The sequence below is a fragment of the Pseudoxanthomonas sp. PXM03 genome (assembly GCF_014852005.1).
In the GTDB taxonomy this organism is placed as follows: Bacteria; Pseudomonadota; Gammaproteobacteria; order Xanthomonadales; family Xanthomonadaceae; genus Pseudoxanthomonas_A.
In genome coordinates this window covers 960,185-1,016,840 of record NZ_JACVAU010000001.1, presented here as the reverse complement: position 1 = coordinate 1,016,840, position 56,656 = coordinate 960,185, and the positions used below count along the sequence as shown (strand labels likewise).

General features: G+C 65.2%; 53 protein-coding genes and 1 tRNA gene (2 of these 54 cut by a window edge). 20 read left to right on the top strand and 34 right to left on the bottom strand.

Features of this window, described 5'->3' with window-relative positions:
* Positions 1-1,135, bottom strand: partial view of an excinuclease ABC subunit UvrB gene (uvrB, locus tag IB223_RS04655; RefSeq protein ID WP_192200488.1) — the 5' portion only. 884 nt of this gene lie to the left of the window's left edge; the window shows 1,135 of its 2,019 coding nt (coding positions 1-1,135); its start codon is at positions 1,133-1,135; the stop codon falls past the left edge of the window.
* A 153-nt stretch (positions 1,136-1,288) separates the two neighbouring features.
* Between uvrB and IB223_RS04650 the strand changes: the two genes are divergently transcribed.
* Entirely contained in the window at positions 1,289-1,855 is a 567-nt protein-coding gene (locus tag IB223_RS04650; protein ID WP_192200487.1) for a GspH/FimT family pseudopilin, read from the top strand.
* Between the two features lie 81 nt (positions 1,856-1,936).
* Positions 1,937-2,013, top strand: a tRNA-Asn gene (locus IB223_RS04645).
* A 119-nt stretch (positions 2,014-2,132) separates the two neighbouring features.
* Here IB223_RS04645 and IB223_RS04640 read toward each other — a convergent pair.
* From IB223_RS04640 to IB223_RS04615, 6 genes are read right to left on the bottom strand one after another with little or no spacing between them, the layout of a single operon-like run.
* Positions 2,133-2,540, bottom strand: coding sequence for a type IV pilin protein (locus tag IB223_RS04640; RefSeq protein ID WP_192200486.1), 408 nt, complete (start codon positions 2,538-2,540; stop codon positions 2,133-2,135).
* A 4-nt stretch (positions 2,541-2,544) separates the two neighbouring features.
* The gene (locus IB223_RS04635) at positions 2,545-6,213 is read right to left on the bottom strand and encodes a PilC/PilY family type IV pilus protein (RefSeq protein ID WP_192200485.1); all 3,669 of its coding nucleotides are present in this window, start codon (positions 6,211-6,213) and stop codon (positions 2,545-2,547) included.
* 3 nt (positions 6,214-6,216) lie between these two features.
* A complete protein-coding gene (locus IB223_RS04630; protein WP_192200484.1) occupies positions 6,217-6,747 on the bottom strand; it encodes a PilX N-terminal domain-containing pilus assembly protein in 531 nt (176 codons plus the stop codon).
* Positions 6,744-7,613 carry a prepilin-type N-terminal cleavage/methylation domain-containing protein gene (locus tag IB223_RS04625; RefSeq protein WP_192200483.1) on the bottom strand — a complete coding sequence of 290 codons (870 nt, stop codon included), beginning with the start codon at positions 7,611-7,613 and terminating at the stop codon, positions 6,744-6,746. The genes IB223_RS04630 and IB223_RS04625 overlap by 4 nt, the downstream gene beginning before the upstream one ends.
* Positions 7,610-8,098: a type IV pilus modification protein PilV gene (pilV, locus tag IB223_RS04620; protein WP_192200481.1), complete on the bottom strand. Its 489-nt coding sequence runs from the start codon at positions 8,096-8,098 to the stop codon at positions 7,610-7,612. The genes IB223_RS04625 and pilV overlap by 4 nt, the downstream gene beginning before the upstream one ends.
* Positions 8,095-8,589, bottom strand: coding sequence for a GspH/FimT family pseudopilin (locus IB223_RS04615; protein ID WP_192201248.1), 495 nt, complete (start codon positions 8,587-8,589; stop codon positions 8,095-8,097). The genes pilV and IB223_RS04615 overlap by 4 nt, the downstream gene beginning before the upstream one ends.
* A 220-nt stretch (positions 8,590-8,809) precedes the next feature.
* Here IB223_RS04615 and IB223_RS04610 point away from each other — a divergent pair, with 220 nt between their 5' ends.
* Positions 8,810-9,877, top strand: coding sequence for a histidine kinase (locus IB223_RS04610; RefSeq protein WP_192200479.1), 1,068 nt, complete (start codon positions 8,810-8,812; stop codon positions 9,875-9,877).
* Here the strand turns inward: IB223_RS04610 and ppnN are convergent.
* The 5 genes from ppnN to grxD form a co-directional block, all read right to left on the bottom strand.
* Positions 9,859-11,241 (bottom strand): nucleotide 5'-monophosphate nucleosidase PpnN, encoded by a 1,383-nt coding sequence (ppnN, locus tag IB223_RS04605; RefSeq protein ID WP_192200478.1) that lies wholly within the window; start codon positions 11,239-11,241, stop codon positions 9,859-9,861. The genes IB223_RS04610 and ppnN overlap by 19 nt on opposite strands.
* Before the next feature lie 130 nt (positions 11,242-11,371).
* On the bottom strand, positions 11,372-14,821 hold the full coding sequence (locus IB223_RS04600; RefSeq protein WP_192200477.1) for a TonB-dependent receptor: 3,450 nt from the start codon (positions 14,819-14,821) through the stop codon (positions 11,372-11,374).
* Positions 14,822-15,081: 260 nt separating this feature from the next.
* Positions 15,082-15,684, bottom strand: coding sequence for a YhgN family NAAT transporter (locus IB223_RS04595; protein ID WP_142123704.1), 603 nt, complete (start codon positions 15,682-15,684; stop codon positions 15,082-15,084).
* Positions 15,681-16,427 carry an SDR family NAD(P)-dependent oxidoreductase gene (locus IB223_RS04590; protein WP_192200475.1) on the bottom strand — a complete coding sequence of 249 codons (747 nt, stop codon included), beginning with the start codon at positions 16,425-16,427 and terminating at the stop codon, positions 15,681-15,683. Before IB223_RS04590 ends, IB223_RS04595 begins: the two co-directional genes overlap by 4 nt.
* Positions 16,424-16,744: a Grx4 family monothiol glutaredoxin gene (grxD, locus tag IB223_RS04585; RefSeq protein WP_142123702.1), complete on the bottom strand. Its 321-nt coding sequence runs from the start codon at positions 16,742-16,744 to the stop codon at positions 16,424-16,426. The genes IB223_RS04590 and grxD overlap by 4 nt, the downstream gene beginning before the upstream one ends.
* Before the next feature lie 157 nt (positions 16,745-16,901).
* On the opposite strand from grxD, the gene IB223_RS04580 reads away from it, so the two are divergent.
* Entirely contained in the window at positions 16,902-17,480 is a 579-nt protein-coding gene (locus IB223_RS04580; RefSeq protein WP_093300497.1) for a Fe-Mn family superoxide dismutase, read from the top strand.
* Between the two features lie 79 nt (positions 17,481-17,559).
* Here IB223_RS04580 and IB223_RS04575 read toward each other — a convergent pair whose 3' ends face one another.
* A complete protein-coding gene (locus tag IB223_RS04575; RefSeq protein WP_192200470.1) occupies positions 17,560-18,702 on the bottom strand; it encodes a 5-(carboxyamino)imidazole ribonucleotide synthase in 1,143 nt (380 codons plus the stop codon).
* The gene (gene purE / locus IB223_RS04570) at positions 18,699-19,208 is read right to left on the bottom strand and encodes a 5-(carboxyamino)imidazole ribonucleotide mutase (protein WP_192200468.1); all 510 of its coding nucleotides are present in this window, start codon (positions 19,206-19,208) and stop codon (positions 18,699-18,701) included. The genes IB223_RS04575 and purE overlap by 4 nt, the downstream gene beginning before the upstream one ends.
* A 67-nt stretch (positions 19,209-19,275) precedes the next feature.
* Here purE and IB223_RS04565 point away from each other — a divergent pair, with 67 nt between their 5' ends.
* The 3 genes from IB223_RS04565 to IB223_RS04555 are packed head-to-tail and all read left to right on the top strand — an operon-like array spanning position 19,276 to position 20,751.
* On the top strand, positions 19,276-19,545 hold the full coding sequence (locus IB223_RS04565; protein ID WP_192200466.1) for a Trm112 family protein: 270 nt from the start codon (positions 19,276-19,278) through the stop codon (positions 19,543-19,545).
* Positions 19,542-20,408 (top strand): carboxylating nicotinate-nucleotide diphosphorylase, encoded by an 867-nt coding sequence (nadC, locus tag IB223_RS04560; protein WP_192200464.1) that lies wholly within the window; start codon positions 19,542-19,544, stop codon positions 20,406-20,408. Before IB223_RS04565 ends, nadC begins: the two co-directional genes overlap by 4 nt.
* A gap of 7 nt (positions 20,409-20,415) precedes the next feature.
* Complete coding sequence (locus IB223_RS04555) at positions 20,416-20,751, top strand: DUF3301 domain-containing protein (protein WP_192200462.1); 336 nt, start codon at positions 20,416-20,418, stop codon at positions 20,749-20,751.
* A gap of 51 nt (positions 20,752-20,802) precedes the next feature.
* Here IB223_RS04555 and IB223_RS04550 read toward each other — a convergent pair whose 3' ends face one another.
* The 6 genes from IB223_RS04550 to IB223_RS04525 all read right to left on the bottom strand — a co-directional run bounded on the left by IB223_RS04550 (position 20,803) and on the right by IB223_RS04525 (position 25,843).
* Positions 20,803-21,255, bottom strand: a complete 453-nt coding sequence (locus IB223_RS04550; RefSeq protein ID WP_142123695.1) for a ClpXP protease specificity-enhancing factor — start codon at positions 21,253-21,255, stop codon at positions 20,803-20,805.
* 70 nt (positions 21,256-21,325) lie between these two features.
* Positions 21,326-21,961 (bottom strand): glutathione S-transferase N-terminal domain-containing protein, encoded by a 636-nt coding sequence (locus tag IB223_RS04545; RefSeq protein WP_142123694.1) that lies wholly within the window; start codon positions 21,959-21,961, stop codon positions 21,326-21,328.
* A gap of 186 nt (positions 21,962-22,147) precedes the next feature.
* Positions 22,148-22,894: a cytochrome c1 gene (locus IB223_RS04540; protein WP_192200461.1), complete on the bottom strand. Its 747-nt coding sequence runs from the start codon at positions 22,892-22,894 to the stop codon at positions 22,148-22,150.
* Positions 22,887-24,146 (bottom strand): cytochrome bc complex cytochrome b subunit, encoded by a 1,260-nt coding sequence (locus IB223_RS04535; protein WP_192200459.1) that lies wholly within the window; start codon positions 24,144-24,146, stop codon positions 22,887-22,889. The genes IB223_RS04540 and IB223_RS04535 overlap by 8 nt, the downstream gene beginning before the upstream one ends.
* Before the next feature lie 3 nt (positions 24,147-24,149).
* Entirely contained in the window at positions 24,150-24,761 is a 612-nt protein-coding gene (petA, locus tag IB223_RS04530) for a ubiquinol-cytochrome c reductase iron-sulfur subunit (protein WP_142123691.1), read from the bottom strand.
* 170 nt (positions 24,762-24,931) lie between these two features.
* Positions 24,932-25,843, bottom strand: coding sequence for a lytic transglycosylase domain-containing protein (locus tag IB223_RS04525; RefSeq protein ID WP_192201247.1), 912 nt, complete (start codon positions 25,841-25,843; stop codon positions 24,932-24,934).
* 208 nt (positions 25,844-26,051) lie between these two features.
* On the opposite strand from IB223_RS04525, the gene miaB reads away from it, so the two are divergent.
* Positions 26,052-27,488, top strand: a complete 1,437-nt coding sequence (gene miaB, locus IB223_RS04520) for a tRNA (N6-isopentenyl adenosine(37)-C2)-methylthiotransferase MiaB (protein WP_192200458.1) — start codon at positions 26,052-26,054, stop codon at positions 27,486-27,488.
* A gap of 9 nt (positions 27,489-27,497) precedes the next feature.
* Here the strand turns inward: miaB and IB223_RS04515 are convergent, their stop codons facing one another.
* The 5 genes from IB223_RS04515 to IB223_RS04495 are packed head-to-tail and all read right to left on the bottom strand — an operon-like array spanning position 27,498 to position 31,659.
* Positions 27,498-27,929 carry a nuclear transport factor 2 family protein gene (locus IB223_RS04515; RefSeq protein ID WP_192200456.1) on the bottom strand — a complete coding sequence of 144 codons (432 nt, stop codon included), beginning with the start codon at positions 27,927-27,929 and terminating at the stop codon, positions 27,498-27,500.
* 36 nt (positions 27,930-27,965) lie between these two features.
* Positions 27,966-29,054, bottom strand: a complete 1,089-nt coding sequence (locus IB223_RS04510; protein WP_192200455.1) for an ABC transporter permease — start codon at positions 29,052-29,054, stop codon at positions 27,966-27,968.
* Positions 29,051-29,977 (bottom strand): ABC transporter ATP-binding protein, encoded by a 927-nt coding sequence (locus tag IB223_RS04505; protein ID WP_343227166.1) that lies wholly within the window; start codon positions 29,975-29,977, stop codon positions 29,051-29,053. Before IB223_RS04505 ends, IB223_RS04510 begins: the two co-directional genes overlap by 4 nt.
* A 13-nt stretch (positions 29,978-29,990) precedes the next feature.
* Positions 29,991-30,950 carry an HlyD family efflux transporter periplasmic adaptor subunit gene (locus IB223_RS04500; protein WP_192200452.1) on the bottom strand — a complete coding sequence of 320 codons (960 nt, stop codon included), beginning with the start codon at positions 30,948-30,950 and terminating at the stop codon, positions 29,991-29,993.
* Positions 30,940-31,659 carry a TetR/AcrR family transcriptional regulator gene (locus IB223_RS04495; protein WP_192200451.1) on the bottom strand — a complete coding sequence of 240 codons (720 nt, stop codon included), beginning with the start codon at positions 31,657-31,659 and terminating at the stop codon, positions 30,940-30,942. Before IB223_RS04495 ends, IB223_RS04500 begins: the two co-directional genes overlap by 11 nt.
* Positions 31,660-31,759: 100 nt before the next feature.
* On the opposite strand from IB223_RS04495, the gene IB223_RS04490 reads away from it, so the two are divergent.
* The 10 genes from IB223_RS04490 (at position 31,760) to IB223_RS04445 (ending at position 42,048) form a co-directional block, all read left to right on the top strand.
* Complete coding sequence (locus IB223_RS04490; RefSeq protein ID WP_192200449.1) at positions 31,760-32,104, top strand: hypothetical protein; 345 nt, start codon at positions 31,760-31,762, stop codon at positions 32,102-32,104.
* Positions 32,105-32,134: 30 nt separating this feature from the next.
* On the top strand, positions 32,135-33,118 hold the full coding sequence (locus IB223_RS04485; RefSeq protein WP_192200448.1) for a PhoH family protein: 984 nt from the start codon (positions 32,135-32,137) through the stop codon (positions 33,116-33,118).
* A gap of 24 nt (positions 33,119-33,142) precedes the next feature.
* Positions 33,143-33,631 (top strand): rRNA maturation RNase YbeY, encoded by a 489-nt coding sequence (gene ybeY, locus IB223_RS04480; RefSeq protein ID WP_192200446.1) that lies wholly within the window; start codon positions 33,143-33,145, stop codon positions 33,629-33,631.
* Positions 33,632-33,635: 4 nt separating this feature from the next.
* The gene (locus tag IB223_RS04475) at positions 33,636-34,226 is read left to right on the top strand and encodes a hypothetical protein (protein ID WP_192200444.1); all 591 of its coding nucleotides are present in this window, start codon (positions 33,636-33,638) and stop codon (positions 34,224-34,226) included.
* 38 nt (positions 34,227-34,264) lie between these two features.
* Entirely contained in the window at positions 34,265-35,140 is an 876-nt protein-coding gene (locus IB223_RS04470) for a transporter associated domain-containing protein (protein ID WP_192200443.1), read from the top strand.
* The gene (locus IB223_RS04465; RefSeq protein WP_192200441.1) at positions 35,133-36,311 is read left to right on the top strand and encodes a DUF4105 domain-containing protein; all 1,179 of its coding nucleotides are present in this window, start codon (positions 35,133-35,135) and stop codon (positions 36,309-36,311) included. Before IB223_RS04470 ends, IB223_RS04465 begins: the two co-directional genes overlap by 8 nt.
* Before the next feature lie 45 nt (positions 36,312-36,356).
* Entirely contained in the window at positions 36,357-38,384 is a 2,028-nt protein-coding gene (locus IB223_RS04460; protein ID WP_192200440.1) for a glycoside hydrolase family 97 protein, read from the top strand.
* Between the two features lie 222 nt (positions 38,385-38,606).
* A complete protein-coding gene (locus tag IB223_RS04455; RefSeq protein ID WP_192200439.1) occupies positions 38,607-39,620 on the top strand; it encodes a magnesium and cobalt transport protein CorA in 1,014 nt (337 codons plus the stop codon).
* Positions 39,621-39,732: 112 nt separating this feature from the next.
* The gene (locus tag IB223_RS04450; RefSeq protein WP_192200438.1) at positions 39,733-41,820 is read left to right on the top strand and encodes a carbon starvation CstA family protein; all 2,088 of its coding nucleotides are present in this window, start codon (positions 39,733-39,735) and stop codon (positions 41,818-41,820) included.
* Positions 41,821-41,823: 3 nt separating this feature from the next.
* Positions 41,824-42,048, top strand: coding sequence for a CstA-like transporter-associated (seleno)protein (locus IB223_RS04445; RefSeq protein ID WP_192200437.1), 225 nt, complete (start codon positions 41,824-41,826; stop codon positions 42,046-42,048).
* A 136-nt stretch (positions 42,049-42,184) separates the two neighbouring features.
* Here IB223_RS04445 and IB223_RS04440 read toward each other — a convergent pair whose 3' ends face one another.
* The 3 genes from IB223_RS04440 to IB223_RS04430 all read right to left on the bottom strand — a co-directional run bounded on the left by IB223_RS04440 (position 42,185) and on the right by IB223_RS04430 (position 47,655).
* Positions 42,185-43,444 carry a DUF819 family protein gene (locus IB223_RS04440; protein WP_192200436.1) on the bottom strand — a complete coding sequence of 420 codons (1,260 nt, stop codon included), beginning with the start codon at positions 43,442-43,444 and terminating at the stop codon, positions 42,185-42,187.
* A 62-nt stretch (positions 43,445-43,506) separates the two neighbouring features.
* Entirely contained in the window at positions 43,507-45,573 is a 2,067-nt protein-coding gene (locus tag IB223_RS04435; RefSeq protein WP_192200435.1) for a S9 family peptidase, read from the bottom strand.
* A 93-nt stretch (positions 45,574-45,666) separates the two neighbouring features.
* The gene (locus tag IB223_RS04430; protein ID WP_192200434.1) at positions 45,667-47,655 is read right to left on the bottom strand and encodes an oligopeptide transporter, OPT family; all 1,989 of its coding nucleotides are present in this window, start codon (positions 47,653-47,655) and stop codon (positions 45,667-45,669) included.
* Between the two features lie 117 nt (positions 47,656-47,772).
* Here IB223_RS04430 and IB223_RS04425 point away from each other — a divergent pair, with 117 nt between their 5' ends.
* On the top strand, positions 47,773-49,581 hold the full coding sequence (locus IB223_RS04425; protein ID WP_225590807.1) for a peptide MFS transporter: 1,809 nt from the start codon (positions 47,773-47,775) through the stop codon (positions 49,579-49,581).
* Between the two features lie 49 nt (positions 49,582-49,630).
* Here the strand turns inward: IB223_RS04425 and IB223_RS04420 are convergent, their stop codons facing one another.
* From IB223_RS04420 to IB223_RS04395, 6 genes are all read right to left on the bottom strand, one after another.
* Positions 49,631-51,634 (bottom strand): S9 family peptidase, encoded by a 2,004-nt coding sequence (locus tag IB223_RS04420; protein ID WP_192200432.1) that lies wholly within the window; start codon positions 51,632-51,634, stop codon positions 49,631-49,633.
* 101 nt (positions 51,635-51,735) lie between these two features.
* Positions 51,736-52,623, bottom strand: coding sequence for a dTDP-4-dehydrorhamnose reductase (gene rfbD, locus IB223_RS04415; RefSeq protein ID WP_192200431.1), 888 nt, complete (start codon positions 52,621-52,623; stop codon positions 51,736-51,738).
* Positions 52,620-53,177: a dTDP-4-dehydrorhamnose 3,5-epimerase gene (gene rfbC / locus IB223_RS04410; protein ID WP_192200430.1), complete on the bottom strand. Its 558-nt coding sequence runs from the start codon at positions 53,175-53,177 to the stop codon at positions 52,620-52,622. Before rfbC ends, rfbD begins: the two co-directional genes overlap by 4 nt.
* Positions 53,174-54,061 carry a glucose-1-phosphate thymidylyltransferase RfbA gene (gene rfbA / locus IB223_RS04405; RefSeq protein ID WP_192200429.1) on the bottom strand — a complete coding sequence of 296 codons (888 nt, stop codon included), beginning with the start codon at positions 54,059-54,061 and terminating at the stop codon, positions 53,174-53,176. Before rfbA ends, rfbC begins: the two co-directional genes overlap by 4 nt.
* A gap of 16 nt (positions 54,062-54,077) precedes the next feature.
* Positions 54,078-55,133 carry a dTDP-glucose 4,6-dehydratase gene (rfbB, locus tag IB223_RS04400; RefSeq protein ID WP_192200428.1) on the bottom strand — a complete coding sequence of 352 codons (1,056 nt, stop codon included), beginning with the start codon at positions 55,131-55,133 and terminating at the stop codon, positions 54,078-54,080.
* Positions 55,134-55,192: 59 nt separating this feature from the next.
* Positions 55,193-55,681, bottom strand: a complete 489-nt coding sequence (locus tag IB223_RS04395; protein ID WP_192200427.1) for a single-stranded DNA-binding protein — start codon at positions 55,679-55,681, stop codon at positions 55,193-55,195.
* Between the two features lie 153 nt (positions 55,682-55,834).
* Here IB223_RS04395 and IB223_RS04390 point away from each other — a divergent pair, with 153 nt between their 5' ends.
* Positions 55,835-56,656, top strand: the 5' portion of a protein-coding gene (locus IB223_RS04390; protein ID WP_192200426.1) for a polyprenyl synthetase family protein. Its footprint extends 177 nt past the window's final position; only the first 822 of its 999 coding nucleotides appear in the window; the start codon lies at positions 55,835-55,837; its stop codon lies beyond the right edge, outside the window.

Here is a 56,656-nt window from a genome sequence, read left to right as displayed (position 1 = left end):
AACGCAGCGGCCGGTTGTCCAGCGCCGACGGCAGGCGGAAGCCGAACTCCACCAGCGTTTCCTTGCGCGAACGGTCGCCCTTGTACATGGCGCCGATCTGCGGGATGGTCACGTGCGATTCGTCGATCACCAGCAGCGCGTCGGCCGGCAGGTAGTCGAACAGCGTGGGCGGCGGCTCGCCCGGGGCCTTGCCAGTCAGGTGGCGCGAGTAGTTCTCGATGCCCGAACAGAAACCGACCTCCGCCATCATCTCCACGTCGAACTGCGTACGCTGGGCGAGCCGCTGGGCTTCGACCAGCTTGTTCTGCGCGTAGAGCTGCTCCAGGCGGTCCTTCAACTCGACCTTGATGGTATCGACGGCTGCCAGCACGCGTTCGCGCGTGGTCGCATAGTGGGTTTTCGGATACACGGTGTAGCGCTGCAGCTTGCGCATGGTTTCGCCGGTGAGCGGATCGAACAGGGTCAGCCCTTCGACCTCGCCATCGAACAGTTCGATGCGGAGTGCTTCCATGTCGCTTTCCGCCGGATGCACATCGATCACCTCCCCGCGTACGCGGAACGTGCCGCGCTGCAGCTCGTACTCGTTGCGGGTGTACTGCAGCTGGGTCAGGTGACGGATCAGCTCGCGCTGGTCGATGCGTTCGCCCAGCGACAGGATCAGCCGCAACGACAGGTAGTCCTCCGGCGCACCCAGGCCGTAGATCGCGGACACGGTCGCCACCACCAGCGCGTCCGGTCGCGAAAGCAGCGTCTTGGTTGCCGCCAGCCGCATCTGTTCGATGTGCTCGTTGATCGAGCTGTCCTTCTCGATGAAGGTGTCGCTGGCCGGGACATAGGCTTCCGGCTGGTAGTAGTCGTAATAGCTGACGAAGTACTCCACCGCGTTGTGCGGGAAAAACGCCTTGAACTCGCCATACAGCTGCGCGGCCAAGGTCTTGTTGGGCGCCATCACCAGTGTCGGCTTCTGCACCTGCTGGACCACGTTGGCGATGGTGTACGTCTTGCCTGAACCCGTGACGCCCAGCAGGGTCTGCTTCGCCAATCCCGCCTCGAAATTCTGCACGAGCCTCTCGATAGCCTGTGGCTGGTCGCCGGCAGGGGAATACGGGGAAACAAGCTGGAAACGATCAGTCATCGCACGCCGCCCGGGAGCCAACCATTGAGTATAGCCGCGCAGGCGTGACAGCCCCTGCAGCCATTTCCTACACGCGGACAGGGACTGCCCTGATGGCGCGTCTCCGCCCGGCGGATGACTGTGGTAGCCGTCAATTCGGACAAGGAGTCTCTGATGGCATGGATGCCCTCATCTCCCGGAAACGGGGCCCGCACGGGCAAGAGAACCGGCAGGACAGGATTCACCCTGGTCGAGCTGTCGGTCTGTCTCGCAGTTCTCACGATGCTGGTCGCCATCGGTTTGCCATCGTTCCAGCGATTCCGGGTGCGCCAGCAGGCGACCGCGACCATGCACCTGCTGACTTCGCATTTCGCTTCAGCGCGGATGGCCGCGATCGTCCAGGACGTGCCGGTCGTGGTCTGCCCCAGTGCCGGCAATGGTCGATGCCGCCAGGACAGCGACTGGAGCGATCACTGGTTGGCCTTCCGAGATCCGGACGGCAATCGCCAACCCGACGAAGAAATCGACATCTACCGGAACGACGCCGCGCCTTCGGACCCGAGAATACGGATCGTGTCCAGCAACGGCCGCCGATTCCTGCGCTACCAGTCCTCGGGGCTGAGCTACGGCACCAATCTCACCGTCCGCATCTGCCATGACGGCGTGGTGGCCGGGAGCGTGGTCGTGAACAGCACCGGCCGAGCCCGCACTGTCCGCGGGGACATGAACACGCCGTGCTGAAGCCCCGATACTGGCTGGCGCGACCACGCGACCCGCGGGAGGCTTGTTCCCGCCCCGGCGGCTGGCTACAATACGCGCCCCGCCCGAATAGCTCAGCCGGTTAGAGCACTTGACTGTTAATCAGGGGGTCGTTGGTTCGAGTCCAACTTCGGGCGCCAGATTCAAAAAAAAGCCGCATCATGGATGCGGCTTTTTTCATTCGCGGGCTACGCAACCGCAATCATCAGGCGAGATCGCGCATCTGCGGCAGTGAAGCGCTACCCGTCGCGCGGTCGCTCTACCAGCAACCCGCCGTGTCGGGCGTCCTGACGCCAGCTTGAGTAAGCGTCAGCGTGCCGCAGCTGTCACCCGACTGTCTGCCAATGGGCGTGGCACTCAATGTGTAGGTCCTTGCTGCGGCGGCTGCAGGAACGACAGTGTAGAAATCCGCAGTATCGCCATCGCATGCGAATGCAGCGGGCGCATCCTCATAGGACAGCTCTGTGGTGTAAAGACGCTCCATCTGCTGCGCAGCCTGAAGCAGGCAAGCCGTACCTGCCGCACGCCGGCTCTTGCGAAGATGTTCGTTGTAGCTTGGCAACGCGATCGAGGCGATGATCGCCATGATCGCGACCACAATCATCAACTCGATCAGGGAGAAGCCCTGGGCGCCGCCACGCGACGCGCCGCTCTTGAAAGTAATCATTACGTCAGTCTCTCCTGATCTCTCGCCAAGATGCACGGTCCCAGCGCGGAGTGCTGGTCCGCGGAGATCGCAGATCACCACCACCCGTGCCGCCCACCACAATCAGTCCACGCAGCAGGTTGGGCAATGTCGGCATGCCGATGCCCACGTTCACAGAACCCACGGGCAGATTGTCTCCACCCACGGCGGCATCGTCCGTATGGCCGTCTCCGTCCAGGTCGAAGTAGGACCCACCCGCACTGGTGCCAGTGAAGGCGTCCAGTGCGTTGATGAAGCCGGTGCCGTCCGCGTCGCACGCATTGCCTGTCGGCACCATGCTGGCGGTGACCAAGAACGTCGAGACCACTTGGGCGTCCTGCACGATGCGCTCGCCTGCCACCGGCAGATCGATGTACCAGCCCTTGGACGTCGCAGGCAGGCTCGTCCTCTCTTCGAACGCGCGTACGGGATAGCCGTTGACTGTCTCGCCCGTTACGGCGATGGTGCGCTGGGTCAGGTTGGAGCGGTTATACCCAGTGTCTTCATCGATCACGCCGTACATGCTCTGCACATCGGTGTTGGTCGAGTCCGCGTCGCTCGCCGTGAGATAACGGCCCGTCCCGAAGAACACCCAGCGCTTGTTGGTCCTGGGGTTGGTGGCAACGGCAACGCCGGCCGTGATCGGCTGCGGGTTACCATCGGCATCTTGGGCGCTGAACAGGCGAGCCACGCTCCATGCGCCAGGCGTACTGCCGCTCAGATCGAACTTCCATACGTTACCGAGCATGTCGCCCGCGTAGACATAGGCCAGGGTCCTGCCATCGGCACCGTAGACACCGGTGGGCGCGAAAAGTCCATTCGGTGCCAGCGCCGAGCCTTCTCCTGTATCGATTTCCCGAATCACGGCGCCCGTGTCGGCATCCAACACCACTAGTACCGCGCGCTCATTGGTGCTGTTGACGCCATTACCGATGATGGCCGCAGTGCTGCCGCCCTGTACCCTTGCAAGGATCGGCTTGCCCAGCACGAGCCCCATGTTGGACCCGGGCGTCTCCGCGAGTTCCCACTTGTGGATGCTGTCAGCCGTCGCCGCCGCAGGCGCCGATACGTCGAGTGCGTAGACGCCCTTGCCACCCTTGCCAAGCGTACCTACCAGGATATTCCTGCCTGGCGTCAATGACCGGCTGCTGACGCTGATGGGGCCGTCCACGAAGAACTTGTGGGTGTAGTCCCCGCGACTGAGGGTCGATAGGTTGCCCATGTTCACGATGCGCGGCACGTAGGCGAACTGCTCCACGCCCGTGCGCGCGTCGAAGGCATGCAGCATGCCGTCGTTGGCGCCCACGTACAATGTATTGGTGTCCTTCACGTAGGCCGGCGACGAGCCGACGATGTCGCCAAGGATGGACGTGCGGTTGCGTAACAACCCGCCATTGCGTTCCTCCCGCGTCGCGTCGCCCTTGATGTAGTTGGCGTTGTCCGCACCGGTCACCGGGTAGTTGACGGGTCCACCCGTGCGGGCGAGCGCAGCAGACTGGGTACCGCTGGGGAACGTTGTGCCGGCCGTGCCGGTACTCGTGAAGACTTTGCGCGTGGCCCAGGCAGGTATCGAAGACGTCCAGCTGATCGTGCTGGATACGCCACTGCTGGTCACAGGGCGCGCCGTCAACTGGCCGGTCCATACGCCGGAGACATAACTCGCATTGAAAACTTGCGATCCGGTATCCAGCGATACGGAGTTGGACGCAACGTTGGAGAAGGAACTCGTGCGCTGGGCGATCGCGGCCAGCGCCTCGCCAAGGCCGGTGGTGAATTCGGAAGGATTCGACGCGGAAACAAACGTGCCTCGCCCATTTACTGCTGCATGCAGCAAGTCGTCAATGCGGTCGGCGTCACCACCCGAAGGACCATCCGTCGGATCGTTCCAGGTCGCGTTTGCCGGTACGGAGGCGACGCTCGACCATCCCTTGTTGCCACTAAGGCCGATGGAGATGCCAAAAGTCACCATGTGCTGCCAGAACGCGGGATTCGCGGCCGTGGGCGGCACATTATTGGTCATGTGCGATTCGGTGCGCAGATCGGTCTTCCAATAGTGCATGGCCACGTCAGCCAGCGTATTGGAGTACGAGTCGGTGTAAGGGGCGGCCGGCGCGTAGGTGAAGTTCTGATTGTTGGGGCCGGTAATGGCGGTGCCCCCCGTACCATCAGCATTTCCGACGGCGGCTGTGGTTGCGCCATTCCAGTAACCGTCCGTCGTCAGAATTGAGAAGTTTTGTCGGCAGGAATACTGGTTGACGCCGGCTTGCGGCCCATAGGGACCAGATTGCGCATTGTTACTAAAGTAGCGGCCTGCATTATCGAGCGCCGACAACAGGGGCGTGCCATTAAAGCCGATAACGTTATGAAGACGGCTATACCACGTGGTTCTGGATGTCGTGGTGACATCACCGGTACTGTCGACAAAGCGACCATCGTTCCCATCATTGACGGGAATATCGAAACGGATCCCCGCCCGGTCCGAGTCCCAAATCGAGCTAAAGCCGACGCGCACCTTGCTATCAAGCGTCGAGAACGCCTCGCTCGCTCCCGCCTTCGCTGCCTTCATTCGAGTGCGATGGTAGGAGAACCATGTCGCGTAGTTACTCAACTCCTGGGCAAGTGTCCTCGAAGTATTCGGCAGTGCCGACACACAGCCAATCCAGCCGGAACCGCCGCCAGAACCATCACAGCTCGTGGTGGTGTAACGGGTAGCTGCCAGACGATAGGCGGTGTTCACTCCGTCACGTCGCTGAAGATCAACGCGATACTGGCCAGCAACAACGTTGCCAGTTTCGCAGGTTGTGCTCGCCCCTTTACCGAGCGAGCCGATGCAAATCTGGGCTCCCGCCGGTGAATAGACCCAATAATTGAACCTGCGCGTGCCGTTGCCGGTTTCCGTATTGTTGATGACGATATCCATTCCTCCGCCAGCAGTCACATTGGCGGTCAGGCGCGAAACGACATTATTGTCGCCCAGCGATCCATTGAATGGGGACGCCCCTGCAACCGCTACCGCCTGATTGTTGGATCGCGTGACCGTCCCATAGACGCCACGCTGGATGCTCGAACCACCCGGCATAATTTGATAGCGGTAGTAGTTGGTCCCGTTACCGAGATAGCTTTCTGCCGTCTGAGTCGTATCTTTGGGCACGTAGAACGTCTGCACGCCGCCGCAAACCTGCGTGCCGGTGCCCGCTCCATACTCATCCGTCGTGTAGTCCCTGTTGTAGTTGTACCAGCGGCAACTGGATGTATCACCCAGATTGATCGTCCCGCTCGCGGCCCGATTGAAACTGCCGTAGGCTGCGGTATATGCAATGCCTCCCGTCATACGTGTGCCATCTGCCCTCATCCAGGGCAGATAGGCGACATTCGGGTTGTAAGACAGCGTGTTGCGCGTGTACGCATTCATGGCCACGTCTGGTGCGCTGGTGGCGGGCACGCTGTCCGGCATGTAGTTGAACGCCATCGACCCCGAATCGTCGAGGATGAAGAGGATGTTCGGCGCCACGCGGCTGGCCGTGGTCAGCGGATCCTCCGGGATCGCAATACCCGCATTGACCGGCAGCGCCAGCAGGGTAGCGATGAAAGCCGCCGGGGCCGCCCACCATTGGCGCGTGGCGACAGACGACTTCTTGATTCGAATCTTCTTCATGGCTCAGGTCCCCGGTTCCGGGATGCGGCTTACGATATTGGCTTGGACCACCACATCCGCACGACCAACACCTCGGCTGCGGGCAGTGACGCGATACATCGGGCTTTGACAATCGACCGACGGCGGAAGGGTGTCGCAGGCGCCCTTGTAGCCCGGGCCCACACCGAGATATTCGATCCAATACTCAGGGACCGCACCGGCCAATCGCGCCTCGTCATATGTGCCTGCGGGTACCTGCACCCATACCGGATCCGAACCGGTGGGGCAGATTCCCGTAGCGCAGTTGGCGGCGGTGGGGATTTGCGTATGCCAATTGCCTGCGCCCAGCACTTGGTCCTGCGCATAGCGGAGCGCCCCTTCGGCTGCCTGGAAACCTAGGCTGCGGTCGCGCAGATTGGCGCTCATCCGTTCCTGCATGGCCGAACTGCGCATGATCACGATGCCCAGGATCGACATCACGATCAGCAGGATCAGCACGACGATCAGGGCGACGCCCTGCTGCGCTCTTGCCGACGCTCGCATCACGGATTTCATAGGGTGCGTCCCCTCAGACTGACGACATTGGAGGATTGCCGGGTCAGTGCTCTGCCGTCCACATCCTGCCCAGTCAACGTCATGGTGACGCGCACGGCGATCACGTTGAGCCAATCGCCCGGAGTGGCGGTATAGTCGTTCGCGCCGGATTCGAGATACTGGAAAGCAATGCCAGTGATCCCCTCTGCAACCTCTTCCGCTGCGCCACCCGAACGACTCACGAACAGGGAGCTGCCGCCGCGGCCATTCGCCGCTACGAACCAGTTCACGTCACGCAAGCGGGACAGTACGACTGCTGCCGGCGGCGCGAATTCGTCCGCACTCGGGTTGTAGCCATCCGGCAGGGCCGCAAAGCCGACCGTCATGCCGCCCACGCTGCTAGTCTGCACCAAGTGCGTCTTGCGCGCGTTGCAGAGGAGCAGGACGTCGCCCACATCGAAAGCATCGGCTGCCGCATCGAGCTCTTCCGGATCCAGCTCGACCGAACTGCTGGTGGACGCAACCACGCGATAAGCCGTGTCGTCACCGGAGATGACTTGCAGTGTCGTGGCGCTGCCGGTCACAGGCGCAGTACGGAAGCTATTCGCCGCCGCGCTGCCCCCTTCCACCACCGAGAAGTTGGAGCACGCAGTGCCACCGGCCGCCCTGATGTCGCGCGACATCAGCTCGAACGCGATGCGCGCATTCTCCTGAATGCGATTCAGACCTTCGTTGGAGCGGTACGTCGCCTGGTTGGACTGCAGGATCGCAAGCGCGGCGCCTGCGACCAGCAAGCCCAGCACCATGGCCACCATCAGTTCGATCAGACTGAAGCCCGCCGCACGCGCGACACCCATCACCCTGGAATCGTTGCCGGGAGCCGTCATATCGTGGTCCTCGTCACCACCGTGCGGGTGGCACCGCCCCCAGCGCGCGTGTCATCCCACTGGACCGTGATCACGCAGGCGGCCGGACAACCAGTGATGGATCCACAGGTCGTTGCATCTGCCAAGCCCGAACCGATGGTGTTCTTAAGCGAGGTGATCCAGCTTCTGACATCGTTCTGCGCCAGAGCGCCGCCTCCGGGGATGGCGCAGACGACGCCGGCGGTGTTGTAGGCATTGGCGTTGAGCCTGTTCGCCCGCATGGCCTCCATGATTGCCGAGGTCTGGATCACGGCTTGGCTGCTTTCAAACGAACTCTGCCCGCCACGCAATGCGATGGATTGCATGGCCGCAACGCCCAGCAGCCCGATGCTGAGGACCACCACGGACACCAACACCTCGATCAGGCTAACGCCACGCGCACCCCGCAGCGTGCCGCGCGGTACGCGCAAGCGTGGGGAAGCCCCGCAAGAATCACCAGCATTCATGGACACGCACCTCCGCCATTGTTCCGTGCCGTCAGCACCGCACCGCTGACGAGCACCGTGATGACACGTTGATTGTCTGCGGGCTCGTCGGTGGGAATGCACACCGTCAGGTTCTGCTGCGCGGCGATGAGGCCAGCGGAACTGAAGCGGATCCCAGCAGCAGGCCCGCTGACCTGCAATGCGTCGGGCAACTCCCCGCTACGTACGACTTCAATGGTCGCGTCCAGGTTGTTTTGCCCCGCTATGATCCAGCTGGCCCAGCCGGCACCGTTGGCGCAAGTGAGGCCGTCGGCGCTGCCACACACGGTCACCGGCGCGCTGCGCCGGACAGCCTCGGCACGCGCCAGTTGCAGCGCAGCCGCCAGCTCGCCGGCTGTGCTGCTCAATCGGTTGGAGTTCATCAGCGTCACCATGGACGGGGCTGCCACAGCCGCGAGCAGCGCCACCACCGCGATGGTGACCATGAGCTCGATCAGGGTGAAGCCCTGCATGCGCCGGAGCGCGCTGGGCCTCCGCCAGTTGCGGTCGGATGGACACGGGACAGGCATATCACTCCCCTTGTAGTCGCGCCAAGCTAGCCCGCGTGCCCCCACCCGCACCAGCGTTTCCAGAATGAACGGTGGAATTCGGGCCCCGAAAGGCAGGGCATGCGCGAACCATCCAGCACCTTGCGGCATCATGGTACGGACATACCGCCGACCGAGCGCGCCAATGCCGCCCCGTTCCCCCGCCCTCCTCAGCCCCCTCGACACCCTGTGGCAGGCCAGGACCCTGATCTGGATTCTGCTGACGGGCGAAGCACTGGCTGCGGTGCTGACTGCGGCCCCGGGCTTGGAGGCAGATCGCCTGACCTATTTCGGCGTGGCGTCGCTTGTCATCCAGTGGATCGCGCTTGCATCGTTGGGGCTCCTGTACATGCTCCGTGCCAGGCTGGCCGGGATGCGACCACCCGTCGTGGCACAGATCGGACTCGGCGCGCTGCTGCTGAGTACGTGGATCGTGTTGGGGGCTGGCTGGCTGGCGCTGCGAGGACTCGCGCTGGTTCCCGATGAGGGCTGGATGCGCTTCTCACTTCAGGTCACTGCTATTTCCCTGATCGTGGGTCTGCTTGGCCTGGGAGCCTTCCAGGCCCAGTGGCGGGCCAAGCAACTCGCCGTCAATGCCGAACACTCCAAGCTCCAGGCCCTGCAAGCCCGCATCCGGCCGCATTTCCTGTTCAATACCCTCAACACCGGCATCTCGCTGCTGCACGCAAAGCCCGACACCGCCGAACGGTTGCTGCTGGATCTTTCGGACCTGTTCCGGGCCGCGCTCTCGACGCGGGACACGATTCCCCTTGCCGAGGAACTGTCGCTCGCGCGTCGCTATCTGGAGATCGAGCAGCTACGGCTGGGTGATCGACTGCGCCTGACGTGGGAACTTCCCGACACCCTGCCCGACGTCAGGGTTCCGACCCTGTCGGTCCAGCCCCTCGCGGAGAACGCCATCCGGCACGGCATCGAGCCCTCCACGGGCGGCGGAGAAGTGAGCATCCGGGTTGAAGTGGGGCCAACGGAGCTTCTGGTATCGGTGGCCAACACCCTGCCTTCCGATTCCGTGCGGGTCGCGACGGGCCACCAGGTAGGACTCAGTTCGGTGCGTGCCCGCATCCACGCCCTGACCCAGGGCCTGGGCGGCGTCAGCATCAAGACAACGGATGGCCGCTACCTGGCGACCATCCGCATGCCGTACGACGCATCAGCCACTAGCAGTCCCGGACCTCAGGTCACCACGCGATAGCAGGGCTTGTACTCGCCCGCGATCTTCATGCGCCGTTGCTCCACGAAAGCGCGCAGCAGGGCATCCAGCGCCTGCATCATCGCGGCATCGCCGTGGATCTCGAACGGGCCGAATTCTTCGATCCGGCGCATGCCATCTTCCTTCACGTTGCCGGCCACGATGCCGGAGAAGGCGCGGCGGAGGTCGGCGGCCAGGTCGTGCACGGCGCGTCCCGGCCGCAGTTGCAGCGCTGCCATCGCTTCATGCGACGGGACGAAGGGCTGCTGGTAGTCCTCGGGGATCTGGATGGCCCAGTTGAAGAAGAACGAATCCTTGTGCTCGATCCGGTACTCGCGCACGCGTCGGACGCCCGCGATCATCTTCTTCGCGACGGCCACGGGGTCGCCGATGATGATCTCGTAGCGCTCGGCGGCCTCATCGCCCAACGTCAGACGGATGAAGCGGTCGATCTGCTCGAAGTACGGTGCGGCGATGGTCGGGCCGGTCAGGATCAGCGGGAACGGCAGGTGCGCGTTATCCGGGTGCAGCAGGATGCCGAGCAGGTACAGGATCTCTTCGGCCGTACCGACGCCGCCGGGGAACACGATGATGCCGTGGCCGATGCGAACGAAGGCCTCCAGGCGCTTCTCGATGTCCGGCATGATGACCAGATGGTTGACGATCGGGTTGGGCGACTCGGCGGCGATGATGCCCGGCTCGGTCACACCGATGTAGCGCGTCTTGGCGCGACGCTGCTTCGCATGCGCGATGGTCGCGCCCTTCATCGGCCCCTTCATCGCACCGGGACCGCAGCCCGTGCAGATATCCAGCCCGCGCAGGCCCAGCTCGTAGCCGACCTGCTTGGTGTAGAGGTACTCGTCGCGCGAGATCGAATGGCCACCCCAGCAGACCACCAGGTTGGGATCGCTCGGCTTCAGGATCCGCGCGTTGCGCAGCAGGCCGAACACCGCGTTGGTGATGCCGGCGGAAGATTCCAGATCGGCCGCATACTCCGGGCCCAGTTCGATCGCGGTATACGCCAGGTCGCGCACGACCGCGAACAGCAGCTCGGCCACGCCACGGATGATTTCGCCGTCAACGAAGGCCATCGAAGGCGCGTTGATCAGATCGATGCGGACGCCGCGGTCCTGCTGCAGTACCTGGATATCGAAGTCCGGATACAGATCGCGCGCGGCGCGCGGATCGTCTGACGCGCTGCCACTGGTCAGCACGGCCAGCGCGCAGCGGCGCAGCAGTTCATGCATGCCGCCGGACGAGGCGTCACGCAGGCGCGCCACTTCGGCGCGGGAAAGCACGTCCAGGCCACCGCGCGGGTAGATCCGCGCGTCCTGCACCGGCAACGCCCTCGATGCCGTTTCACTCATGGGTTGTTCCTGTCTTCGTTCGTCAGAGGCGGGACTTTAGCGCAGTCCCCGGGGCCTGAGGAGCCCGCCCAAAAGAAAACGGCCGGGTTGCCCCGGCCGTTCGTGTTGCGTTCCGCAATGTCGCTGCGGATCAGAACTCGTACTTCAGACCCACCTGCAGCGACCACTGCGAGATGCCGTTGGTCTGGCCGTCGGCGTTGGTCGGCATGCCGTACGCAGTCGCCTGGCCGAACTCCGTGCCCGAGCGGTAGCCGTACACGTACTGGCCGTTGTGGATGCCCTGCAGCGTCGCCACGGCGTTGTTGGCATTGAAGCCGTAGTCGAGGACATGGCCCCAGTCCTTGTTGATCAGGTTGCCGACATTCTGGATGTCCAGCCAGATCTTGGACTTGTGGCCTTTCATGAAGCCAGGCAGTTCCTGGCTGATGCGGATGTCGAACGTGTTGACCCAGCCGGAGGTGAAGCCGTTCTCGGGCGCGTAGGTGCCCTTGTAGCGGCTCAGGCCGTCCTGCTGTTCCAGCCACGTCCAGAAGGCCTGCTCCATCGCAGCGTTGGCAACAAACCCGCCGGTCGGGGTAAGCGTACCGAACTTGACGTCGTTGCCCGTGCCGTTCGGCACGTAGAACAGGTCGTTGAACGTGCGGTTGTCGCCGTTCGCGTCGCCCGAGAAGATGTAGCTGAACGGACGGCCGCTGCGGCCTTCGTAGACCAAGCCCACCTGGGTGGCGTAGTCGCCGAAGAACTTGTGTGTCCAGTTCAACGAGCCGCTGAAACGATCCTTGATCTCGTAACGCGCGGTCGAGCTGGTCGGCTCGTTGATGTTGACGCCCAGCTGCGAGCCGTAGCCCGAACCTGCGGTGGAGCTGGTCAGCGCCGACACTTCCTCGGCGTTGGTGCGGGTGTAACCCAAGCTCCAGGACCAGTCGCTTTCGGTCGAGAACGGCTTGGTCAACGAGACGGTCAGCTGCTGACCCTTGCCCTTGTTGGTGTTCTCCAGCAGGAAGACATCACCGAAGTAGGCGTTGCGGTTGTAGCGTGCACCATTGGTGATGGTCGTGTTGGGCGCGTTGCAGGGGTTGCTATTGTTCTGGCACGAGCTGGTGTTACCGAACGGACGCGGGCTGTTCGGGTTCCAGTACAGCACGCGACCGTCCGGACCGAGGTAGCCGGGACCGACGTTGAGGCTGCGGTAGAACAGGCCATTTTTAACGTCGGTCAACAACAGTTCGGCCGATGCGACGATGCCATTCCACGGCGTCTCGACGTCGATCGCCAGATTGGCCTTCCATACCGACGGAAGTTCAAAGTCATCGCTGATGGCGTTGACGTTACGCACGCCCGCACCGGGCGTGGTCGGCACGTTCTGGTTCAGGCCATCGGCACTGAAGGGCACGGTCTGCCAAGCGCTGAGGTTCTGGTACGAGACGTAGTTCATGCCCGTGCTGCTGTAGGCGTTGCCCACCCACACATTCGGCGCGTCACCCTGGAACAGACCCACGCCACCACGCAGCTGCATGGAGCGCTCGCTGTCGAAGGTGTAGTTGAAGCCGAAGCGCGGCTGGATGATGTAGTCGCCGTTGTAGGTGTTGTTGTTGGCAATGCCGAAGCCGCCGGTGTAGCCAGTGCCGCAGGCAGCGTTCGCCGTGCCCGGGGCGGCGGCGAAGCACTCGTTGAACGGCGGGTTGGGGCTGGCACTGGGCTTGTCTGCACGCAGGCCGAGGGTCAGCGTCAGGTTCGGCGTGACGTACCACGTATCCTGGACGAAGAAACCGAGGCTCTTGTTCTTGTAGCGCGCGGCGATGGCGTCCGGATTGGCCGGATTCGTCTGCAGGTCGTAGTCGAAGTACTGGCCGCGCAGCAGGTTGCTGAAATCGGACACCCGCACGCCGTTAACGAGAGGCCGTGGGACATAGAAGCTGTAATTGCCCCACGAATCCTGCAGGAAGAAGTTGTAGATTTCACTCTCGCTGTACTCGGCGCCGAACTTGATGTCGTGGTCGCCGACAGTCCAGGTACCCGAACCGAAGTAGTTCCACGTCTCGGTCATCAAGGCATTGCCGGGCGAGCTGCGCTCGGTGCCCAAGCGGATGGCGTCCAGGCCAGCGAAGCTATTGCTGTTGCTGCCGATCGGGCTGTCGTTTCCATTCTGGGCAACGCCGTCGTCGAAGTAGACCTGGATGGTCGGTGCGTTCGTCGGACTGATGCGGATCGCCGAGTAGTCGCGATATGACACCTTGAGTTCGGTCGAGAATGTGTCGGACCAGTCGCTGAACAGCTGGCCGACGTAACTCTCCACGGTCTTGGCATGGTTGAACCAGTTCGAGCTCAGCGCCAGAACGCTGGCCGTCGAGGCTTCCGGTCGCACGCGATTCTGCTCAAGCTTGCTGTAACGGAGGCTGGCGCGATGGGCGTCGCTGATGTTCCAGTCCAGCTTCAGCGCATACTCTTCCAACTCGGTGTCGCCGCCGCCGGTAAGGCCACCGGCGTCGAAACCCCACTCGTCGAGTGCGATGCGCTGCACTTCGGCCAAGTCTGCGGCAGTGAAGTCGGCATTGCCGGTGGCCAGCGGGTTGGTGCCCTGGCTCTTGCCGGCCGGGCCGATGTTGGTCTGCTTGAACTTCTCATAATTGGCGAAGAAGAACAGCTTGTCCTTGATGATCGGGCCGCCAAGGGTCACACCCCAGGTCGACTCGTCGTCGTATTCGTCGAACGGCATGCCAGTGACATTGACTGCCGTGCTGCCGGCGACGCGCCCCGGATAGTCGCCGAACCAGTCGCCGTCACGGTACGTGCCATACACCGAACCATGGAATTCGTTGGTACCCGACTTGGTCACCGCGTTGACGTTGGCACCGGCAGCGCCGGACATCGTCACGTCGTAGTTCGACAGATTGATGTCGATGGCTTCGATGGCTTCCATCGAGACCGGCTGGCGCTGGGTCGGCATGTTGTTGCCTTCCAAGCCGAAGGTGTCGCTGGCCGACACGCCGTCGATGGTGATCTTGTTGAAACGCGGGTTCATGCCACCGGCGGTGATGCTGCCGGAAGCGCGGTCGCTGAAGGTCACGCGCGGGTCGAGGCGCATGTAGTCCTGGATGTTGCCATTGACCGACGGCAGGTTCTCGATGGTGACGCGGTCAACGCTGGTGCCCGAACCCATCTTGGTGGCGCTGAACACTTCCGAGCCGCCGGTGAAGCCCACGGCCGTTACGGTCTCCAGGGTCGTCAGGTCGCCGGTCAGCGCCGCGTTGACGGTGTTCACCTGGTTCAGCGTGAGGAAGACGTTGTCCTCGGTCTTGGTACCCGAGCCCGACTTGGTGATCGTCACCTGGTAAGGACCGCCCACGCGCAGGCCGCGCGCGTTGTAGCGACCGCTGGCATCGGTGGTGGCGCGGCTGACCGTGCCGGATTCGACGTGGGTGATGGTCACCTCGGCGCCGACGACGGGCTGGCCGCCATTGTCGGTGACCAGGCCGCCCACGCCAGCCGAGGTGCTCTGCGCGAAGGCAGGCGCGGCGGCGAGTGCGACGACGAGGCCAAGGCTGAGCTTGGACAGGCGAAGACGACGGGATTGGTTCATCGGATAAACCTCGGTACGGGAGTGATGTGGCGAAGCTGGCTGACGAGACGTGCGGAACCACCCGGTGGGTCGGTTCTGAAGGGCGTGCTAGGGGTTCCCATGGCCCACGCGGCGTTCGCGGAGGTTAATAACAGGTTAACACGATAGGACCATTTTGTGACCGCGGCATGACAATGTTCCGCGCTGCAGCACGAGCATGCAGCCAGGGGCGGACGGTCGCCGCCGGGCCCTTCCCTGGGTGGGCCGGAGCGCCGGAAATGTCAGATGTTGGGCGGGGTCAGCTTCAGGTAGGTGCCGATGCCATCCAGGACCATTTGCACGGAAATGGCGACCAGAAGCATGCCCATTAGCCGCTCGATCGCGGTCAAGACGCTTCTTCCCAGCCACTTGTAGAGTACCGTCGCCGAGAACAGGATCGCGGCGGTGGCGCCCCAGGCCAGCAGGAGCGCCAGGCTCCAGTCGCCGAGCCGCGACGGGTCGTTGCTGCCCATCAGCATGACGGCGGCCATGCCGGAGGGGCCGGCGACCAGCGGGATCGCCAGCGGGACGATGAAGGGTTCGCCCCCTGGCAGTTCGCCCATCAGGCCCTCGGGCCGGGGGAAGATCATCCGTACGCCGATCAGGAACAGGACGATACCGCCGGCGATGGCGACCGATTCCTGGCGCAGGTGCATCATTTCCAGCGCGTACTTGCCGCCCCACAGGAACAGCATCAGCACGACCAACGCGATCAGCAACTCGCGCACCACCACGATGCGCTGGCGACGCGGCGGCAACGGCTTGAGCACACTGAGGAACACCGGAATGTTGCCCAGCGGATCCAGGATCAGGAACAGCAGCAGGGCCGCCGACAGGACGGTCATGCCCGCACCTTCCATATCTGCCCCCTGTGCGTCGCGCCCGCAGATGACAGCAGGGTGACACAGGCCGCCGCGTAATCGGCGGCGTCCCGGGCTTGTGCGTCGTTGTCGTCGGCATAGGCGCGAGAGCGCAATGCGGTCCGCATCGGCCCCGGCTGCAGTGCGGCGACACGCACGCTGCTGCTGGCGAGTTCGGCGTGCAGCATGCCGACGAGCGATGTCAGCCCATGCTGGGCCACGCCATACGCGCCCCAGTACGCCTGGCCCACCCGTGCGAGATCGTCGACGCTGAAAACCAGCGCCGCGTCGTCCGACTGCTTCAGCAGGGGCAGGCAGGCCTGCGACAGCCACCAGGGCGCGGTCAGGTTGACGTGTACGACGCGCGCGAACGCGGCGGGGTCGGTATGTTCCAGCGGCGTCAGCCCCTTGAACTCGGCGGCGCAATGCAGCACGCCGTCCAGACGACCCAGCTCGGCGTGCAGGCGGTCGGCGAGTTCGGCGTAATCGTCGGGCGTCGCGCCTTCCAGGTCGAGCGGATACAACAGGGGTTCCGCGCCCACCTGCGACACGGCGTCGTAGATCCGGTTCAACTTCGGAACCTTGCGGCCCAGCAACACCACCGTGGCGCCCGCTTCGGCACAGGCGACCGCCGCCGCACTGCCCAGCCCGCCATGCGCGCCACTGACCAGCACCACACGCTGGTCCAGGGCGCGCGGTGCACGCTTGGGCAACCCGACCAGGCTCACTGCGACAGCGCCTCGGCCACGATCCGCTGCAGTTCGCCGGATTCGTGCAGTTCCAGCGTGATGTCGCAACCGCCGATCAGTTCGCCATTGATGAAAAGCTGGGGAAACGTCGGCCAGTTGGAGAAGCGCGGCAGGTTGGCGCGGATCTCGGGCTCTTCCAGCACGTTGATGGTGTAGACATGCTCCGCGCCCGCTTCGCGCAACGCGTGTACCGCACGGCTGGAGAAGCCGCACATCGGGAACTGCGGCGTGCCCTTCATGAAAAGGACGATCGGGTGGCCATCCACTTCGGCCTGGATGCGTTCCATCACCGGCATGCTGATTTCTCCTTCCTTGACGGCTTGGCAACCACCGTCGGGTACACTTTCGGTCCGTTCCGCCGGCTTCGCCCGCGGATTGCATAGTGTAAGCCCTCGCATCGCCCCGACGGTGCCCGCACACCCTTTTTACCCGCCTAGCGTAAGGAACCGAGCCATGGCCATCGAACTTCCCCCCCTGCCCTACGACCGCACCGCGCTGGAACCGCACATCTCCGGCGAGACGATCGACTTCCACTACGGCAAGCACCACAAGACCTATGTGGACAACCTCAACAAGCTGATCGAAGGCACCGAGTTCGCCGACGCATCGCTGGAAGAGATCGTGCGCAAGTCGCAGGGCGGCATGTTCAACAACGCCGCGCAGGTGTGGAACCACACGTTCTACTGGAACTGCCTGAAGCCCAACGGTGGCGGCGAGCCGACCGGCAAGCTGGCCGAGCTGATCAACAAGACCTTCGGCGACTTCGCCAAGTTCAAGGAAGAGTTCACCAAGACCGCCATCGGCACCTTCGGTTCCGGTTGGGGCTGGCTGGTGCAGCGTCCGGACGGTTCACTGGCCTTGGCCAGCACGTCCAACGCCGCCACCCCGCTGACCGGTGAAGACAAGCCGCTGCTGACCATCGACGTGTGGGAGCACGCCTATTACATCGACTACCGCAACGCGCGCCCGAAGTACGTCGAGTCGTTCTGGGCGCTGGTGAACTGGGACTTCGTGGCCGGCAACCTGCGCTGATCCACAGGCTCCGCTTCAAAGCAGAAACGGCCGGGGAGACCCGGCCGTTTTCGTTTCCATCCCTGCAGGAACCGCAAGGTCAGGCGGACAGGCGCCCCACCACAGGCGCCACCTGCGCTTCGCGCCCCAGCGCCGAACCCACGCGACGCAACGCTTCGGCCAGGAGGGCGGCATCGTCGGCACGCAACGTGGCATGGCCGACCTTGCGCCCGGCCCGCGGCTCCTTGCCGTAATCGTGCCAATGCCCGCCTGCCTCCTGCAGGACCGCGCCCGACGCCGGCATTTCACCGATCCAGTTGAGCATGCAGGCATGGCCGAGCGCCCGCGTGTCGCCAAGCGGCAAGCCGAGTACCGCACGCAGGTGATTCTGGAACTGCGAGGTTTCAGCGCCTTCGATCGTCCAGTGCCCCGAGTTGTGTACGCGCGGCGCCATTTCGTTGGCCAACAGTTCTCCGTCGCGATAGAACAGCTCGAGCGCGAACACGCCGACGTAGTCGAGCGACTCGGCCAGGTGCCGCGCATGGGCGCACGCGGCGCCTGCCAGCGCTGCGTCGACGCTCGCAGGCGCCAGACTGGCCGACAGCACGCCATCGACATGCCAGTTCTCGGTCATCGGCCACGTACGGAACTCACCGTCACGGCTGCGTACGGCGATCACCGACAGCTCCCTCTCGAACGGGATGAACGCCTCCACGATCAGGCCGACGGTCGCAGCCTGCGCACCGAGCGCCTGCCAGGCCGCGTCGACGTCCGCCACCGACCTGATGCGGAACTGGCCCTTGCCGTCGTAGCCCAGGCGACGCGTCTTGAGGATGCAGGCACCGCCCAGTTGCTCGACCCCGGCCTGCAACTGCGCGCGCGTTTCGATGTTCGCGAAGGCACCGACCGGAATGCCGAGTTCGCGGAACAGCGTCTTCTCGACCAGGCGATCCTGCGCGACAGCGAGCGCGCGCGGATTCGGGAACACCGGGACGCGATGCGCGAGCCACTCGGCGCTTTCCGCCGGCACATTCTCGAAATCGAAGGTGGCCACGTCGACTTTCGACGCGAACTCGGCCAGCGCGGCTTCGTCGCGGTAGTCGCCGACGAGCAGCGGAGCGAACTGGCCGGCGCACGCATCGGCCGCCGTATCCATTACCAGGAAGCGCAGGCCCAGCGGCGCGCCGGACAGTGCGAGCATGCGCGCGAGTTGCCCGCCGCCCAGGATGCCGACCGTGGTCATAGCGGCTGGCGGGGATCGTCGTGCGCCATCACATCCTCGGTCTGGCGTGCACGGAAGGCGGCGAGCGCGGCACCGATGGCCGGATAGTCGGAAGCCAGCAGGGCGGCAGCGAAGAGGCCCGCATTGGCGGCACCTGCATTGCCGATCGCGAACGTCGCCACCGGAATACCCGCCGGCATCTGCACGATGGACAGAAGCGAATCCATGCCGTTGAGCGCCTTCGACTGCACTGGCACGCCGAGCACCGGCACCGCCGTCTTCGCCGCCAACATGCCGGGCAGGTGCGCGGCGCCCCCCGCGCCCGCGATGATCGCGCGCAGCCCGCGTGACGCGGCAGCGTCCGCGTACGAGAAGAGCACGTCCGGCGTGCGGTGCGCCGACACCACTTTCACCTCGTAGGGAACGCCCAACGCATCCAGCTTCTGCGCGGCATGCTGCATGGTGTCCCAGTCGGAGCGGGAACCCATCACGATGCCCACCACGGGGCTGGAAACGCTGGCGGTCATGGCCGTCCTCGGTCGCAAAGACGTATTCTACCCTTCTGACCGAACCGCTGATCGAGTCCCCATCCCGATGGATCGCAAACTGCTCGACCTCCTCTGCTGCCCCACCACCCGCCAGCCACTGGCCGTGCTTGATGCCCGCGGCCTGGAGGCGCTCAACCGCGCGATCAGTGCGGGCCAGGTCAAGCGCGCCGACGATACCGTGCAGGCCGAACCCCTGCGCGAGGCGCTGGTCACGCATGACCGCAAGACCGTCTACCGCGTGGAGGACGGCATACCCGTGCTGCTCGCAGAAGAAGCGATCGCCACGGCGCAGGTGGGCGAATTCGCCGGCCGATGAGCATGCGCCCTGTGCCCCCCTCCACCGACGCGATCGCCGAGGACGTGGCGCGCGCGCTGGCCGAAGACGTGGGCAGCGGCGACGCCACGGCGTCATTGCTGCCGGACGTGGCCGACATCGCCTACCTGCTCTGCAAGGAGGAGGCCGTCATCGCCGGACAGCCGTGGTTCGATGCCTGCCACCGTGCGCTCGATCCGGACGTACGGATCGACTGGCGTTTCCAGGACGGTGACCGGGTCCCGGCCGGCACCGTGTTGGCCACGCTGGAGGGGCGCGCGCGCGCGCTCGTGACGGCGGAGCGTTCCGCGCTCAATTTCCTGCAGACGCTGACGGGAACGGCCACGGTGACGGCCGCGTACGTCGATGTCGTGCGTGGCACCGGCTGCACGATCCTGGATACGCGCAAGACCTTGCCCGGCCTGCGGCTGGCGCAGAAATATGCGGTCCGCTGTGGTGGCGGCCGGAACCATCGCATGGGCCTGTACGACGCCGTGATGCTGAAGGAGAACCATGTCCGCGCGGCGGGATCGCTCACTGCGGCGATCCGCGCAGCGCGCCATCTGCAGCCGTCGCTGCCGCTCATCGTCGAGGTGGAGACATTGGCCCAGCTCGATGAAGCGCTGGCTGAAGGCTGTGAGCGAATCCTCATCGACGACTTCGATGCGGAGACGCGACGCGAAGCGGTCCGTCGCGCGAAGTCCGCACCGTATTCCGGCCGCATTCCTCTCGAGGTCTCCGGCGGGGTCGATCTGGGCACGCTACGCGCCATTGCGGAAGATGGTATGGATTTCGTTTCGATCGGCGGACTGACCAAGCATGTCCGCGCCATCGACCTGTCGATGAAACTCGGTCCGGCGCCATGAGCAGCGCATGTCGCCGCTGAGCGCCCTGTTATGGCTGATCGCTGCGGCGGCTGCGTTCGCCTACTGGAATGCGGCGCGCGCGGCGGCGGAGCGTGCTGGCGCGCTTGGCCGGAATGCCTGCCTGGCAGCCGGGGTCATCTGGCTTGACCAGAGCGTGCATGCGAGCGGACTACGCCTGCGGCGCGGCGAAGATGGCTGGCTGGGCTTCGAGCGCAGCTTCCGCTTCGAGTATTCCCACGACGGCATCGATCGCCACGTGGGGCGGCTGGTGCTGCGCAAGGGCCAACTGGTCTCGTTCGTCGGGCCGGTCGCGCGCGCCGTCACGCCGCTCGATCTGCACTGAGTCCGCTACCCGGGTCTGTCGACAGGTCCGCGCGGAAGCGCGGACACAGACCTATTTCACCACGCGCAGGAACGGCGGGCGCTTGCCCGCAGGCGGCGGTGCATCGTCATCGGGTGGTGTGTCCGGAGAGGGTGGCTGGTCATCGTCACCACCACCCGCATCGGGATCGTGTGCCACGTCGTCCGGCAACGCCATGCCCTGCCCGGTTTCGCGTGAGTAGATCGCCAGCACGGCACTGACCGGCACGTACACGGCCTGGCTGACTCCGCCGAACCGCGCAGTGAAGCTGACCGCCTCGTTGTCGATCAACAGCCGCACCACCGCACGCTCGGCGATGTTCAACACCACCTTGCCTTCCTTCACCGCGCTGACGGGCACCTGGACGCCCGCCTGCGTGGCGTCCACCAGCAGATGCGGCGTCATGCCGTTGTCGGCGATCCATTCGTTCAGCGCCCGCAACAGGTACGGGCGATGGCTGGTCATGCGGGGCGTGGCATCAGTCATTTCGCGTCTCGGCTGCCGGTCGCTGGGCTGTCCTGCAATGCCTGCAAACCAAGCCTTGCTCGGATGCCGGCTAAGCCGGGATCTCGCGCAGCTTCCTCTCCGCATCCGTCAGGCTGCGCAGGAAACCGGGGTGGCGGAAGATGCGGTTGCCATAGTCCTCAATGGCCTTGCCGTCCTTCGGCAGCGGCACATCGAGCGAAGGCAGGCGCCAGATGATCGGGGCCATCGCACAGTCGGCCAGGCTCATTTCGGGGTTGAGGAAGAACTTGCTCGCCTTGAACAGCGGTACCGAGGCGGTCAGCAATTCCTTCAGGCGCTTGCGGCCCGCTTCGACCTGCTGCTTGTTGCCCAGCTGGATGGCCTGGACCTGGGGCACCCAGTCGTGCTCGATGCGCAGCATGGCCAGCCGCAGGCGTGCGCGCGACAGCGGATCCACCGGCATCAGCGGCGGATGGGGATAACGTTCGTCGAGGTACTCGCTGACCACGGACGCGGCGTACAACACCAGGTCGCGCTCCACCAGGGTGGGCACGGAATGGTAGGGATTCAGGTCGATGAGGTCTTCGGGCGGATTCTGCGGATCCACCGGCACGAGGTCGTAACTGACGCCCTTGGCGGCGAGTACCAGCCGCACGCGGTGGCAGAGCACGTCATCGGTGGAAGAAAACAGCGTCAGTGTATTGCGCATACGTGGACTCGCAGCCATTCACGGCTCTCCGACGATCGGAATCCGCCGATCGCACCGACGCCGCCAGCCCCTTGCTGACGGTCGCCACGGTCCCTGAGTGTGCAATCCCTGCCGAAAAAAGCCAAGCAACCCCAGGCCCGGCCGATTTCGCCTGCGGTGCGGGCACGGAAGCCCTGCACCGCTGCAGTGGATGCGCGACGGTCCTTAGTGGACGTCCTTCCAGTACTCCTGCTTCAGCAGGTAGGCCAGGAACGTCAGCGCCGCCAGGAACAGGATCACCCACACACCGATGCTCTGGCGCTTGAGGGCTGCCGGCTCGCCGACATACTCCAGGAAGTTGGTGATGTCGCGCGCGGTCTGGTCGAACTGCTGCGCGTTCTGGCGACCGGCCTGCGTCACCTTGAGGCTTTCCACATGGCGTTCGCCGGTGGCCGCGTCGGGCTGGCCGAACTCCGCATGCTGCAGGCCCTGCAGCTCCCACAGCGGATTGGGCATGGACGCGTTCGGGAACAGCTTGTTGTTCCAGCCCAGCGGACGCGACTCGTCGAGGTAGAACGACTTGAGGTACGTGTAGATCCAGTCGCTGCCACGCACGCGCGAGATCACGCTCAGGTCCGGCGGCATCTTGCCGAACCATTTCGTGGCCGGGTCATGCGGCATCGACACCTGGATCTGCTCGCCGAACTTCGCGCCGGTGAAGTTGAGGTTCTTCATCACCTCGTCTTCGGTCAGCCCGAGATCCTCGGCCATGCGCGAATAGCGCATGTACTTCAGCGAGTGGCAGCCCGCGCAGTAGTTCATGTACAGCTGCGCACCGCGCTGCAGGGAGGCGCGATCGCTCAGGTCGTTGCCGGCCTGCAGCTTGTCGCCGCCGCCTGCGGCGAACACGGAGAACGAAATCAGCAACCCGCTGGCGAAGACAGCTAGGCGAGAGGCGAAAGTCTTAGTCATGCGTCGTCACCCGCTCGGGCACTGGCTTGGTCTTGTCGATCTTGGTCCAGATCGGCATGGTCAGGAAGAACAGGAAGTAGAAGGCGGTCAGGAAACGGCCGATGATGGTTTCCACCGGATCCGTACCCGGGCCGGCACCGATCTTGCCCAGCCAGACGAAGCAGATGGCGAACACGCCCAGCAGCACCTTGGACAGCAGGCCGCGGTAGCGATAGGACTTGACCTTGGCGCGGTCCAGCCACGGCACCAGGAACAGGATCGCGATGGCGCCGAACATCACCAGCACGCCGCTGAGCTTGTGCGGCACCACGCGCAACATGGCGTAGTACGGCGTGTAGTACCACACCGGCTTGATGTGCTCCGGCGTCACCAGCCTGTTGGCTTCGGAGAAGTTGTCGTGTTCGAGGAACCAGCCGCCCATGGCGGGGGCGAAGAACACGATGAACGCCGCAAGGATCAGGAAGCCACCGACATAGAAACCGTCCTTCACCGTGTAGTACGGGTGGAACGGCACGCCGTCGGCCGGGGCGGTCGGCGACCAGCGGTTGCCCTTCGGGCCCTTCTTGATCTCCACGCCATCCGGGTTGTTCGAGCCGACTTCATGCAGCGCGAAGATGTGCAGCACCACCAGCAGCAGCAGCACCAGCGGCAGCGCGATGACGTGCAGCGCGAAGAAGCGGTTCAGCGTGGCGTCGCTGGGCAGGTAGTCGCCCATGATCCACTCGGTCAGGCCATTGCCGATCACCGGGATGGCGCCGAACAGCGAGATGATGACCTTCGCACCCCAGAACGACATCTGGCCCCACGGCAGCACGTAGCCGAGGAAGGCTTCGGCCATCAGCACCAAGTAGATCAGCATGCCGAGGATCCACACCAGCTCGCGCGGCTTCTGGTACGAGCCGTACATCAGGCCGCGGAACATGTGGATGTAGACGACGATGAAGAACAGCGAGGCGCCGGTGCTGTGCATGTAGCGGATCAGCCAGCCCCACTCCACGTCGCGCATGATGTATTCGACCGAGGCGAAGGCTTCCGCCGCGCTCGGCTTGAAGTGCATCGTCAGGAAGATGCCGGTCAGGATCTGGTTGACCAGCACCACGATCGACAGCACGCCGAAGATGTACCAGATGTTGAAGTTCTTGGGCGCGTAGTACTCGCTCATGTGCTTGCGGTACACGGGCATGAAGCCCGGGGCGCGCGCGTTGAACCAGTCCATCACGCCATCAGCGGTACGGGTAATGATGTTCGCCATGGCTTATGCGCCCCCCTGCGGGTCGAGGCCGACGACGATGGTCGTGTCGTTCTCGTAGTAATGCGGCGGCACCACCAGGTTGGTGGGGGCCGGCACGCCCTGGAACACCCGGCCGGCCATGTCAAAGCGCGACTTGTGGCAAGGGCAGAAGTAGCCGCCCTTCCAGTCCGGATCGTACGGCTCGGGCTTGATCTCGGCCGCCATTTCCGGCGAGCAGCCCAAGTGCGTGCACAGGCCGACCAGCACGGAGATCTCCGGCTTCAGCGAACGCGTCTCGCCCTTGATGTACGACGGCTGCTGATCGAGGTTCTGCGACTGCGGGTCGCGCAGGTTCGCGTCCAGGGTCGGCAGCGCATCCAGGATCGCCTTCGAGCGCTTGACGATCCAGATCGGCTGGCCGCGCCATTCCAGGATCAGGCGCTGGCCTTCCTGCAGACCGGTCAGGTCGGCGGTCACCGGGGCACCGGCCAGCTTGGCCCGGGCGCTCGGATTCCACGACTTGATAAAAGGTACAGCTGCAATACCGGCACCCACTGCACCCACCACAGCGGTGGTCGCAGTCAGGAACCGGCGTCGGCCCGTATTCACAGGCCCATTGACCCCATCGATGGCCATCCGGCACTCCGCAAAACAATCAGGTAGCTAAAAAGGCTGCCAAGGCCGCACCCGAAACGCCGGTGCGGGCCGCATAAAGACGGCGAAGTGTAACGGATGGCTTAATGGGCCGACAACGGGCGCCGTGAAATCAAGGCCTTGCGGCACGTCCGGCGTCGCCGCGAGCTGTTTCAGCGCGCGGCAACCGCCTGCCGGTAGCGGTCGGCCAAGACGGCCACGCGCTGCACGTAGCGCTGGGTTTCCTTGTACGGCGGAACGCCCCCGTGGCGGTCCACTGCACCTTCGCCGGCGTTGTAGCCTGCGGCGGCCAGGGTCAGGTTGCCGTTGAAGCGCTTCAGCAACCAGGACAGGTACTGCGCGCCACCGCGGATGTTCTGCGCGGCGTTGTAGGAATCGGTGACGCCGAACCGGCGCGCCGTGGCCGGCATCAGCTGCATCAGGCCCTGCGCGCCGGCATGCGACAGCGCCATCGGGTTGTAGGACGATTCCGCGTGCATGATCGCGCGCAGGATGGATTCCTCCACGCCGAATTCGCGCGACGCGGCGGCGATCTCGGCCTGGTAGGCGGACGTGTTCAGTCGCAGCCGTCCGAAGTCGACGCTCGGATTCCCGCAGGCGAAGCAGGTCTCGATGTAGCTGTACTTGATGGTGCGCAGGCTGGCGACCTGGGTGCCGCCGCGCGGGCGCGTACTCGTGTAGTGACGCACGCCGTCCTTGATGTAGGAGTAGACCTGCCCGCTGACCACGCGGCGCGGACCGGTGGCCGGCGCGGGGACGGACGCGGCTGGCACAACTGCCGGGACGATGGCGCTGGCCGAATCGGACAGGGCGGGCGAGCTGGCCGCTCCCACCGCCGGTGTGGCGGCTGCGGGCCGTGACACGGCGGAGACCTGCGTCGGCCGGTTGCGGTCGGGCGTGTAGCGGCTGACCACTTCGCAGCTTGCGCCACTGACGCGCTTGCTGACGTAGTTCGGCACACCGTCATTGCCGGTGCACTTGTACAGCGTGCCCGCGCTGGCCGGCAGTGCGGTCAACGCGGCCAGTGCGGCCAGAAGCGTCAGAGTCCCCCTCATGCCGCGCAGTGTCCCGAATTCCCGGGTGATTGCCAAGTCCTTGTCCAACAAAGGTTTCCTCCAATCTGTGCGGCCGGTCGGAGTTCCGACTGCCGGACGCCGGCCCCTTCATGCCGGGCTGTTACCCGCTATCAACGCCAGCGGGGACGGGGACCGGCCGTCGCGCAGCGCGTAAACTACGCGCCCCCTGCCCGCCCACCCGACTGGATTAAGCGCCATGACCGGGACGCAAGCCCCCGCACTGCCGACCACGGCCGCCCCTGCCGTGACCGACCCCGCCCTCGTTCCGTTGCCGCTGGCGAAGCCCCGCAGCCCGGACGTCGTGCGCGGAAAACTCTTCATCAAGACCCACGGGTGCCAGATGAACGAGTACGACTCGGCCAAGATGGCCGACGTGCTCGCCGCGTCCGACGGCCTGGAGCTGACCGACAACCCCGAAGAAGCCGACGTGGTGCTGGTCAACACCTGCTCCATTCGCGAGAAAGCGCAGGAGAAGGTCTTCAGCCAGCTCGGCCGGTGGAAGGCACTCAAGGCCGGTGGCCGTGACGTCATCATCGGCGTGGGCGGGTGCGTGGCCTCGCAGGAAGGCGAAGCCATCGTCAAGCGCGCACCGTACGTGGACCTGGTCTTCGGGCCGCAGACCCTGCACCGTCTGCCGGAACTGATCCGCGCCCGCCGCGAGCAGAACAGGCCGCAGGTCGACATCAGCTTCCCCGAGATCGAGAAGTTCGACCGCCTGCCCGAGCCGCGCGCCGAGGGCCCCTCGGCGTTCGTGTCGATCATGGAAGGCTGCTCGAAGTACTGCTCGTTCTGCGTGGTGCCCTACACCCGCGGCACCGAGGTCAGCCGGCCGTTCGAGGATGTACTGGTGGAAGTGGCCCAGCTGGCCGCGCAGGGCGTGCGCGAGATCAATCTGCTCGGCCAGAACGTCAACGCGTATCGTGGTCCTTATGGCGATGGCGAGGTCGCCGACCTCGGCTTGTTGATCCGCACGATCGCCGAGATCGACGGCATCGGCCGCATCCGCTTCACCACCTCGCACCCGCTGGAATTCAGCGACTCGCTGGTGGACGCCTATCGCGACGTGCCGCAGCTGGCCAACTTCCTGCACCTGCCGGTGCAGGCGGGCAGCGACCGCATCCTCTCGGCGATGAAGCGCGGCTACACCGCGCTCGAGTTCAAGCAGAAGATCCGCAAGCTGCGCGCGGTGCGGCCGGACATCTCGATCAGCTCGGACTTCATCGTCGGCTTCCCCGGCGAGACCGATGCGGATTTCGAGAAGACGATGAAGCTGATCGAGGACGTGGGCTTCGACCAAAGCTTCTCCTTCATCTACTCGCGCCGCCCGGGCACGCCGGCCGCGGACTTGGAAGACGACACGCCCGACGCCGTGAAGCACGCGCGCCTGGACCGCCTGCAGCAGCAGATCAACGCCTACGCCGCGGGGATCTCGCAGCGCATGGTGGGCACGGTGCAACCGGTGCTGGTGGAGGGCCCGTCGAAGAAGAATCCGAACGAGCTGACCGGCAAGACCGAGAACATGCGCTCGGTGAACTTCCCCGGCCATCCGCGCCTGATCGGGCAGTTCGTCGATGTAACGATCACCGAGGCGCTGGCCAACTCGCTGCGCGGACGCGTCACGGGCACCGACTGACGTCGCACCTCAGCCGACAGCGGGCAACGGCACGCCTTCGCGCTCGTTGTCCCAGATCATGTGGATGATCTTCCAGCCCTGCTCGCCCTTGTAGAGCTGGATGCTGTTGATCCCGCGTCGCTCGGGCACGGCGTCGCCCGGGGCGTGGCGTGCCTCGTAGGCGCTCCAGACATGGGCGATGTTGCCGAACACGCGGATTTCCCGCGCGGTCTCGACCTCGAAGAAATCCACCTTCGCCAGCAGCTCATCGGCGTTGGCCCGGTACTCCGCCAGCGAGAACGACAGGCGCCAGGGCTTTCCCTGCGCATCCACGCCGGTACGGATCTGCCGGCAGTCGGGATGGAAGACCGCATCCTGTGTCGACCAGTCGCGCGGACCCGCCGGGCCCGAGATCATCGCGTACATGGCGTCCACCGCCGCGCCGATCGCTGCTTCGTCCATCTTCTGCCCCGCCATCCCGGAAGAAGCGCCAGCCTATCAGTCCAGCCGCTTGCGGAACCGCAGGATCGCCGCCGTCATCATCACCAAGGTGAACCCCAGCAGCGCCAGCACGTCGGGCCACAGTTCGGACAGCCCCGCGCCGCGCAGCATCACGCCGCGGATCAGGCGCAGGAAGTGCGTCAGCGGCAAGGCTTCGGCGATCCACTGCACGACCTTCGGCATGCCGGCAAAGGGGAACATGAAGCCGGACAGCAGAATCGACGGCAGGAAGATGAAGAACGTCATCTGCATGGCCTGGAACTGCGACTGCGCGCCCGTGGAGATCAGCAGGCCCAGCGCCAGGTTCGCCACGATCAACAGGCACGCCGCAAGGTACGCATGCAGCAGGCTTCCACCCAACGGCACGTCGAACAGCCACATGCCCAGCGCCAGCACCACCGTGGTCTGCACCAGGCCGATGGCCACGTACGGCAGCACCTTGCCGATCATCAGCTCGGCGCTGCTGACCGGCGTGGCGATCAGCAGCTCCATGTTGCCGCGCTCGCGTTCGCGCACGATGGCCACGGCCGTGAACAGCACCATGGTCATGGTCAGGATCACCCCGATCAGGCCGGGCACGATGTTCACCGCCGATCGACGCTGCGGGTTGTAGAAGCCCGTCACGCTGATCGCCCGCGTCGCGAGCGACCCGCTGCTGACGCCATCGAGAGGCATCTGCGCCAGCTGCGCGGCCGCGCTCTGCACTGCGTTGTCGCTGCCATCGACGAGGATCTGCACCGCCTCACGCCCCTCGGCGCGGCGGCGCTCGTAGTCGGGCGGGATGACCACGCCGATGCTGATCTCGCCCCGGCGCATGGCATCGACCAGTTCCTGCGGCGTGGCGACTTCCAGGGCCGGGCTGACCACGCCGGTGGCGACGATGTCCATCACCAGCGCACGCGAGGCGGACGTCCGCGCCTGGTCGGCAAAGCCGGCGGACAGGTCGCGCAGGTTGGTATTGATGGCGTAGCCGAACAGCAGCAACTGCATGACCGGGATACCGACGATCATCGCCAGCGTGATGCGGTCGCGGCGCATCTGCCGCAGTTCCTTGACCATCACCGCCATCAGGCGACGGAGTTTCATGCGGCCTCCTCGCGAGCCGGCTGCGCGCGCGTGGCGGAGACGAAGACGTCCTCCAGGTTGGCCTGCGATGCAGACACGCCCGCTTCGATGCCCGCCGCACGCAACGCGGCATCGACGCGCGCGGCGGCGTCGCCGTTGTCCGCCAGCAACACACGCAGCACGTTGCCGATCTGCGCCACGCTGACCACGCCCGCAATCCCCAGCAGCACCGCCTTCGCCTTCCGCGGCTGCGCAGCATCCACCACCAGGGTACGGCCCGCGAGTTCGCCCGTCAGCGAATCGGGCGTGCCATCGGCGACCAGCACGCCCCGGTCGAGGATGGCGATTCGATGGCAGCGTTCGGCTTCGTCCATGTAGTGCGTGGACACCAGTAGCGTAGTGCCTGCATCGGCGAGCTCGAACAGCTTCTCCCAGAAATCGCGGCGCGATTCCGGATCCACCGCGCTGGTCGGTTCGTCGAGGAACAGCAGTTCCGGCTCGTGGATCACCGCTCCCGCCAATGCAAGACGCTGCTTCTGCCCCCCGCTCATCGTGCCCGCAAGTTGTTTCTGCCGGTCATGGAAGTGGTACTGCTCGACCAGCTCGTCGATCCGCTTCCGCGCCCGTGCTCGCGGGATGTCCTGCACGGCAGCCAGGAATTCCAGGTTCTCGCGCACTGTCAGGTCCTCGAACAGCGAGAACTTCTGGGTCATGTAGCCGATGCGCGTGCGCAGTTGCTCGGCCTGCTCCGGGATGCGCAGGCCCAGCACGTCGATCTCGCCTGCACTGGGCGTCAGCAGGCCGCACAACATGCGGATGGTGGTGGACTTGCCGGAACCGTTCGGGCCAAGGAAGCCGTAGACATTGCGCCGCGGCACATCGAGGTCGACGGCGTTCACCGCCACCAGCGCACCGAAGCGCTTGGTCAGTCCGCGGACGCGGATGGCCAGACCGGCATCATTGGTCGCCATCGGACACCACCTGCAGCGGCGCACCCACTGGCAGACCGGCGGCATCCGTGCCCAGGCTGATTTCCGCCAGGTAACTCAACCGCTCCGCGTCCTGGCCAGTCAGCGCGAAGTACGGGGTGAAGCTCGGTTCGCTGCGGATCATGCGCATGCGGCCGGCATACGTCTTCTCCTGGCCGTCCAGCCGCACCTGCACGGTATCGCCAACCTTCAACCGGTTGCGCAGCGCCTGCGGCAGGTAGACGCGCGCATAGGGCGCCTCGCCCACCAGCATCACCGCCAGCGGTGCGCCGACCGGCGCCTGGTCGCCAAGCTTGTACGGCAGGCTGTCGATGCGGCCCTCGCGCGGCGCCACGATGTTGAGCTTCTCCAGCGTCACCGCCTGCACACTGGCCTGCGCTTCGGCCGACGCGACGGCGGCCTCGCCCTGCGCCACCTGTTCGGTGCGCGTGCCGCGCTCCAGCTCCAGCAACGCGGCCTGTCCCAGCCGGACCTGGGCCTGCGCACTCTGCGACGCGGCGCGTGCACGGTCCACCTCGGAGGCGGCGACCAGACGCTGGCGACCCAACGGTTGCAAGCGTGCGTAGTAGGCATCCGCATCGCGGGCCTGCGCCTGCGCAGCGGCCAGGCTGGCGCGCGCCTGTGCAATGGCTTCGCTGCGCGGACCGGCGCGCAGTTCCGCCAGCGCCTCGCGGCTCTGCGCGGCCTGCGCCTGTGCGGCCACCAACTGCGACTGGGTGCGGGTCAATTCCAGTTGCAGCAGGGGCGCACCGGCGGCCACCTGCTGTCCTTCGCGCACGTCGATGCGCACGATCTTTTCCGCCACCGGCGACGGCAGCGTCACCCGGTCCCATTCCAGGGTGCCCAGGGCCTCGGGCGTGTCGGCGGCGCATGCCGCCAGCATCAGGATCGCGGCCGCCAGTGCGGCGCGTTGCAGGTCACTTCGCATGGTCCAGCTCCAGTCCACGGCCCAGCAGCACCAGCGTGTGCCGGCGCAGGTCGTTGAAGTCGATGTCATCGGCGCCGAACAACTGGCGCCAGATGGGTGCGCTGGCCATCGGAAACATGGTCAACCCGATCAGCGACACCATCAGCAGGCGCGGATCCAGGTCAGGGTTGAGCTGTCCGGCCTGCTGCGCGGCGGCGAAGCGGCCGGCCATCATCTTCGGCAGCATCGGACCGACCTGGCTGATCATCATGTCGCGCAGAGCGCCGCCCTCGCAGAGGATCTCGCGCACCCACAACGTCGGCAGCCAGGGGTGCTGTGCGACCACGCCGCCGATGCCGTGCACGAAGCCGGCGACCAGTCCGGCCACGTCACCCTCGCCCGCTTCCACGACGGGCGCGCGCATCTGCGCCACGACCGGCAGCAGCCGTTCCGCCACCACGGCCTGCTGCAGCTGCGCCTTGTCGCCGAAGTAGTAGTGCACCAGCGCGGGGGTGACGCTGGCTTCCGTCGCAATGTCGCGCAGCGAACTCGCGGCGATGCCCTTCCTGACGAAGCACGTCAATGCGGCGTCGAGCAGCGTGGCGCGCAGATCGGCCACCTCGGCCGTGGGACGGCGGCCAGGGCTGCGCTTGCGGGGCGACGCGGCCTTCTTCGATGACGCCTTAGCCTTGCCGTCGGCGTTCTGTTCGGGGTGCTTGGGAGATGTCATTGGCTTATTTAATTTTCAAATTAATTAAATTTCAAGTCCCCTCCGACGAGCGGCATGCGGTGGCCGCTGCCCTGATGCCGGGTTACCCTGCCTGCCCACCTTGAGTCCGCCAGGAATCGCCGCCATTTCCCCTGACAGCCCGCGCCTGTGGGTGTTCACCCTGGAAGCCCGCCCGCTGCCCGACAGTCCCGATTTCGTCGAGGCCGGCGGGGCGTTCGTGACCTGCTACCTGCGCCCGGCATTTACGCCAGACCCCATGCGCCGCGCCGTCGAGTTCGTCCGCGAGCAGGGCTGGGAGGTCATCGCGGTGGAAGACGAGCCCCTGCAGATCGAACGCCACGACGCTCCGGAAGCCGAACACTTCGACCAGGCACTCGTCGATGACGAGGTCTACGTCTTCCACCAATGGCCGGTGGACGACGCAAGCGACCAGACGCGCCACTAACCGCTATTGCCACGAGTATTCCCCCGCCCCATGACTGCCCCCAGCAAGCACGAATTCACCCTGCAACCCGAGAACGTCGAGCGCCTCGCAAACCTGGCGGGCCCGTTCGACGCGAACCTGCGCCAAATCGAACTGCGCCTGGGCGTGGAGATCGCCAACCGCGGCGCCATCTTCCGTGTCACCGGGCCGGAGAAATCCGTCGCCGCCACGGAAAAACTGCTGCATGCGCTGTATGAGGAAGCGGCCAGCGAAACGTTCGACAGCGAGGCCATCCACCTGCGGCTCAACGCCGCCAACGTGGACCGCGTGGCGGAAGAGGACTACCTGCCCCAGGACGTGGCCATCAAGGTCAAGCGCGGCACCGTGCGTGGCCGTGGCGCCAACCAGGCGAAGTACCTGCACGCCATCGCCACCCACGACATCAATTTCGGCATCGGCCCGGCCGGTACCGGCAAGACGTTCTTGGCCGTCGCCAGCGCGGTGGAAGCGCTCAACGAATCGCGCGTGCAACGCCTGATCCTGGTGCGCCCGGCAGTGGAGGCCGGCGAGAAGCTCGGCTTCCTGCCCGGCGACCTGACCCAGAAGGTCGACCCCTACCTGCGCCCGCTGTACGACGCGCTGTACGAGATGCTGGGCGTGGAGAAGGTGGTCAAGCTGCTGGAAAAGAACGTCATCGAGATCGCGCCGCTGGCCTACATGCGCGGCCGCACGCTCAACGATGCCTTCGTCATCCTCGACGAAGCGCAGAACACCACCATCGAACAGATGAAGATGTTCCTGACCCGCATCGGGTACGGCAGCACCGCCGTCGTCACCGGCGACCTGACCCAGATCGACCTGCCCAAGCACCAGAAGTCCGGCCTGAAGGATGCGCTGGACGTCCTGCGCGGCGTGGACGGCATCTCGTTCAACTTCTTCACCAGCCGCGACGTGGTGCGTCATCCGCTGGTGGCGAAGATCGTGCGGGCTTACGATGCACGCGATGGCAAGGATGCCGAGACCGGCCCTGCCTGATCCCCTCCGTCGACCGCGATCGCCATGACCCAAGGCCCCGTCCGCCTCGAAGTCTCAGTGAACTACGCCCTGCCGCGCACCGGCATCCCTTCGGCGGTCAGTTTCCGCAAATGGGTGGCAGCGGCGTTGAAAGGCCGCATCCGCGAAGCGGATCTGGCCATCCGCATCGTCGACAGCAAGGAAGGCCGCGCACTGAACCGGCACTATCGCGGTCGCGACTACGCGACCAACGTGCTGAGCTTCCCGGCCGAGATGGCCGAAGGCGTCAAGTTGCCCAAGGGCGTCAAGATGCCCCTGCTCGGCGACCTGGTGATCTGCGCACCGGTCGTGGCGCGCGAAGCGAAGGAGCAGAAGAAGCCGCTGGCAGCGCACTACGCGCACATGACCGTGCACGGTGCATTGCACCTGCTGGGCTGGGACCACGAGGACGACAAGGAAGCCGAGTGCATGGAGCAGCTGGAGCGCGAGATCCTCGCCGAACTCGGCATCGCCGATCCTTACGCGGAAGACTGACCGCATGCTGCGCACCCTGCTGTTCGTGCCGACGTTGGCACTGGTCCTCTCCTCGCCTGCCGCCGCGCAGGACGCCCCGCCAGACCTGCCCGCACTGATCGAGTGCCGAAGCGACATCACCCGCTTGACCGCGCTTGCACCCGCCCTGGAGGACCCGCTGAAGGCGGTCGCGCTGGGATGGCAGCCGCTGCCGCAGGCGAACATGTTCATGACCGAATACCGGTTGGCCAAGCCGATCCGCGTCTTCGGGCACGACACAGACCACATCGCGTTCTCCGGCGGCGGCGTGATCGCACTGCTCGACCTGCCCGATCCCCGGCCGCTGGCGAAGCAACTGGCGCTCGAAACCGCGATCGACACGCCGGCCAAGGCGATGTTCGGCAAGGAGCTGCGCAGCGAGGAAACCCGCGACGTCGCGACCGGCGAGCTGCTGATCGAATCGGCCGTATTGAACGTCAGCAACGTCGCCTCGCACCCCGGCAAGACACTGGTGGGCTGCAGTTACAGCCTGGACCTTCCGGAGGAAGCGCCCGCGGACGAAGCAGCACCGCCCGCCGAGGCCGCGCCGCCTGCGTCCGGCGCCCAACCGGGTTAGACTGGCCTCAACGCCCCGTGGGCGACCACTCCCCCGAGATGTCAGAAGACGACAGTACCTTCGCGCCGGATGGCTCCGACAAACCGTCGGAGAAACGGCGCTCCTGGCTGGACCGCCTCAGTTCGGCGTTCTCCGGCGAACCCAGCACACGCGACGACCTGGTGGCCATCCTGCGCGATGCGCAGTCCGACGGCCTGATCGGCGGCGATACCCTGAAGATGATGGAAGGCGCCATCGCCGTCGCCGACCTCACCGTGGGCGATGTCATGGTGCCGCGCGCGCAGATGGTTTCGTTGCCCGTCGAGGCGCGCTTCCTCGACCTGATGAAAGACGTGGTCGAATCCGGCCACTCGCGCTTCCCGGTGCACGGCGACGACAAGGACGAGATCCTCGGCATCCTGCTGGCCAAGGACCTGCTGCGCGGCGTGGTGGCCGACAACGGGCCCGGCAGCGTGCGCGAACTGCTGCGCCCCGCCGTGCTGATCCCCGAGTCGAAGAAGCTCAACCTGCTGCTGAAGGAATTCCGCCTGTCGCGCAACCACATGGCGATCGTCGTCGACGAGTATGGCGGCGTGGCCGGCCTGGTCACCATCGAGGACGTGCTGGAACAGATCGTCGGCGAGATCGACGACGAACACGATGAAGCCGAGGATGGCGCCGCGCTGATCGCCGCGCAGGCCGATGGCCAGTTCGTGGTGGATGCGCTCACGCCCATCGCCGACTTCAACGAGCGTTTCGGCGCGGATTTCCCCGACGACGAATACGACACCGTCGGCGGCCTCATCACCGCCGCGATAGGCCACCTGCCGGAGACCGGCGAGGAGCTCACGCTCGGGCGCTTCATGTTCCGTGTCGCCCGGGCCGATGCGCGCCGCGTACACGCCTTCCATGTCGGGGTGCTCGCCGATGCGTAGCGTGGCTGCACGCCTGGCGCTGCTGGGCGTGCTGTGGCTGCTGGCCGTGACGGCGTGGGCCGCCCCACGGATCGGCGTGGCGACGATGCAGCCGGGCGAGGTGTTCTTCGAGCGCTTCGGTCACAACGCCATCGTGGTGGTCGATCCCGCCAGCGGCGACGCGATCTCGTACAACTTCGGCTTCTTCGATCCGGGCGAGTCAGACTTCGTCGGCAATTTCGCCCGCGGCCACATGATGTACTACCTCATGGCGCTGCCGTTCGAGCAGGATCTCCTGCAGTACCGCGACAGCGGCCGCGGCGTCTCGCTGCAATGGCTGGACCTGGCGCCGGCGCAGGCGCAGGCACTGGCCGACGCGCTGGTCGAACGGGCCAGGCCGGAGAATGCGCGCTACCGCTACGACTACTTCACCTCCAACTGCTCCACGCAGGTGCGGGACGCCCTCGATGCTGCGCTCGGCGGCACGCTGAAGTCGCAGCTCGCCGGCCGTTCGCGCGGCAATACGCTTCGCAGTGAAGCGGTGCGGCTGGCGTCGCCGGCAACATGGATGTGGCTGGGCTTCGACGTGGGCCTGGGACCCTCGGCCGACAAACCGATGTCGCGCTGGGAAGAGGCCTATGTCCCCATGCGGCTGGCCGACAGCCTGCGCGAAGCGAAGAACAGTGCAGGCCGACCCCTGGTGCAGTCGGAGATGCAATTGCTGCCGCACCGTATCGCCCCGGAGCCGGCGGAAACGCCACGGCGATGGCTGCCCTGGCTCGGCGCGGGTGTCGTGGCGGCGTTGCTGATCGGCTTCGCCGGCCGCCGCTGGCCGCGTGCCATCGCCGCCGCTGCCTTGCCGTTCTGGCTGCTGTGTTTCATGGCCGGCGGTGTTCTGGTCTACCTGTGGGGCTTCACCGACCACTGGGCCGCATGGGCTAACCGCAACCTGTTGCTGTTGAACCCCCTCTGCGTGCTGCTGATTCCCGGCGCAGTTTCCGTGCTGCGCCGCCGCACGCCACCTGCCTGGTTCGGCTGGCTGATCTGCGCCATCGCGGGCGGTGCGCTGGTCGCCTGGTTCCTGCACTGGCTGCCGTTGCGCCTGCAGTACAACCAGCCATGGATCGCGCTGCTGCTGCCGGTCCACCTCGCGCTTGCATACGTATTCATGCCGCGACGCTTGTCGCGCTGAGCCCCGCCACGCACGATGCGGCCCTCTGCACATCGCGAGGGTCGCATGCTCCGTTATCTCTTTCCGCTCGTCGTCCTGCTCACCGTCGGCGCGGACATCGCGCATGCAGCCCCAGGACCGCGCGTCGCATCGCCTGACGGCTCCATCGTGGTGGAACTGTCCACCGACAACGACGGCCGCCCCGCCTACGCCGTGTCGCGCAAGGGACAGCCGGTCATCTCGTCGTCGCGACTCGGCTTCCTGCTGCTGGACGCGCCGAAGTTCGAGCGCAACATCGAGATCGTGCAGCCGCGCACGCGCACGTTCGACGAGACCTGGGAACAACCGTGGGGCGAACGCCGCTTCATCCGCAACCACTACAACGAACTGACGGTCACGCTGAAGGAGAAGGCCAAGCCCTTCCGCAGCTTCGACGTGGTGTTCCGCGTGTTCAACGACGGCGTCGGCTTCCGCTACCGCTTCCCGAAGCAGGCGGGGCTTGAGCAGGTGAAGATCAGCGAGGAGCTGACCGAGTTCGCCCTCGCACGCGATGCGACGGCGTGGTGGATTCCCGCCGGTGAATGGAACCGCGAAGAGTATCTGTACCACCGCACGCCCCTGCAGCAGGTCGGCGATGCGCAGACACCGATCACCTTCAAGTTCGATGACGGCAGCCACCTGTCCATCCACGAGGCGGCGCTGGTCGACTACAGCGGCATGAACCTGACGCGGGTGGAAGACCGCAAACTCAAGGCGGACCTGACTCCGGGCATCGGCGAAGGCAAGGTGGTGCGTGCGGCACCGTTCGATACCCCATGGCGCACCCTGCTGCTGAGCGATGATGCCGCCGGCCTGGCCATGTCCAGCCTCACCCTCAACCTCAACGAGCCGAACGCGCTGGGCGATGTGTCGTGGGTCAAACCGATGAAGTACGTCGGCGTGTGGTGGGAGATGCACCTGGAGCTGAAGAGCTGGGCTTCCGGGCCGAAGCACGGTGCCACCAACGAGAACGTCCGCAAGCACATCGACTTCGCCGCGAAGCACGGCCTAGGCGGCGTGCTGGTGGAAGGCTGGAACGTGGGCTGGGACGGGGACTGGTTCGGCAACGGCGAGGACTTCAGCTTCACCAGGTCGTATCCGGATTTCGATCTGCCCGCGCTGTCGGCGTACGCGAAATCGAAGGGCGTGGTGCTGATCGGCCACCATGAGACGTCGGGCAACGCCGCGCACTACGAAACGCAGCTGGCTGATGCGTTCGATCTGTACGAGCGCGTGGGCGTACCGGCGGTGAAGACCGGTTACGTGGCCGATGCCAGCCAGGCCAAGGTCACCGGCGCCGATGGCAAGCGCCACTACGCGTGGCACGAGGGCCAGGACATGGCGCGCCATCACCTGAAGGTGGTGACGGAAGCCGCCAAGCGTCATATCTCTGTCAATCCGCACGAGCCGATCAAGGACAGCGGCCTGCGCCGCACGTATCCCAACTGGATCACCCGCGAGGGTGCGCGCGGCATGGAATTCAGCGCGTGGGGCCAGCCCGGCAATCCGCCGGAGCACGAGGCCAACCTGGTGTTCACCCGCCTGCTGGCCGGACCGATGGATTACACGCCCGGCATCTTCGGCATGAAGACGCGCTCCACCGACGGCATCGCCACCACCTGGGCCAAGCAGCTGTCGCTGTACGTGGTGATCTACAGCCCGCTGCAGATGGCGGCCGATCTGCTGGAGAACTACGAGAAGAACCCGGCACCGTTCCAGTTCATCAAGGACGTGCCGGTGGACTGGGAGGATACGCGCGTGCTGAACGGCGAAGTCGGCGACTACGTGACCATCGCGCGCAAGGAACGCGGCGGCGACAACTGGTACCTGGGTGCGCTCACTGACGAAGACGGCCGCACGCTGGACGTGCCCCTGTCGTTCCTCGACGAAGGCCGCCGCTACACGGCGCAGATCTACCGCGATGGCGACAAGGCGAACTGGAAGACCGCCCCCCAGGACATCGTGATCGAGGAGCGCAGCGTGACGCGTGGCGACACGCTGACCTTGAAGCTGGCACCGGGCGGCGGGCAGGCGATCCGGTTCGTCGCGCAGTAATGCATGCGTCCCTGTAGGAGCGACGTAAGTCGCGACCGCAGAATCGGAACAACCCGGAGAGGCGACCGCAGCACGGATCCTGAGGAGAGCGCAGACGTGCCTTTCACAGGATCCGTGCGTGAGAAGCCCCACGGTGTGTCATTGTCGCGGTCGCGACTCACGTCGCTCCTACAGGAAGGCGCGGGCTTGTCGGATGCGGCGGCGTGGCGCACGATTCCCACCATGAACGACCTCGCCGCCATCGACACGAAACCCGCCCTGCCCCAGTGCGTCATCAACTGCGTGGTCTACGACCAGGGCGGCAAGCGGCGCGACATCGGCCTGGACGAGATCAGCGATGTACTCGCGATCGATGATGGCAGCTTCATCTGGGTGGGCCTGTACGAGCCCGCCGATACGATCCTGGAGAAACTCCAGGAGGAATTCTGCCTGCACGACCTGGCCGTCGAGGATGCGCAGAACGCGCACCAGCGCCCGAAGCTGGAAGCCTACGGAAACTCGCTGTTCGTGGCCGTGCATACCGCGCAGGTCGTCGACGACCGCATCCGCTTCGGCGAGACGCATGCCTTCCTCGGCCCCCGCTACCTGGTGACCGTGCGCCATGGCGCCTCGCTGTCGTACGCACCGGTGCGCGAGCGCGTGCAGCGCGAAGCCGACCTGCTGGCGCTGGGTCCGTCGTATGGCCTGTATGCGGTGCTGGACTACATCGTCGACAACTACCGCCCCATCATCGATCAGTTCAAGCAGACCCTGGACACGCTGGAGAAGGACATCTTCGCCGACACCTACCGGCGCGGCACGGTGGTGAAGCTGTACGACCTGAAGCGCGAACTGACCCAGATGCGGCTGGCGGTGGCGCCGCTGCAGGATGTGCTGGCGCAGCTGACACGCTCGCAGAGTCCGCTGATCCCTGAAGAAGTCCGTCTGTACTTCCGCGACGTGCAGGACCACGTGCTGCGCGTGAACGAGTACACCGACACGCTGCGCGAGATGCTGACCACCGCGCTGAGCGTCAACCTGTCGCTGGTGACGCTGGCGCAGGGCGAGACGGTCAAGCGCCTCGGTGCGTGGGCGGCCCTGCTCGCGGCCCCTACGCTGATCACCAGCTGGTACGGCATGAACTTCGAGCACATGCCCGAACTGGGCGGACGCTTCGCCTATCCGATCCTGATCGCGGGAGTCGCGCTGGCCTGCTTCGGCCTGTACCGCCTGTTCAAGCGCTCGCGCTGGCTCTGACCGCAGTACGCCGTCGCACTGCGACCAAAGTCGAAGCCTGAATCCGGGATTACGGATTGACCGGCTTCCCGCATGGGGGGACCCTTGGCGGGACTTGTCGGAGGGTTGCCGAATGAACGGTTTTTCCAAGATCGGCTGGGCGGCGCTCGCGCTGCTTGGCGCGGGGTGTCTGGGTGTGGTGGCGTTGCGCCAGGGCGAGCAGATAAGCGCGCTGTGGATCGTCGTGGCGGCGGTGTCCATCTACCTGGTCGCCTATCGCTACTACAGCCTGTACATCGCCAAGAACGTGATGGGGCTGGATCCGCGCCGGGCAACCCCCGCGCACTTGAACAATGACGGCCTGGACTACGTGCCCACCAACAAGCACGTGTTGTTCGGCCACCACTTCGCCGCCATCGCGGGCGCTGGTCCGCTGGTGGGCCCCGTGCTCGCCGCGCAGATGGGCTACCTGCCCGGCATGCTCTGGCTGATCGCCGGTGTGGTACTGGCGGGCGCGGTACAGGACTTCATGGTCCTGTTCATCTCCAGCCGCCGCAACGGCCGCTCGCTCGGTGACCTGGTCCGTGAGGAAATGGGCCAGGTGGCCGGCACGATCGCGCTGTTCGGCGCGTTCCTGATCATGATCATCATCCTTGCGGTGCTGGCGATGATCGTGGTGAAGGCGCTGGCCGAAAGCCCATGGGGCATGTTCACGGTGATCGCGACGATGCCCATCGCGATCCTCATGGGCATCTACATGCGCTACATCCGTCCCGGCAAGATCGGCGAGATCTCGGTGGTGGGCATCATCCTGCTGCTGCTGGCCATCTGGTTCGGCGGCAAGGTCGGCGCGCATCCCACCTGGGGTCCCGCCTTCACCTTCACTGGCACCCAGATCACCTGGATGCTGATCGGTTATGGCTTCGTCGCCGCCGTGCTGCCCGTGTGGCTGCTGCTGGCACCGCGCGATTACCTGTCGACCTTCCTCAAGATCGGCGTGATCGTGGCGCTGGCGATCGGCATCGTCATCGCCAGCCCGGAAGTGACCTCGCTGAAGATGCCGGCGCTGACGCAGTTCGCCAGCACCGGCGACGGACCGGTGTGGAAGGGCGGCCTGTTCCCGTTCCTGTTCATCACCATCGCCTGCGGCGCGGTGTCGGGCTTCCATGCGCTGATCTCCTCGGGCACCACGCCCAAGCTGCTCGCCAATGAAATGCATGCGCGCTACATCGGCTACGGCGGCATGCTGATGGAATCGTTCGTCGCCATCATGGCGCTGGTCGCGGCCTCCATCATCGAGCCCGGCGTGTACTTCGCGATGAACAGTCCGGCCGCCGCCATCGGCACCACGGCGGTGGACGTGGCCGCGAAGGTCAGCAGCTGGGGCTTCCTGGTGACGCCCGAAATGCTGGAACAGACGGCACACAACATCGGCGAAGGCACCATCATTTCGCGTGCCGGCGGCGCGCCGACGCTGGCGGTCGGCATCGCGGTGATCCTGCACGACGCGCTGCCCGGCGGCGACGCGATGATGGCGTTCTGGTACCACTTCGCCATCCTGTTCGAAGCCTTGTTCATCCTGACGGCGGTGGATGCCGGCACCCGCGCGGGCCGCTTCATGCTGCAGGACCTGCTGGGCAACTTCATCCCGCCGCTGCGCAGGACGGATTCCTGGGGGGCGAACGTCATCGGCACGGCAGGCTGCGTCGCATTGTGGGGCTACTTCCTGTACCAGGGCGTGGTCGATCCGCTGGGCGGCATCAACACGCTGTGGCCGCTGTTCGGCATCGCCAACCAGATGCTCGCCGGCATCGCGCTGATGCTGTGCACGGTGGTGGTGTTCAAGATGAAGCGCGACCGCTACGCCTGGGTCACCGTCGTTCCGGCGATCTGGCTGCTGATCTGCACGACCTATGCGGGTCTGATCAAGATCTTCGACAGCAATCCGGCGGTCGGCTTCGTGGCGCAGGCGAAGAAGTACCAGGCCGCCATCGCCGACGGCCAGTTGCTCGGCGCGGCGAAGAGCATGAGCCAGATGCACCAAGTGGTGGTGAACAGCTACGTCAACACCGGCCTGACCATCCTGTTCCTGTTCGTGGTGTTCAGCGTGCTGGTCTATGCGATCAAGGGCATCCTGAAGGCGCGCGCGAGCAGCGAGCGAAGCGATCGCGAGACGCCGTTCGTCGCGCTGAGCGAAGAGCAGCAGAAGGCCTGGCTGTAGGCCATGGGCACGGAACTCGTCCCACTCTCGCACTTCGCCACGCACAAGCGTGTGTGGCGGAGGCTGGTGCAGACGGCACGGCTGTGCTGCGGCGTGCCCGACTACGACAACTATGTCCGGCACATCCTGGAGAAGCATCCCGACCGCGAGCCGATGGATTACAAGACCTTCTTCCGCGAACGGCAGGAGGCGCGGTTCGGCGGTCGGAGCGGGTTCCGCTGCTGTTGACCGGATAGATATGCAGAAAAGAAAAGGGCGAAGCCATCGGCTTCGCCCTTTTTCTTGCCTTGCTGTAGGAGCGACGTAAGTCGCGACCGGAAACATCAACGTCGCGACTTACGTCGCTCCTACAGAAGATCTTGCATTAACCCTGCCCCGCCATCCCGCGCAGCACCACGCCGACCACGTAGGCCGCGACGGTACCCGTTGCATAGCCCAGCGCGCCAAGCAGCGCACCGACGGGTGCCAGCGACGGATGGAACACCGTGGCCACCACGGGCGCCGAGGCTGGTCCACCGATGTTGCTCTGCGACCCCATCGCGAAATAGAAGAACGGCACGCGCAGCAGCTTGGCCAGCAGCAGCAACAGCACGATGTGGACGAGGATCCAGATCAGGCCCAACGCCAGCAGCCAGGGGCGTTCAGCCAGCTTTCCGATCTCCATCTGCATGCCGATGCAGGCGATCAGGATGTATAGGAACAGTGCACCGATCTTCGACGCGCCCGCGCCGTCCAGCGTGCGCGCACGCGTCAGGCTCAGGCCGAGGCCGATGACCGTCGACAGCACCACCACCCACACGAAAGGCTCGTGCAGGCTGACCTGCCGCGCCCACGCGACGTCGGAGAACCAGGCCGATGCCGGTCCGGCGATGGCATGTGCAAGGCCGACGGTACCGAAGGCGATACCCAGAATCACCATCAGGTCGGTGAGCGTGGTCACCCGCTCGTGCTCCTTCTGGTAGTTGGCCAGGCGCTCCTTGAGTTCCTCGATGGCCCGCGTGTCGGCACCGGTGCGTGCGTCGATCGCCTGCGCGCGGTTGGCCAGGAAGATCAGCACCGCCATCCAGACGTAGCCCACGCTGACGTCGACCACGACGAACTGCGCGAACGTCGTCTCGTCGACGGCGAAGATCTCCTTCATCGCCAGCATGTTCGCGCCACCGCCGATCCAGCTGCCGGCAAGCGTGGCCATGCCGCCCCAGACATCGCCCGCAACGGTTTCGGGATGGATGACGTTCATCACCCAGAATGCAACGAAGGCGCCCAGCATCACCGTGAGCGAGGCGCCGATATACATCGCCAGCAGCTTCGGTCCCAACTTCAGCACGCCCTTCAAGTCGATGGTCAGCGTCAGCAGCACCAGCGCGGCGGGCAGCAGCACACGGCTGGCGACCGGGTTGTAGAGCTTGCTGGCGGCGCCGTCGATCAGATCGACGCTGTTGTAGATGCCGGGGATGAAGTAGCACAGCAGCAAGGCCGGCACGTAGGTGTAGAACTTCTTGAAGAAGCCCGTTTCGCGGGAGGAGGTCCAGAAGACCACACCCAGCGTGGCGGCGATCAGGCCGAACAGGACAATGTCGTTCTGGATCAGCGCGGTGGAGGGTTCGGTGGCTGCGATCGCCATCGGCGTGGTTCTCCTTCAGGTAAAGAAAAAGGGCCGGCGTGACCGGCCCTTTCGCAAGGCACTCAGCGGCCGATATGCTGCTTCAACCACGCATTGACGGTGTCGTGCCACAGGATGCTGTTCTGCGGCTTCAGCACCCAATGGTTCTCGTCGGGGAAGTACAGCAGCTTGGAATCGATACCCTTGCGCTGCAGCGCGGTGAACGTGGACAGGCCCTGGTCCACCGGCACGCGGTAGTCCTTCTCGCCCTGCACCACCAGCATCGGCACGCGCCACTTGGCGATGTGGTTGACCGGGTTGAACTTCTCGATGTTCTTCGGCACGTCGTATGGGGTGCCGCCGTTCTCCCACTCGGTGAACCACAGTTCTTCAGTCACGTAGCCCATCGAACGGATGTCGAACACACCGTCGTGGTTGACCAAGCACTTCCATGGCTCGTTCCAGTTGCCGGCGATCCAATTGATCATGTAGCCGCCGTAGCTGGCGCCGAGCGCGCAGGCGTTCTTGCCATCGAGGAACGTGTACTTCTGCTGCGCGGCCGCCCAGCCCTTCTGCAGGTCTTCCAGCGGGCGATCGCCCCAGTGCTGGCTGATCGCGTCCGTGAAGGCCTGGCCGTAGCCGGTCGAACCGTGGAAGTCGATCATCACCACCGCGTAGCCCTGGCCGGCGTAGGTCTGCGGATTCCAGCGGTAGCTCCAGCCGTTGCCGAAGCTGCCCTGCGGTCCACCGTGGATCAGGAACGCCACCGGGTACTTCTTCCCTTCGACGTAATCGTGCGGCTTGACCACGTAGCCGTGCACGGTCTCGTTGTTCCAGCCCTTGAAGGTGAACTGTTCGAAGTCGCCGAAGCTGACGTCGCCCAAGGCTTCCTGCGCGCTCGGCGTGATCGCGCGCAACGGTGCGCCCGAGAGCGTCGTGGTGAACAGCTGGTCGCCGCTCTTCAGCGTGTTGCGGGTGAGCGCCAGGGTGGCGCCGGCGATGTCGAAAGCGGAGATGCTGCCTTCGCCGACGACCGACTTCACCGAACCGCTCGCCACATCGACGGAAAACAACGGATGCTGGCCCACGTCCTGCGCGGTGGTGTAGATCGTCGCGCCATCCTTCGACAGCACGATGCCATCGGCGGAACGATCCCACGTCGGCGCGATCTCGCGTACCTGCTTCGTGGCGAGGTCCATCGCCATCAGCCCGAAGCGGTCGGCTTCGAACCCCGGGCGCTTCATCGCGCGGTAATACAGCGTCTTGCCGTCGGCACTGAAGACCGGGCCGGTGTCCCACGCGGGATTCGCGACGGTAAGGTTGACGGGCGCCGTGCCGCCATCAGCGGCGAACTGATACAGGTCGAAGTTGGTGGACCAGGCTTCGCCCTTGCCTGCGACGCGGATCGCGGCGACGACGGCGTTGCCGTCCGGCGACCAGGTGTATTCATCGGCGCCACCGAATGGCTTGGACGGCGCATCGCCATCGATCGTGTCCGTGAGCGAGGTGGCGGTGGCGACCGGCTTGGCCTTGCCTTCCGGCAATGCGGCCACGAACAGGCGGCTGCGACGGCCGTCCGCCCAGGTGTCCCAGTGGCGCACGAACAGGCCGTCGTAGACCACGCCGGAGCTCTTTTTCGCGGCGGTGTCGTCGAGCTTCTTCTTCGTGCAGGCGAAATCGGCCCTGCACTCGGCGAAGGTATCGGTGCTGAAGAGCACGCGCGTCCCATCCGGCGAGAGTTTGTAACCGGCTACGTCGAGAGCGAAGGCCGTCAGCTGCTTTGGCGTGCCGCCGCCGGCCGGCACCGCGTACAACTGCTGTGTGCCGGACTTCGCGCTCAGGAAGTAGACAGTCTTCCCATCCGGGGAGAACGACGGCGAGTTGACGCTCCAGCCTTCCGGTGTCAACCGCTTGGGCGGCGCCATGTCGCGGGTCAGCAGGTTGCGGACCCACAGGCTGCTGCTGGCCTTGACCACCTCGGCATCGACGATGCGCTTGGCAAACACGACGGTGCCGCCGTCCGGAGACAGCACCGGCGAGGACACGCGGTCCAGCTTCTGCAGGTCGCGCACGTCCAGGCCACGGGCGGCGGCCAGCGACGGCAGCGCGGCCAGCAGGCAGAGGGGCAACAGGGCGGATTTCAGCTTCATCCGGGGCTCCGGCAACAGGGAAACCCCGATGGTAGGCGCTAAGCGCGCCGCGGCGCAAAGGCGTGAGGTCACGCCTTTGCGCTGTGTCTCCGGTCAGCGGGGACCGGGCTCCACGTCGCCCATTGCTTTCGACTTGGCGCCGGTGCGATAGAGCAGCCAGCCGACGATGGCCAGGATCACCAGGCCGACGATCTCGCCCTGCTGGAACGCCTCGGGCAGCACCAGCACGTCGCGGTCCTTGGTGGCGTAGATGGCCACGCCGACAGCGATGCCCATCAGCGCCTCACCGGTAATCAGGCCCGCCGCGAACAGGGTACCGGGACGATGCAGGCGATCGCGCGCCTCCTCGTCCTTCGTGCCGACCATGCCGTGGCGCTTCTCGACGAGGTACGCCAACAGGCCACCGAGGAAGATCGGCACCATCAGCTCCAACGGCAGGTAGATACCGATGGCGGCGGCCAGCACCGGCACGCGGAAGCTGCTTTTCCGGGCCTTCAGCATCTCGTCGATGGCGATGATGACCGCACCGATGACGGCGCCGATGGCGATGATGCCCCACGGCAGTTCGCCGCCGAACAGGCCCTTGGCGACCGACGCCATCAGCGTGGCCTGCGGTGCGGACAGCGGGTTCGGATGTTCGGCCGTCGGCGCGCCGATGCCATAGGCCTCGGACAGGATGTTCAGCACCGGCGCCATGATCAGCGCGCAGGAGAACGCACCGATACCCAGCATCAGCTGCTGTTTCCACGGCGTGGCGCCCACGATGTAACCCGCCTTCAGGTCCTGCAGGTTGTCGCCGCCCACGGCCGCGGCGCAGCACACCACCGCGCCGATCATGATCGCGGCCACCGCGCCCAGCGGCGCGCCACCCACACCAACCGCCATGCGTCCGCTCTCGCCCAGCAACAGCAGCAGCACGACCGAGGCGAAGAGAATCGTCGCGATGGTGATGCCCGACACCGGGTTGTTCGACGAACCCACCAAGCCGGCCAGGTAGGCCGAGACCGACACGAACAGGAAGCCCGCCACGATCATGATGATCGCCATCGGGATGCTGACGTGCCACATGCCCACGATGGCCTGGTACAGCAGCAGCAGCGGCAGCACGAACACCACCAGCGCCACCAGCATCCACTTCATCGGCAGGTCGCGCTCGGTCTCCGCGACTTCCGCACCGCCCGATCCGGCGCGCGCGGCGGCGATGCCGCTCTTCACGCCCGACAGCAGCGACTTGCGCAGGGAGAACAGCGTCCACACGCCGCCGATCAGCATCGCGCCGACGCCGAGGTAACGGATCTTGGCGGACCAGATCGCGCCCGCGATGTCCTCAGGCCCCGCTCCCGCGATGCTCTGCGCCAGCGCCGGATCGGTGCCCATGAAGAACATGTGGTACAGCGGAATGGCGATATGCCAGGACAGGATACTGCCCGACAGCACCACGATGCCGATGTTCAGGCCCACGATGTAGCCCACGCCCAGCAATGCCGGCGACAGGTTGGTGCCCAGGTAGCCGAGGTACTTGCCGAAGAAGCCCGCGCCCGCGGCGGTGTCCGGGATCAGGCGCATGCCGCTGTGCGCGGCCACCTTGAGTACGGCGCCGATGGCGGCGGAGAACGCCAGGATCTTCAGGCCCGGGCCCGGGTTCTCGCCGGCCTTCAGCACTTCGGCCGCGGCCTTGCCTTCGGGGAACGGCAGCGGTTCCTCGACGATCATCGAACGGCGCAGCGGCACCGAGAACAACACGCCCAGCAGGCCGCCGAGGCCGGCGATGGCCAGCACCCAGGAATACTGGAAGTCCTGCCAGTAGCCCAGGATGATCAACGCCGGGATGGTGAAGATCACGCCCGCCGCGATCGATGAGCCGGCGGAAGCACCGGTCTGCACGATGTTGTTCTCCAGGATCGTGCCGCCGCCCAGCAGGCGCAGCACGCCCATCGAGACGACGGCCGCCGGGATGGCGGTGGCCACGGTCAGGCCGGCGAACAGGCCCAGGTAGGCATTGGCGGCCGACAGCACGACGGCCAGCACGATGGCCAACACGACGGCGCGGAAAGTAAGTTGCGGGGTCCCCGGCGAGCTCATGATGCGTTCCCGAATGGCGGAAAGCGGACACGCTAGCGTCCGCTGCCCGGCAAGTCCAGCTGCATGCTCCGGCGTGCCGCCTATACTCGGCCGGTTTCCCCGATGCTGGAGCGGTCCTTGAGCCACCCTGCCCCCGCGATTGCCGGCCGCGACGACTTCCTCGGCCATCCCAAGGGCGTCTACGTCTGCTTCTTCACCGAAATGTGGGAGCGCTTCTCCTTCTACGGTATGAAGGCGTTGCTGCTGCTCTACCTGACCAAGTACCACCTGTTCGCCGACGGCGCCGGCTATGACCTGATCGGTGCGTATGGCGGCCTGGTCTACTGCATCCCCGTTATCGGCGGACTGCTGGCGGACCGCTGGCTGGGCATGCGCAAGGCCGTGGTGTTTGGCGGACTGCTGCTGGTCGCCGGCCACGCCGGCATGGCATTGGAGGGCGCGGCGGCGGTCTCGGATGGCGGCGTGGTGACGCGCGACGAAGGCGCACTGCGCACGATGTATCTGTCGCTGGCGTTGATCGTGATGGGCGTGGGCTTCCTCAAGCCGAACATCACCGGCATCGTCGGCCGCCTTTATCCGGTGGGCGATCCGCGCCGCGATGGAGGCTTCAGCCTCTTCTACGCCGGCATCAACCTGGGCGCGCTGCTGGCCTCGCTGGTCTGCGGTTATCTGGGCGAGACGCTGGGATGGAAGTACGGCTTCGGCGCCGCCGGCATCGGCATGCTGCTGGGCCTGGCGATGTTCCTGTGGGGCCAGCGCTATCTGCAAGGCCATGCGGAGCCGCCGTCGCCGCCGGCATTGCGCACATCGGTGCTGGGCCTGAGGCGCGAGTGGGCGATCTACCTGGCCGCGTCGCTCGGTGTATTGCCGTTGGCCTGGCTGATGTGGGCGGCGGCGAACGGCGCTTTCGCGCTGGGTGGCGAACTCTCGCTGGCGCTGGTGTTGATGCTCGTGGTGCTGATGCTGGTGCTCGCCTGGTTCACCTGGTTCGTCACCACGCAATGCACGCCGCCGCAGCGACGGCAGATGATCGCGCTGATGGCGATGATCTTCATGTGCCTGGTGTTCTTCACGCTCTACGAGCAGACCTACGGCTCGTGGGTGATGTTCACCGACCGCCTGCTGACCAAGGACCTGTTCCCGTCACTGGTGCAGCCCCAAGGCGTGGTGGTGTGGTCGGACAGCCTGGCGGCGAACACCCGCATGTTCCTTTCCACCGCACCCTGGTCCACGTGGGGGCTGCTGGCGATGCCGCTTGCCTTCGTCGTCGCCGTTCGCACCTCCGAGCGCAACGCGATGACGGGATTTCCGCGCACCGTTTTCCTGGGAACTGCCGGCGTGATGGTGCTGCTGGTACTTCGCGATTCCGTCGTGTTGCCGCAGACCGCGGGATCGCTGACCTATCTCGGCGCGCTGTTCCTGGTGGTGCTGGCGCCGATCTTCGCGTGGCTGTGGGCGGCGTTGGGGCGGCGCGGCCGCGATCCGTCCAAGCCGCTGAAGGGTGCGCTGGGCCTGCTGTTCGGCGGGCTTTCATTCGTACCGCTCGCGCTCGCAGCGCAGCAGGTGGGCGACACCGGCGTGATGGCCAGCGTGTGGTGGCTGGTGCTCGCCTACCTGCTGCTGGAAATCGGCGAGATGTGCCTGGCACCCGTCAGCCTCGCGGCCGTCACCGAGTTGTCCGTGCCGCGCGTGGTGGGGCTGATGATGGGCATGTGGCTGCTCGCCACCGCCTTCTCCGAAACCCTGGCGGCGCAGTTCGGCAAGCTGGCGGCCGTGGATCTCCCGGAAGGCCAGACATGGGACATCGCGCAGGCAGCCGCAGGGTACGCGGACCTGTTCTGGCTGATGATGTGGCTCGGCCTGGGGTGCGCGGCCCTGGCACTGGTGGCGGCACCCGCATTGAAACGGATGATGCGCAAGGCATGAACGACAACGGCGCCCGCAGGCGCCGTTGTGGCTGGATCGAACAGACTGCCTACTTGGCCTTCGCACCACCGAGGTGGCGGTGGAAGAAGTCCAGCAGCTTCGTGTAGTACTCGCGTTGGTTGGCTTCCATGTAAAAGCCATGCCCTTCCGTCTTGTAGTACAGCGACTCGACCGGCACGCCTGCAGCCTTCAGGCGACGCTCCATGATTTCAGTGTGCTGAACCGGGGCGCGTTCGTCCTCGCCACCGGCGGCAAGGAACACCGGCACCTTGATCCTGTCGGCCATGTTGACCGGCGAAACCGCAGCCAGTTCATTGCGCGGCCCGATCCACTGATTCAGATAGGTATCACCCGAGCCCCGTCGCTGCACGTCGCCACGCGTATGCATCATCGGAAGGTCGTAGACACCCACGTATCCGGCGGCACAGCGATAGAGGCCGGGTTCCTTGGCAGCCCCCGTGATAGCCGCATATGCGCCATAGCTCGCACCATAAATGCAGATGCGGCGAGGATCGGCGATGCCCTGCTGGATGGCCCACTTGGTTGCATCGGTGACATCGTCCTGCATGGCCAGGCCCCACTGACGGGCACCCGCTTCCCGGAACGTGCGGCCGTAGCCACCGGATCCCCGGAAGTTCGGCTGGAGGACGGCATACCCAGCACCGGCAAGCATCTGTGCTTCGTCATCGAAGTGCCACATATCGCGCACGCCGAAAGGTCCGCCGTGCGGAAGCACGACCAAGGGGAGGTTGCGTGGCTCCACGCCCCTGGGCAAGGTCAGGTAGCCATGCAGTGGCGAGCCATCACGCGCGACCAACTGCACCGGCTTGGACTCGGCCATCGCCTCGGGATCGAACCAGTCCCGACGGCTGAGCAGATAATCCGCCTTCCTTTCGTTGATGCGGAAGAGGTAGAAATCGCCCGGGTTGCGGTCACTGGACATCTCGACCAGCGCAGTGCGGCCATCGGCCGTGATGGAGGTGATGCCGACGGTGTGTCCGGCGAAGGCCTGCTCGAGTTCCCGCTGCAGGATCGCCTCCTTGGCTGCCTTGTCGAAGAAAGCCGTGCGGGGACGCCCATCCATGTAGAGCGCGCCCACCGGTACGCGGCCACCGGTTGCGTCGGCGTCCAGACCCACGACACCGTCGCTGTAGAGGATGGCATACGGATCGACCGTGGCATCCTGCAGCACGGTCTTGCGCTGACCCGAATCAACATCGTAGGCAACGATGATGTCGGGACCCTTGCGCTGCTCGCTCAGCAGATAGGCGATTCGGTCATCTGCGGAAAATCCAATCGCATACTCGCCGACGCCAGTCGCGGACTCGTCGTTGATCAGCGACCATTCGGCCCCTTCACCCGACCGGTAGTAGAGCTTTCGGATATTGTCGGAACCGGCGCCACTGGCGAACCGCACGATACCGGCGTTGTCGGTCACGAAGCTGGCTCGCCGGATCGGCGCACGCGCCACCTGTGTCCGTCGACCGGAGTACACGTCCATGCGCTCCGCACGTGTGTAAGGATCTTCGCTGAAGGGCCACACGGAAATCACGACGTTCTTGTCGTCACCCGGAAGGGTATCGACCAGAAACGCCGCGACATCCTCCACCTTCTTCGGCTGGATGCGGGTCCCTGCGCCACGACTTTGCACCCGGTAGCCGACGAGCATCTCCAGCTTGGTGCCGTCGGCATTGATCCCGTACAGCTCACCGGTCGGCTGAGGCTCGTCCAGCGCGCCGTACTTCTCGGAGATGGAAATCAGTACGCGCTCCGGGTTTACCCACCAGAAGCCGGACACGTGCGTGTTCTTCCCCAGCACGAAGTGCGCGGTCAGCTTGTTGCCGCTCCTCAACATGATCGCGAGTGCGGTCCTGTCCTCGAGCCTGACGGTGGCGGCATAGTACTCACCGCCCGGCGAGAGCTTGATGTCGTCGAACTTGTCCTTGCGGCCGAACGCGCCCACGTCTACGTCGTTCGCCGCCTCCGCAGACACAGCGGCAAAGCACGCGCACAACACGATGGCCTTGACGGCCAGATGGATCCACTTCGTCATACTGCCTCCCCAGGCGATGCAGGAGGCCATCGTTCCACACCCACGAGTCGGGTTCAACGGTCGCGGAACACGGGTGGCGGAGCGTGGCCGTGTGCCGGCCGTCAGCCGCCGAGCACCTGTTGCAAGCCAGTCCGCCAGTCCGGCAGCGGACGCCCCAGTTGCTGCTCGAGCTTTCCCACGTCAAGCCGCGAATAGGAGGGGCGCTTTGCCCGCGTGGGGTAATCCGCCGTCGTGATGGCCAGGACGCGGGGGGCGCGTGCCAGCAAACCCCGCGCGACCGCTTCATTGAAGATGGCTTCCGCGAAACCATGCCAACTCGTCTCGCCTCGTGGCGTCAGATGGAAGGTGCCGGAAACATCGGTCTGCTTGCGCAACAATTCGACCGTCACGTCCGCGATCAGACTCGCGGGGGTTGGCGTGCCGTTCTGGTCGGCCACCACGCGCAGTTCGTCCCGCTCGGCACCCACTCTCAGCATGGTTCTCAGGAAATTGTGGCCGTACTGGCCATAGACCCACGCGGTTCGCAGGATCACGTGCCGGCCACCAGCCTCGCGTACCGCCTCTTCTCCGGCCAGTTTGCTGGCGCCGTACACGCCGAGCGGCGAGATCGCATCATCTTCGCGGTAGGGACGTGTGCCCTGCCCGTCGAAGACATAGTCCGTCGAATAGTGCACGAAAGGAATGCCGCGGTCCGCACATGCCCGTGCCAGCACCCCCGGTGCCTCCGCGTTGGCGCGAAACGCGGCTTCGATGTCGTCTTCCGCCTTGTCCACCGCCGTGTAGGCGGCTGCATTGATGACAACCGTGGGCTGGATGCGCTCGACCAGCTCAACCAGGGTGTCCGGCCGGTCGAAGTCGGCAATCTCACAGCGGCGACCATCGGGCAGCTGACCGGACCGCGTCGTAGGCACGACCTCGCCCATCGCCGCCAGGCTGCGCCTCAACTCATTGCCAACCTGCCCATTGGCGCCCAGCAACAGGAACGTCACGGCACGTATACCGGCAGCCGCTCCGGCGCAATGTCCGCCAGCAAGGGCGCGGCCTCATCCTTGGCGGACAGCAACGGCGCGGACACGGGCCAGTCGATGCCAATGGCAGGGTCGTTCCACCGCACGCCAGCATCTGCCGCCTTGTCGTACTGGGCCGTGCACAGATAACTGAAGATCGCCCGTTCGGATAGCACCGCGAAGCCGTGCGCGAAGCCCTCCGGGATCCAGAACTGGCGCTTGTTCTCAGCGCTCAGGACCACCGCAGCCCATTGGCCGAAAGTGGGCGACCCGTGACGAATGTCGACAGCGACATCGTAGACTTCGCCCTCCAGCACACTGACCAGTTTCCCTTGGGGATTTGGCCATTGGTAGTGCAGTCCACGCAGCACTCCACGCGAGGAGGAGGACACATTGCTCTGCACGAACTTCGTCGGCAGCCCCTGCTGGCCGTAACGATCCGCGTTCCACGTCTCGAAGAAGAAGCCGCGGTCGTCGCCAAACACCGCTGGCTCGACCACGACGCAACCGGGAAGGCTGGTTTCAACGACCTTCACCTGACCACTCCACGTGCTGCAAGCGAGAGCAGGTATTGCCCGTATCCATTCTTGGCCAGTGGCGCCGCCAACTTCTCCAGCTGAGCCGCATCTATCCAGCCATTGCCATAGGCAATCTCTTCAGGGCAGCACACGCGCAACCCCTGGCGCGCCTCGATGGTTTCGATGAAAGTCGACGCTTCGAGAAGCGACTGGTGCGTGCCGGTATCGAGCCAGGCGTGTCCGCGGCCAAGCTGCTCCAGGTGCAGGTTGCCGGCATCGAGATAACAGCGATTGAGGTCCGTGATCTCCAGCTCACCACGGGGTGATGGTTTAAGCGATGCTGCGTAGTCGCTCGCCTGCCCATCGTAGAAGTAGAGACCGGTGACGGCATAGTTGGATCGAGGCGCAGATGGTTTTTCTTCGATACCGATCACGCGTCCGTCCTTGTCGAACTCCGCGACACCGTAGCGTTCGGGGTCGTTGACCCAGTACCCGAACACGGTAGCGCCACTTTCGCGGGTATCCGCACGACGAAGTTGTTCAGTAAACCCGTGCCCGTAGAAAATGTTGTCGCCCAGAACCAGACAGCTCGGCTTTCCGTCGACGAAATCGCGGCCGATGAGGTAAGCCTGTGCCAGGCCATCCGGGCTTGGCTGGACCGCGTATTCGATGTTCATGCCCCACTGGGATCCATTGCCGAGCAGCGCCTTGAACAGTGCCTGTTCGTGCGGCGTGTTGATCACCAGAACATCGCGGATGCCCGCCAGCATCAGCACGCTGAGCGGGTAATAGATCATGGGCTTGTCGTAGACCGGGAGCAACTGCTTGCTGATGGCCTGGGTCAGAGGATAAAGGCGGGTGCCGGAGCCCCCCGCCAGGATGATGCCTTTGCGCGTCGTCATGTTCAGCACTCCCGGTTCAGGCGGCGGCGCCGATGCGCTCGAGGCGGTAGCTGCCATCCAGCACGCGCCGCACCCAATCCTGGTTGGACAGGTACCAGTCGACGGTTTCGCCTATGCCCTGCTCGAAGGTGTATTCCGGCTCCCATCCCAACTCGTCGCGCAGCTTGGACGCGTCGATCGCATAGCGTCGATCGTGGCCTGGCCGGTCGGTGACGAAGGTGATCTGGCTGCTGCGTGGCTGACCGTCGTCCCGGGGCACGCGGGCATCCAGCAATGCGCAGATCGTGTGCACGACGTCGATGTTCTGCTTCTCTGCATTGCCGCCGACGTTGTAGGTCTCGCCTACCCGCCCCTTCTGGAGCACCGTGCGAATGGCATTGCAGTGGTCGCCCACGAACAGCCAGTCGCGGACGTTCTTGCCATCCCCGTACACCGGCAGCGGCTCGCCAGCGAGGGCGCGAGCGATGATCAAGGGAATCAGTTTCTCGGGAAAATGGTACGGGCCATAGTTGTTCGAACAATTGGTGGTCAGTACCGGCAGTCCGTATGTATGGTGGAACGCACGCACGAGATGGTCGGATGCGGCCTTCGATGCCGAGTAAGGCGAGTTCGGCGCGTAGGGCGTCGTCTCCGTGAACTTGCCGGTATCCCCCAGCGATCCATACACCTCGTCGGTGGAGACGTGGAGGAACCGAAAGGACTCGCGACGCTCGACGTCAAGCGACTTCCAGTAATCCCTGACGGACTCGAGCAGACCCAGCGCGCCCACCACGTTGGTCTGGATGAATGCTCCGGGGCCGTCGATGGAACGATCCACATGGCTTTCAGCTGCGAAGTTCACCACCGCATCCGGCGTGTGCTCGGCAAGCAATCGCGCCACCAGCGAACGATCACCGATATCGCCGTGCGCAAACACATGCAGGGGACTGTCCTTGATCGACGCCAGCGTATCGAGGTTGCCCGCGTACGTCAGCGCGTCCAGATTGACTACCTTCACTCCCTGTGCGACCGCTCGCAGGACGAAATTTCCCCCAATGAAACCGGCGCCGCCGGTGACAAGCCATGTGGGCACGTGTTGCTCCTATATATCCAGTACTGTTTACGTCACTACCGTTCGAGAATCACCATGCCTCAGAACGGAATATCATCATCCGCAAAGTCGTCCATCGGCGCCGGCTGGGATGCCGGGGCCGGCGCGGGACGACGCTGTCCGCCGCCCTGGTTGCCGTAGTCCTGCCGCGGTGCGCGGGCCGGACGGTCCCCGCCGCCCGCTCCACCGCCACCTTCGCGACCACCGAGCATCTGCATCTCGTCGGCGATGATGTCGGTCGAATATTTCTCCTGGCCATCCTGGCCGGTGTACTTGTCGTAACGCAGCGAGCCTTCGACGTACACCGAGCTGCCCTTGCGCAGGTATTCGCCGGCGATCTCGCCGAGCTTGCCGAAGAACACCACGCGGTGCCATTCGGTGCGCTCCTGCTGGTTGCCGTCCTTGTCCTTGCGCACGCTGGTCGTGGCGAGGCTGATCCGTGTGATCGCCATGCCGCCCTGCGTGTATCGGGTTTCGGGGTCGTTGCCGAGGTTGCCGACCAGGATGACTTTGTTGATGCCGCGGGCCATATCGATATCCGTTCAGGGATGCCCGCCAAGCGCGGGCAAAGACCAGTGGAGTATACCTGCCGGACCCCGGCCATCGGCTTTCCGCCAGCTCACATGTAGGGCATTGCCGCAGCCAAGCCCCTATAATTCAGTGACTTCCCGGCCCCTCGTCCCATGTCCGTCGTCGAATCCCCCCGCATCGCGCTGGCCCTGCCCGGCATCCAGTCGCTCGCCCACGCCGACATGGCGTCCGTGGACGCCCTGATCCGGGCGCGCCTGGCCTCGGACGTAGCGCTGATCAACCAGATCGCCGACCACATCATTTCCGCCGGTGGCAAGCGCCTGCGCCCCATGCTGGTGGTCCTGGCCGGCCAGGCCTGCGGCCCGACCACGCCGAACCACCACCAGCTGGCGGCGATCATCGAGTTCATCCACACCTCCACCCTGCTGCACGACGATGTGGTGGACGAGTCCGACCTGCGCCGTGGCCGCAGCACGGCCAATGCCCTGTGGGGCAATGCGCCCAGCGTGCTGGTGGGCGATTTCCTGTACTCGCGCAGCTTCCAGTTGATGGTGGAACTGGACCGCATGGACGTGATGCGCCTGCTGGCCGACACCACCAACCGGATCGCCGAGGGCGAAGTACTGCAACTGCTGCACGTCCACAACCCGGATACGGACGAAGCGGCCTACCTGCGCGTGATCGAGCGCAAGACCGCCGTGCTGTTCGCGGCGGGCACGCAACTGGGCGCGATGGCATCGGGCGCGGATGCAGCCACGCAACGCCGCCTGTACGACTACGGCATGGCGCTGGGCTACGCCTTCCAGATCGCCGACGACGTACTGGATTACACCGCCGATGCCGAAGCCCTCGGCAAGAATCTCGGCGACGACTTGGCGGAAGGCAAGGCGACGCTGCCGTTGATCCATGCGATACGCCACTCCGACCCCGCGACCTCGGAACGCCTGCGCGCCGTCGTGCAGTCCGGTGATGCC

What these genes read in the sequence shown, in the direction of transcription:
- IB223_RS04635 (WP_192200485.1), bottom strand. Translation starts at nt 6,213, where the DNA reads ATGAAGAAGATTCGAATCAAGAAGTCGTCTGTCGCCACGCGCCAATGG.
- IB223_RS04430 (WP_192200434.1), bottom strand. Translation starts at nt 47,655, where the DNA reads ATGAGCTCGCCGGGGACCCCGCAACTTACTTTCCGCGCCGTCGTGTTG.
- IB223_RS04610 (WP_192200479.1), top strand. Translation starts at nt 8,810, where the DNA reads ATGCCGCCCCGTTCCCCCGCCCTCCTCAGCCCCCTCGACACCCTGTGG.
- IB223_RS04565 (WP_192200466.1), top strand. Translation starts at nt 19,276, where the DNA reads ATGGATCGCAAACTGCTCGACCTCCTCTGCTGCCCCACCACCCGCCAG.
- pilV (WP_192200481.1), bottom strand. Translation starts at nt 8,098, where the DNA reads ATGAATGCTGGTGATTCTTGCGGGGCTTCCCCACGCTTGCGCGTACCG.
- ybeY (WP_192200446.1), top strand. Translation starts at nt 33,143, where the DNA reads ATGACCCAAGGCCCCGTCCGCCTCGAAGTCTCAGTGAACTACGCCCTG.
- IB223_RS04500 (WP_192200452.1), bottom strand. Translation starts at nt 30,950, where the DNA reads ATGCGAAGTGACCTGCAACGCGCCGCACTGGCGGCCGCGATCCTGATG.
- IB223_RS04615 (WP_192201248.1), bottom strand. Translation starts at nt 8,589, where the DNA reads ATGCAGGGCTTCACCCTGATCGAGCTCATGGTCACCATCGCGGTGGTG.
- IB223_RS04600 (WP_192200477.1), bottom strand. Translation starts at nt 14,821, where the DNA reads ATGAACCAATCCCGTCGTCTTCGCCTGTCCAAGCTCAGCCTTGGCCTC.
- IB223_RS04465 (WP_192200441.1), top strand. Translation starts at nt 35,133, where the DNA reads ATGCGTAGCGTGGCTGCACGCCTGGCGCTGCTGGGCGTGCTGTGGCTG.
- IB223_RS04580 (WP_093300497.1), top strand. Translation starts at nt 16,902, where the DNA reads ATGGCCATCGAACTTCCCCCCCTGCCCTACGACCGCACCGCGCTGGAA.
- IB223_RS04515 (WP_192200456.1), bottom strand. Translation starts at nt 27,929, where the DNA reads ATGGACGAAGCAGCGATCGGCGCGGCGGTGGACGCCATGTACGCGATG.
- IB223_RS04475 (WP_192200444.1), top strand. Translation starts at nt 33,636, where the DNA reads ATGCTGCGCACCCTGCTGTTCGTGCCGACGTTGGCACTGGTCCTCTCC.
- IB223_RS04420 (WP_192200432.1), bottom strand. Translation starts at nt 51,634, where the DNA reads ATGACGAAGTGGATCCATCTGGCCGTCAAGGCCATCGTGTTGTGCGCG.
- IB223_RS04440 (WP_192200436.1), bottom strand. Translation starts at nt 43,444, where the DNA reads ATGGCGATCGCAGCCACCGAACCCTCCACCGCGCTGATCCAGAACGAC.
- petA (WP_142123691.1), bottom strand. Translation starts at nt 24,761, where the DNA reads ATGGCCATCGATGGGGTCAATGGGCCTGTGAATACGGGCCGACGCCGG.
- IB223_RS04640 (WP_192200486.1), bottom strand. Translation starts at nt 2,540, where the DNA reads ATGATTACTTTCAAGAGCGGCGCGTCGCGTGGCGGCGCCCAGGGCTTC.
- IB223_RS04630 (WP_192200484.1), bottom strand. Translation starts at nt 6,747, where the DNA reads ATGAAATCCGTGATGCGAGCGTCGGCAAGAGCGCAGCAGGGCGTCGCC.
- IB223_RS04540 (WP_192200461.1), bottom strand. Translation starts at nt 22,894, where the DNA reads ATGACTAAGACTTTCGCCTCTCGCCTAGCTGTCTTCGCCAGCGGGTTG.
- ppnN (WP_192200478.1), bottom strand. Translation starts at nt 11,241, where the DNA reads ATGAGTGAAACGGCATCGAGGGCGTTGCCGGTGCAGGACGCGCGGATC.
- IB223_RS04535 (WP_192200459.1), bottom strand. Translation starts at nt 24,146, where the DNA reads ATGGCGAACATCATTACCCGTACCGCTGATGGCGTGATGGACTGGTTC.
- IB223_RS04575 (WP_192200470.1), bottom strand. Translation starts at nt 18,702, where the DNA reads ATGACCACGGTCGGCATCCTGGGCGGCGGGCAACTCGCGCGCATGCTC.
- IB223_RS04550 (WP_142123695.1), bottom strand. Translation starts at nt 21,255, where the DNA reads ATGACTGATGCCACGCCCCGCATGACCAGCCATCGCCCGTACCTGTTG.
- rfbA (WP_192200429.1), bottom strand. Translation starts at nt 54,061, where the DNA reads ATGACGACGCGCAAAGGCATCATCCTGGCGGGGGGCTCCGGCACCCGC.
- IB223_RS04510 (WP_192200455.1), bottom strand. Translation starts at nt 29,054, where the DNA reads ATGAAACTCCGTCGCCTGATGGCGGTGATGGTCAAGGAACTGCGGCAG.
- IB223_RS04445 (WP_192200437.1), top strand. Translation starts at nt 41,824, where the DNA reads ATGGGCACGGAACTCGTCCCACTCTCGCACTTCGCCACGCACAAGCGT.
- IB223_RS04545 (WP_142123694.1), bottom strand. Translation starts at nt 21,961, where the DNA reads ATGGCTGCGAGTCCACGTATGCGCAATACACTGACGCTGTTTTCTTCC.
- IB223_RS04455 (WP_192200439.1), top strand. Translation starts at nt 38,607, where the DNA reads ATGAACGACCTCGCCGCCATCGACACGAAACCCGCCCTGCCCCAGTGC.
- IB223_RS04650 (WP_192200487.1), top strand. Translation starts at nt 1,289, where the DNA reads ATGGCATGGATGCCCTCATCTCCCGGAAACGGGGCCCGCACGGGCAAG.
- IB223_RS04595 (WP_142123704.1), bottom strand. Translation starts at nt 15,684, where the DNA reads ATGACCGTCCTGTCGGCGGCCCTGCTGCTGTTCCTGATCCTGGATCCG.
- miaB (WP_192200458.1), top strand. Translation starts at nt 26,052, where the DNA reads ATGACCGGGACGCAAGCCCCCGCACTGCCGACCACGGCCGCCCCTGCC.
- purE (WP_192200468.1), bottom strand. Translation starts at nt 19,208, where the DNA reads ATGACCGCCAGCGTTTCCAGCCCCGTGGTGGGCATCGTGATGGGTTCC.
- IB223_RS04470 (WP_192200443.1), top strand. Translation starts at nt 34,265, where the DNA reads ATGTCAGAAGACGACAGTACCTTCGCGCCGGATGGCTCCGACAAACCG.
- IB223_RS04460 (WP_192200440.1), top strand. Translation starts at nt 36,357, where the DNA reads ATGCTCCGTTATCTCTTTCCGCTCGTCGTCCTGCTCACCGTCGGCGCG.
- IB223_RS04495 (WP_192200451.1), bottom strand. Translation starts at nt 31,659, where the DNA reads ATGACATCTCCCAAGCACCCCGAACAGAACGCCGACGGCAAGGCTAAG.
- IB223_RS04395 (WP_192200427.1), bottom strand. Translation starts at nt 55,681, where the DNA reads ATGGCCCGCGGCATCAACAAAGTCATCCTGGTCGGCAACCTCGGCAAC.
- IB223_RS04555 (WP_192200462.1), top strand. Translation starts at nt 20,416, where the DNA reads ATGTCGCCGCTGAGCGCCCTGTTATGGCTGATCGCTGCGGCGGCTGCG.
- IB223_RS04450 (WP_192200438.1), top strand. Translation starts at nt 39,733, where the DNA reads ATGAACGGTTTTTCCAAGATCGGCTGGGCGGCGCTCGCGCTGCTTGGC.
- nadC (WP_192200464.1), top strand. Translation starts at nt 19,542, where the DNA reads ATGAGCATGCGCCCTGTGCCCCCCTCCACCGACGCGATCGCCGAGGAC.
- IB223_RS04485 (WP_192200448.1), top strand. Translation starts at nt 32,135, where the DNA reads ATGACTGCCCCCAGCAAGCACGAATTCACCCTGCAACCCGAGAACGTC.
- IB223_RS04625 (WP_192200483.1), bottom strand. Translation starts at nt 7,613, where the DNA reads ATGACGGCTCCCGGCAACGATTCCAGGGTGATGGGTGTCGCGCGTGCG.
- IB223_RS04435 (WP_192200435.1), bottom strand. Translation starts at nt 45,573, where the DNA reads ATGAAGCTGAAATCCGCCCTGTTGCCCCTCTGCCTGCTGGCCGCGCTG.
- grxD (WP_142123702.1), bottom strand. Translation starts at nt 16,744, where the DNA reads ATGCCGGTGATGGAACGCATCCAGGCCGAAGTGGATGGCCACCCGATC.